This is a genomic window from Antiquaquibacter soli (assembly GCF_030580675.1).
Taxonomy (GTDB): Bacteria; Actinomycetota; Actinomycetes; order Actinomycetales; family Microbacteriaceae; genus Rhodoglobus; species Rhodoglobus soli.
Genome location: NZ_JAUQUB010000001.1, coordinates 1855892 through 1911647, shown reverse-complemented (window position 1 = coordinate 1911647; position 55756 = coordinate 1855892). Strand labels below are relative to the sequence as shown.

The 55756-nt window shown below is 68.0% G+C and carries 57 protein-coding genes (2 of these 57 cut by a window edge); 39 read left to right on the top strand and 18 right to left on the bottom strand.

Translation table 11 applies throughout. The features are described from left to right. The 5 genes from ligA to gatA form a co-directional block, all read left to right on the top strand. Window positions 1-267 carry the final stretch of an NAD-dependent DNA ligase LigA gene (gene ligA, locus Q5716_RS09500; protein WP_305002833.1) on the top strand. The gene continues 1992 nt to the left of window position 1, outside the view, so the window shows 267 of its 2259 coding nt (coding positions 1993-2259); the start codon falls outside the window, past its left edge; the stop codon is at window positions 265-267. Window positions 268-571: 304 nt separating this feature from the next. Further along, window positions 572-1891: an alpha/beta hydrolase gene (locus Q5716_RS09495; protein ID WP_305002832.1), complete on the top strand. Its 1320-nt coding sequence runs from the start codon at window positions 572-574 to the stop codon at window positions 1889-1891. Between the two features lie 72 nt (window positions 1892-1963). Further along, a complete protein-coding gene (locus Q5716_RS09490) occupies window positions 1964-2473 on the top strand; it encodes a hypothetical protein (RefSeq protein WP_305002831.1) in 510 nt (169 codons plus the stop codon). Window positions 2474-2512: 39 nt separating this feature from the next. Beyond that, window positions 2513-2812 (top strand): Asp-tRNA(Asn)/Glu-tRNA(Gln) amidotransferase subunit GatC, encoded by a 300-nt coding sequence (gatC, locus tag Q5716_RS09485; RefSeq protein ID WP_305002830.1) that lies wholly within the window; start codon window positions 2513-2515, stop codon window positions 2810-2812. Next, window positions 2809-4305, top strand: a complete 1497-nt coding sequence (gatA, locus tag Q5716_RS09480) for an Asp-tRNA(Asn)/Glu-tRNA(Gln) amidotransferase subunit GatA (protein WP_305002829.1) — start codon at window positions 2809-2811, stop codon at window positions 4303-4305. The genes gatC and gatA overlap by 4 nt, the downstream gene beginning before the upstream one ends. A 30-nt stretch (window positions 4306-4335) precedes the next feature. Here the strand turns inward: gatA and Q5716_RS09475 are convergent, their stop codons facing one another. Then, complete coding sequence (locus Q5716_RS09475; RefSeq protein WP_305002828.1) at window positions 4336-4887, bottom strand: CGNR zinc finger domain-containing protein; 552 nt, start codon at window positions 4885-4887, stop codon at window positions 4336-4338. A 70-nt stretch (window positions 4888-4957) separates the two neighbouring features. On the opposite strand from Q5716_RS09475, the gene Q5716_RS09470 reads away from it, so the two are divergent. Next, window positions 4958-5962 carry an EamA family transporter gene (locus Q5716_RS09470; RefSeq protein ID WP_305002827.1) on the top strand — a complete coding sequence of 335 codons (1005 nt, stop codon included), beginning with the start codon at window positions 4958-4960 and terminating at the stop codon, window positions 5960-5962. Between the two features lie 3 nt (window positions 5963-5965). Here the strand turns inward: Q5716_RS09470 and Q5716_RS09465 are convergent, their stop codons facing one another. Continuing rightward, the gene (locus Q5716_RS09465; RefSeq protein WP_305002826.1) at window positions 5966-7360 is read right to left on the bottom strand and encodes an HNH endonuclease signature motif containing protein; all 1395 of its coding nucleotides are present in this window, start codon (window positions 7358-7360) and stop codon (window positions 5966-5968) included. 135 nt (window positions 7361-7495) lie between these two features. Between Q5716_RS09465 and gatB the strand changes: the two genes are divergently transcribed. After that, the gene (gene gatB / locus Q5716_RS09460; RefSeq protein ID WP_305002825.1) at window positions 7496-9019 is read left to right on the top strand and encodes an Asp-tRNA(Asn)/Glu-tRNA(Gln) amidotransferase subunit GatB; all 1524 of its coding nucleotides are present in this window, start codon (window positions 7496-7498) and stop codon (window positions 9017-9019) included. A gap of 45 nt (window positions 9020-9064) precedes the next feature. Here gatB and Q5716_RS09455 read toward each other — a convergent pair whose 3' ends face one another. After that, a complete protein-coding gene (locus tag Q5716_RS09455) occupies window positions 9065-10192 on the bottom strand; it encodes an AI-2E family transporter (protein ID WP_305002824.1) in 1128 nt (375 codons plus the stop codon). A 45-nt stretch (window positions 10193-10237) separates the two neighbouring features. Then, the gene (locus Q5716_RS09450) at window positions 10238-10597 is read right to left on the bottom strand and encodes a YciI family protein (RefSeq protein WP_305002823.1); all 360 of its coding nucleotides are present in this window, start codon (window positions 10595-10597) and stop codon (window positions 10238-10240) included. A 244-nt stretch (window positions 10598-10841) separates the two neighbouring features. Here Q5716_RS09450 and Q5716_RS09445 point away from each other — a divergent pair, with 244 nt between their 5' ends. After that, the gene (locus Q5716_RS09445; protein WP_305002822.1) at window positions 10842-11405 is read left to right on the top strand and encodes a hypothetical protein; all 564 of its coding nucleotides are present in this window, start codon (window positions 10842-10844) and stop codon (window positions 11403-11405) included. Here Q5716_RS09445 and Q5716_RS09440 read toward each other — a convergent pair. From Q5716_RS09440 to Q5716_RS09430, 3 genes are all read right to left on the bottom strand, one after another. After that, on the bottom strand, window positions 11402-12178 hold the full coding sequence (locus Q5716_RS09440; protein WP_305002821.1) for a 6-phosphogluconolactonase: 777 nt from the start codon (window positions 12176-12178) through the stop codon (window positions 11402-11404). The genes Q5716_RS09445 and Q5716_RS09440 overlap by 4 nt on opposite strands. Before the next feature lie 118 nt (window positions 12179-12296). Next, window positions 12297-14354 (bottom strand): nuclease-related domain-containing DEAD/DEAH box helicase, encoded by a 2058-nt coding sequence (locus Q5716_RS09435; RefSeq protein ID WP_305002820.1) that lies wholly within the window; start codon window positions 14352-14354, stop codon window positions 12297-12299. Between the two features lie 129 nt (window positions 14355-14483). Beyond that, a complete protein-coding gene (locus Q5716_RS09430) occupies window positions 14484-16205 on the bottom strand; it encodes an AAA family ATPase (RefSeq protein WP_305002819.1) in 1722 nt (573 codons plus the stop codon). A gap of 272 nt (window positions 16206-16477) precedes the next feature. On the opposite strand from Q5716_RS09430, the gene Q5716_RS15950 reads away from it, so the two are divergent. The 8 genes from Q5716_RS15950 (at window position 16478) to Q5716_RS09400 (ending at window position 25239) form a co-directional block, all read left to right on the top strand. Then, window positions 16478-16969, top strand: a complete 492-nt coding sequence (locus Q5716_RS15950; RefSeq protein WP_369523977.1) for a DUF4231 domain-containing protein — start codon at window positions 16478-16480, stop codon at window positions 16967-16969. Then, the gene (locus Q5716_RS15945; RefSeq protein ID WP_369523976.1) at window positions 16926-17576 is read left to right on the top strand and encodes a GTP cyclohydrolase II; all 651 of its coding nucleotides are present in this window, start codon (window positions 16926-16928) and stop codon (window positions 17574-17576) included. Before Q5716_RS15950 ends, Q5716_RS15945 begins: the two co-directional genes overlap by 44 nt. A 27-nt stretch (window positions 17577-17603) precedes the next feature. After that, window positions 17604-18608: a LacI family DNA-binding transcriptional regulator gene (locus Q5716_RS09425; protein WP_305002818.1), complete on the top strand. Its 1005-nt coding sequence runs from the start codon at window positions 17604-17606 to the stop codon at window positions 18606-18608. Window positions 18609-18712: 104 nt separating this feature from the next. Continuing rightward, window positions 18713-20356: an ABC transporter substrate-binding protein gene (locus tag Q5716_RS09420; RefSeq protein WP_305002817.1), complete on the top strand. Its 1644-nt coding sequence runs from the start codon at window positions 18713-18715 to the stop codon at window positions 20354-20356. Beyond that, on the top strand, window positions 20353-21426 hold the full coding sequence (locus tag Q5716_RS09415) for an ABC transporter permease (protein ID WP_305002816.1): 1074 nt from the start codon (window positions 20353-20355) through the stop codon (window positions 21424-21426). Before Q5716_RS09420 ends, Q5716_RS09415 begins: the two co-directional genes overlap by 4 nt. Before the next feature lie 17 nt (window positions 21427-21443). Then, complete coding sequence (locus tag Q5716_RS09410) at window positions 21444-22361, top strand: ABC transporter permease (RefSeq protein WP_434056611.1); 918 nt, start codon at window positions 21444-21446, stop codon at window positions 22359-22361. Further along, complete coding sequence (locus Q5716_RS09405) at window positions 22358-24046, top strand: ABC transporter ATP-binding protein (protein ID WP_305002814.1); 1689 nt, start codon at window positions 22358-22360, stop codon at window positions 24044-24046. Before Q5716_RS09410 ends, Q5716_RS09405 begins: the two co-directional genes overlap by 4 nt. Then, window positions 24046-25239, top strand: coding sequence for a glycoside hydrolase family 1 protein (locus tag Q5716_RS09400; protein WP_305002813.1), 1194 nt, complete (start codon window positions 24046-24048; stop codon window positions 25237-25239). Before Q5716_RS09405 ends, Q5716_RS09400 begins: the two co-directional genes overlap by 1 nt. Before the next feature lie 24 nt (window positions 25240-25263). Here the strand turns inward: Q5716_RS09400 and Q5716_RS09395 are convergent, their stop codons facing one another. From Q5716_RS09395 to Q5716_RS09385, 3 genes are read right to left on the bottom strand one after another with little or no spacing between them, the layout of a single operon-like run. Continuing rightward, window positions 25264-25950: a hypothetical protein gene (locus Q5716_RS09395; protein ID WP_305002812.1), complete on the bottom strand. Its 687-nt coding sequence runs from the start codon at window positions 25948-25950 to the stop codon at window positions 25264-25266. A 7-nt stretch (window positions 25951-25957) separates the two neighbouring features. Then, window positions 25958-26587 (bottom strand): SatD family protein, encoded by a 630-nt coding sequence (locus Q5716_RS09390; protein WP_305002811.1) that lies wholly within the window; start codon window positions 26585-26587, stop codon window positions 25958-25960. 48 nt (window positions 26588-26635) lie between these two features. Continuing rightward, complete coding sequence (locus tag Q5716_RS09385; RefSeq protein ID WP_305002810.1) at window positions 26636-27487, bottom strand: NYN domain-containing protein; 852 nt, start codon at window positions 27485-27487, stop codon at window positions 26636-26638. Between the two features lie 127 nt (window positions 27488-27614). On the opposite strand from Q5716_RS09385, the gene Q5716_RS09380 reads away from it, so the two are divergent. Next, window positions 27615-28460 (top strand): hypothetical protein, encoded by an 846-nt coding sequence (locus Q5716_RS09380; RefSeq protein ID WP_305002809.1) that lies wholly within the window; start codon window positions 27615-27617, stop codon window positions 28458-28460. A gap of 31 nt (window positions 28461-28491) precedes the next feature. On the opposite strand, the gene Q5716_RS09375 is transcribed toward Q5716_RS09380, so the two are convergent. Then, complete coding sequence (locus Q5716_RS09375) at window positions 28492-29514, bottom strand: LacI family DNA-binding transcriptional regulator (protein ID WP_305002808.1); 1023 nt, start codon at window positions 29512-29514, stop codon at window positions 28492-28494. A 168-nt stretch (window positions 29515-29682) separates the two neighbouring features. On the opposite strand from Q5716_RS09375, the gene Q5716_RS09370 reads away from it, so the two are divergent. The 16 genes from Q5716_RS09370 to Q5716_RS09295 all read left to right on the top strand — a co-directional run bounded on the left by Q5716_RS09370 (window position 29683) and on the right by Q5716_RS09295 (window position 45576). Then, window positions 29683-30948 carry an ABC transporter substrate-binding protein gene (locus tag Q5716_RS09370; RefSeq protein WP_305002807.1) on the top strand — a complete coding sequence of 422 codons (1266 nt, stop codon included), beginning with the start codon at window positions 29683-29685 and terminating at the stop codon, window positions 30946-30948. Between the two features lie 23 nt (window positions 30949-30971). Continuing rightward, window positions 30972-31895: a carbohydrate ABC transporter permease gene (locus Q5716_RS09365; protein WP_305002806.1), complete on the top strand. Its 924-nt coding sequence runs from the start codon at window positions 30972-30974 to the stop codon at window positions 31893-31895. Next, a complete protein-coding gene (locus tag Q5716_RS09360; RefSeq protein ID WP_305002805.1) occupies window positions 31892-32809 on the top strand; it encodes a carbohydrate ABC transporter permease in 918 nt (305 codons plus the stop codon). Before Q5716_RS09365 ends, Q5716_RS09360 begins: the two co-directional genes overlap by 4 nt. A 43-nt stretch (window positions 32810-32852) precedes the next feature. Further along, window positions 32853-33899, top strand: a complete 1047-nt coding sequence (locus Q5716_RS09355; RefSeq protein WP_305002804.1) for a zinc-dependent alcohol dehydrogenase — start codon at window positions 32853-32855, stop codon at window positions 33897-33899. Then, window positions 33899-34693 (top strand): sugar phosphate isomerase/epimerase family protein, encoded by a 795-nt coding sequence (locus tag Q5716_RS09350; protein WP_305002803.1) that lies wholly within the window; start codon window positions 33899-33901, stop codon window positions 34691-34693. Before Q5716_RS09355 ends, Q5716_RS09350 begins: the two co-directional genes overlap by 1 nt. Further along, the gene (locus Q5716_RS09345; RefSeq protein ID WP_305002802.1) at window positions 34690-35421 is read left to right on the top strand and encodes a ThuA domain-containing protein; all 732 of its coding nucleotides are present in this window, start codon (window positions 34690-34692) and stop codon (window positions 35419-35421) included. Before Q5716_RS09350 ends, Q5716_RS09345 begins: the two co-directional genes overlap by 4 nt. Then, complete coding sequence (locus Q5716_RS09340) at window positions 35418-37184, top strand: glycoside hydrolase family 2 protein (RefSeq protein ID WP_305002801.1); 1767 nt, start codon at window positions 35418-35420, stop codon at window positions 37182-37184. Before Q5716_RS09345 ends, Q5716_RS09340 begins: the two co-directional genes overlap by 4 nt. A gap of 76 nt (window positions 37185-37260) precedes the next feature. Beyond that, window positions 37261-38283 (top strand): alpha/beta hydrolase, encoded by a 1023-nt coding sequence (locus Q5716_RS09335; RefSeq protein ID WP_305002800.1) that lies wholly within the window; start codon window positions 37261-37263, stop codon window positions 38281-38283. 7 nt (window positions 38284-38290) lie between these two features. Beyond that, window positions 38291-39646, top strand: coding sequence for an MFS transporter (locus tag Q5716_RS09330; RefSeq protein ID WP_305002799.1), 1356 nt, complete (start codon window positions 38291-38293; stop codon window positions 39644-39646). Beyond that, window positions 39643-39933, top strand: coding sequence for a DUF1905 domain-containing protein (locus tag Q5716_RS09325; RefSeq protein ID WP_305002798.1), 291 nt, complete (start codon window positions 39643-39645; stop codon window positions 39931-39933). The genes Q5716_RS09330 and Q5716_RS09325 overlap by 4 nt, the downstream gene beginning before the upstream one ends. 32 nt (window positions 39934-39965) lie before the next feature. Next, complete coding sequence (locus Q5716_RS09320; RefSeq protein WP_305002797.1) at window positions 39966-40775, top strand: PDDEXK family nuclease; 810 nt, start codon at window positions 39966-39968, stop codon at window positions 40773-40775. A 20-nt stretch (window positions 40776-40795) separates the two neighbouring features. After that, window positions 40796-41365 carry an HhH-GPD-type base excision DNA repair protein gene (locus Q5716_RS09315; RefSeq protein ID WP_305002796.1) on the top strand — a complete coding sequence of 190 codons (570 nt, stop codon included), beginning with the start codon at window positions 40796-40798 and terminating at the stop codon, window positions 41363-41365. Next, the gene (locus tag Q5716_RS09310) at window positions 41362-42471 is read left to right on the top strand and encodes a YihY/virulence factor BrkB family protein (protein ID WP_305002795.1); all 1110 of its coding nucleotides are present in this window, start codon (window positions 41362-41364) and stop codon (window positions 42469-42471) included. Before Q5716_RS09315 ends, Q5716_RS09310 begins: the two co-directional genes overlap by 4 nt. A gap of 68 nt (window positions 42472-42539) precedes the next feature. Beyond that, window positions 42540-43124, top strand: a complete 585-nt coding sequence (locus tag Q5716_RS09305; RefSeq protein ID WP_305002794.1) for a DUF4956 domain-containing protein — start codon at window positions 42540-42542, stop codon at window positions 43122-43124. Further along, complete coding sequence (locus tag Q5716_RS09300) at window positions 43121-43885, top strand: polyphosphate polymerase domain-containing protein (RefSeq protein WP_305002793.1); 765 nt, start codon at window positions 43121-43123, stop codon at window positions 43883-43885. Before Q5716_RS09305 ends, Q5716_RS09300 begins: the two co-directional genes overlap by 4 nt. 11 nt (window positions 43886-43896) lie before the next feature. Continuing rightward, the gene (locus tag Q5716_RS09295; RefSeq protein ID WP_305002792.1) at window positions 43897-45576 is read left to right on the top strand and encodes a carbohydrate-binding domain-containing protein; all 1680 of its coding nucleotides are present in this window, start codon (window positions 43897-43899) and stop codon (window positions 45574-45576) included. Here Q5716_RS09295 and Q5716_RS09290 read toward each other — a convergent pair. Next, window positions 45573-47843 (bottom strand): excinuclease ABC subunit UvrA, encoded by a 2271-nt coding sequence (locus Q5716_RS09290; protein ID WP_305002791.1) that lies wholly within the window; start codon window positions 47841-47843, stop codon window positions 45573-45575. The two genes, Q5716_RS09295 and Q5716_RS09290, sit on opposite strands and share 4 nt — an antisense overlap. Window positions 47844-47893: 50 nt before the next feature. Further along, on the bottom strand, window positions 47894-48334 hold the full coding sequence (locus Q5716_RS09285) for a hypothetical protein (protein ID WP_305002790.1): 441 nt from the start codon (window positions 48332-48334) through the stop codon (window positions 47894-47896). 95 nt (window positions 48335-48429) lie between these two features. On the opposite strand from Q5716_RS09285, the gene Q5716_RS09280 reads away from it, so the two are divergent. After that, a complete protein-coding gene (locus Q5716_RS09280) occupies window positions 48430-48990 on the top strand; it encodes a hypothetical protein (RefSeq protein ID WP_305002789.1) in 561 nt (186 codons plus the stop codon). Here the strand turns inward: Q5716_RS09280 and Q5716_RS09275 are convergent. After that, on the bottom strand, window positions 48987-49730 hold the full coding sequence (locus tag Q5716_RS09275) for an alpha/beta hydrolase (RefSeq protein ID WP_305002788.1): 744 nt from the start codon (window positions 49728-49730) through the stop codon (window positions 48987-48989). The two genes, Q5716_RS09280 and Q5716_RS09275, sit on opposite strands and share 4 nt — an antisense overlap. 48 nt (window positions 49731-49778) lie before the next feature. On the opposite strand from Q5716_RS09275, the gene Q5716_RS09270 reads away from it, so the two are divergent. From Q5716_RS09270 to Q5716_RS09260, 3 genes are read left to right on the top strand one after another with little or no spacing between them, the layout of a single operon-like run. Beyond that, the gene (locus Q5716_RS09270) at window positions 49779-51134 is read left to right on the top strand and encodes a glucose-6-phosphate dehydrogenase (RefSeq protein WP_305002787.1); all 1356 of its coding nucleotides are present in this window, start codon (window positions 49779-49781) and stop codon (window positions 51132-51134) included. Between the two features lie 19 nt (window positions 51135-51153). Further along, window positions 51154-51447 carry a hypothetical protein gene (locus Q5716_RS09265; RefSeq protein WP_305002786.1) on the top strand — a complete coding sequence of 98 codons (294 nt, stop codon included), beginning with the start codon at window positions 51154-51156 and terminating at the stop codon, window positions 51445-51447. Between the two features lie 57 nt (window positions 51448-51504). Beyond that, window positions 51505-52278 carry a YidC/Oxa1 family membrane protein insertase gene (locus Q5716_RS09260; RefSeq protein WP_305002785.1) on the top strand — a complete coding sequence of 258 codons (774 nt, stop codon included), beginning with the start codon at window positions 51505-51507 and terminating at the stop codon, window positions 52276-52278. On the opposite strand, the gene Q5716_RS09255 is transcribed toward Q5716_RS09260, so the two are convergent. The 4 genes from Q5716_RS09255 to Q5716_RS09240 form a co-directional block, all read right to left on the bottom strand. After that, the gene (locus Q5716_RS09255) at window positions 52266-52637 is read right to left on the bottom strand and encodes a VOC family protein (protein ID WP_305002996.1); all 372 of its coding nucleotides are present in this window, start codon (window positions 52635-52637) and stop codon (window positions 52266-52268) included. The two genes, Q5716_RS09260 and Q5716_RS09255, sit on opposite strands and share 13 nt — an antisense overlap. Before the next feature lie 69 nt (window positions 52638-52706). After that, entirely contained in the window at window positions 52707-53495 is a 789-nt protein-coding gene (locus Q5716_RS09250; protein WP_305002784.1) for an alpha/beta fold hydrolase, read from the bottom strand. Continuing rightward, entirely contained in the window at window positions 53492-53959 is a 468-nt protein-coding gene (locus tag Q5716_RS09245; RefSeq protein WP_305002783.1) for an SRPBCC family protein, read from the bottom strand. The genes Q5716_RS09250 and Q5716_RS09245 overlap by 4 nt, the downstream gene beginning before the upstream one ends. Further along, on the bottom strand, window positions 53952-54335 hold the full coding sequence (locus Q5716_RS09240) for an ArsR/SmtB family transcription factor (protein WP_305002782.1): 384 nt from the start codon (window positions 54333-54335) through the stop codon (window positions 53952-53954). The genes Q5716_RS09245 and Q5716_RS09240 overlap by 8 nt, the downstream gene beginning before the upstream one ends. Window positions 54336-54432: 97 nt before the next feature. On the opposite strand from Q5716_RS09240, the gene Q5716_RS09235 reads away from it, so the two are divergent. Together Q5716_RS09235 and Q5716_RS09230 are read left to right on the top strand one after the other, a co-directional pair. Next, window positions 54433-54900: an SRPBCC family protein gene (locus tag Q5716_RS09235; protein WP_305002781.1), complete on the top strand. Its 468-nt coding sequence runs from the start codon at window positions 54433-54435 to the stop codon at window positions 54898-54900. A 57-nt stretch (window positions 54901-54957) separates the two neighbouring features. Beyond that, window positions 54958-55756: the 5' portion of a helix-turn-helix transcriptional regulator gene (locus tag Q5716_RS09230; RefSeq protein WP_305002780.1), read on the top strand. It continues 182 nt past the right edge of the window; 799 of the gene's 981 nt are visible here — the first part of the coding sequence; the start codon lies at window positions 54958-54960; its stop codon lies beyond the right edge, outside the window.

Sequence of the window (55756 nt, the reverse complement as noted above, 5' to 3'; positions counted from 1 at the left end):
GCGGCCGCGGCTGTCGACGGTCCGCTCGCCGGGCTCACCGTCGTCGCGACGGGCACGCTCGAGGGCTTCACGCGCGAGGGCGCCACGGAGGCGATCATCGCCGCCGGGGGCAAGGCCGCGTCGAGCGTCAGCAAGAAGACCGACTTCGTCGCCGCCGGTCCGGGAGCCGGGTCGAAGCTCACGAAAGCGGAAGAACTCGGGGTGCGCATCATCGACGCCGAGCAGTTCGCCCGCCTGCTCGCCGAGGGTCCCTCCGCACTCGACTAATCCCACGTTTCAATCCGCGGTATCCGTCGTCCGGAGCGGTCGGGGCCCCGGTTTGACCTGTCTCGTGCGCGGTTCGTGACGAATAGCGTCGAAAAGCGCCCCTCACCGGGCGAAATGTTTTCGTGCCGGTAACAATCTGGCCCCCATACGGGGCGGTCTATCCCCTACCATGGGGGGTGCATGGCAGCCCCCTGGGGTGGGGAGGGAGCTGGCGTGCAAGCGAGGGGAAAAACCCGAATTGCTGTTTGACGTCGCAGCTGTTCTCACCACCTCGGCCCTGGGTATGGTCGCCGAGGCCTTTGACGTGCCGCAGAACAGCTCGGCGGCGGTCTCGGTGGTGCAGTCGCACGTCGCTCCGAGCGACCTGAGCCTGGCCATCCCCGTCGTCCTCGTCCTGCCCGCCGCGGTGCCGGAGCCCTTCGTCGGGCCGGAGCCGGGCGCCAGCGCCGATCTTCAGGGGTCGCGGCTGCTTCAGGAGCTCTCGCTGCTGTCGGCCGCCGACGTCGCCACCTTCCTCGAGTCGAACCCTGCAGCGGTCGACTCCTTGCTCGCCAACCCGCCGGCCGCCCGGGCCGTCGGCATCTGGTGGTCGGCGATGGACCTGCAGCACCGGCGAGCCGTGCAGGAGGCGAGCCCGAAGCTCGTCGGCAACCTCGAGGGCATCCCCTACGTCACCCGGGATGTCGCGAACCGCCAGTTCCTCACCCAGACCATGACCGAGCTCAACGCCGTCATCTCGAGCGACGACTCCGGACGGACCGTCGTCGATTCGGCCAAGCGACAGCTGACCATGCTCGAGTCGATCTCCACCGCGCTCGGTAGCAGCCAGTCGCTTCCGCGCCGCACGCTCCTCAGCCTCGACGTCGAAGGCCAGGGCAAGGCGGCGATCGTGCTCGGTGACCTGCGCACCGCCGACTACGTGAGCTACCTCGTGCCCGGCATGTTCTTCTCCATCGAGAACCAGATGAGCGACTGGACGGATGCTGCCGCTCGCCTGCACGAGGAGGAGCTCAGCTGGCTCGAGCTGTTCGGTGAGAGCTCGAGCACCGTCGCGACTGTCGCGTGGATCGGCTACCAGACCCCCAACCTCACCAACGTCGGTGGGATCGGTCTCGCCGAGGAGGGGCGGGATGCTCTCGCTCAGGCGATCGAGGGACTGCAGTCCGTGCGGGCTGCCGACCAGCCGTACCTGACGATCATCGCGCACTCCTACGGGTCGACCGCGGCACTGCTGGCACTGCAGGAGTACGACTTCGAGGTCGATGCGCTCGCCCTCGTCGGGTCGCCGGGCAGCCCAGCGAAGTCCGTCGACCAGCTGCACGTGCGGAACGGAAACGTGTGGGTCGGCGAGGCCCCGTGGGATCCCATCCCCAACAGCGCCTACTTCGGCAGCGACCCCGGCTCGGCCAGCTACGGCGCCAAGCCGATGGGGGTGGGTGGTGGCCTGGACGTGATCACGGGGGAGACGCTGCTCGCCTCGAGCGGACACAACGAGTACTTCAGCGCGGGCACGGAGAGCATGCGCAACTTCGCCCTCATCAGCATCGACAAGGGGCGGTACGTCACCGACGGCAGCGCGGCGGATGCGTCAAAGAAGCTCCCGGTGCTTCCGCACAGCTTCTGATCGCGGCATCCGCAGCACCCCGAGGGACTGTACCCCGACTGGTCCGTCTATTCTGTCCCCCGACAAGTGGACATGACTCGCTCCAGGGGCGATGTTAGGCTCGCGCAGATCGGGGGAACGAAGGGACCTGTTCTGAGAGGATCCGCGGTCACGATCGGGGTTGGCGCCGCAGCCGGCCTCGTACTCGCCGCACTGAGCGGGTGCGTCGTCGTGCCCGGAAGCGGACTGACCGCCGAGGAGGCGCGCACCGAGCTCTACGACTCGCTCGACCGCACCGAGACGGTGCTCGGCGGTCTGTGGGACAACCGCGACGACCCCACAGCGCGGGGATGCCTCATCCCGCTCTGGGTGGAGGGGGAGCACTACCCGGGGCTTCGGCTCGGGTCGGCGCCGGACGACAGGCAGGCTGCCGCAAACTCCGTTCGGGACACGTGGACCGAGTGGGGCTACCGTGTCACCCAGACGCTGGTGGGTGAGGTCATCGAACTGCAAGGTCGCAGCAGTGTCGGCGAGCTGCTCGTGTTCCGGGTGACGGAGGAGGCGATGACGCTGCAAGGCGAGAGCGAGTGCCGACCGGAGTGATCGCGTCGGGCGGGTGTCCGCCGCCCGTAGACTTGTCCGGTGTCTGAAATAACTCCCGACGTCGTCACGCACCTCGCGCAGCTCGCGCGCATCGCCCTGACCCCCGACGAGATCCAGACCCTGACGGGCGAGCTCGGCGCGATCGTCGACAACGTCGCGAAGGTGAGCGAGGTCGCGACTCCGGATGTCCCCGCCACCAGCCACCCCATCCCGCTGAGCAACGTGTTCCGCGACGATGTGCCCGGCGTTACTCTGACCACCGAGGAGGCGCTCGCCGGAGCGCCCGAGCACGACGGCAGCCGTTTCATCGTGAGCGCGATCCTGGGGGAGGAGCAGTGAGCGAGCTCGTCACCCTGTCCGCTGCCGACCTGGCGGCGAAGCTCGCTTCGGGCGAGGTGACGTCCGTCGAGGCCACTCAGGCGCACCTGGACCGCATCGCCGCGGTCGACGGGGATGTGCACGCGTACCTGCACGTGTCGGGTTCGGCACTCGAGGAGGCCGCCGCGATCGACGCGCGCCGGGCATCCGGTGAGAAGCTCGGGGAGCTCGCGGGCGTCCCCGTCGCCATCAAAGACGTACTGTGCACTGTCGGAATGCCGTCGACGGCCGGCTCGAAGATTCTCGAGGGGTGGATCCCGCCGTACGACGCGACTCCGGTCGCACGCATGAAGGCGGCGGGGCTCGTCGCGCTCGGCAAGACCAACATGGACGAGTTCGCGATGGGCTCGTCGACCGAGCACTCGGCGTACGGTCCGACTCGGAACCCGTGGGACTTCGGGCGCATCCCCGGTGGCTCCGGCGGCGGTTCTGCTGCCGCGGTCGCGGCGTTCGAGGCACCGCTCGCCCTCGGTTCGGACACCGGTGGCTCGATCCGTCAGCCGGCGGCCGTCACCGGGTCGGTCGGGGTCAAGCCGACTTACGGCGGGGTGTCGCGCTATGGTGCGATCGCCCTGGCGTCGTCGCTCGACCAGGTCGGGCCGGTCTCGCGGTCGGTTCTGGATGCCGCACTCCTGCACGACGTCATCGGCGGACACGACCCCCGCGACTCGACTTCGCTCACCGATCAGTGGCCGTCGTTCGCCGAGGCCGCTCGTGCCGGAGCGCGCGCCGACTCGCTCAAGGGTCTGCGAGTGGGGGTTGTGAAGGAGCTCGACAGTCCGGGCTTCCAGGCCGGTGTCTCGCAGCGCTTCCACGAGGCGCTCGAACTGCTCACCGCGAACGGTGCTGAGATCGTGGAGGTCAGTGCCCCGCACTTCGAGTACGCGGTGGCTGCGTACTACGTGATCCTGCCGGCCGAGGCATCCAGCAACCTGGCGAAGTTCGACTCGGTGCGGTTCGGGATGCGCGCGGCGGTGCAGGGCACGGTCGAGGACGTGATGGCGGCGACTCGCGAGGCGGGTTTCGGACCGGAGGTGAAGCGCCGCATCATCCTCGGCACGTACGCCCTCTCGGCCGGGTACTACGACGCCTACTACGGCAGTGCGCAGAAGGTGCGGACGCTCATCCAGCGCGACTTCTCGGCAGCCTTCGAGCAGGCAGACGTGTTGGTGTCCCCGTCGGCGCCGACGACCGCGTTCGAGTTCGGTGCGAAGCTCGCGGACCCGTTGGCGATGTACCTCAACGACGTCACGACGATTCCCGCGAACCTCGCGGGTGTTCCGGGTATGAGCCTGCCGATCGGGCTCGCGCCCGAAGACGGCTTGCCGGTCGGCTTCCAGATCATGGCGCCGGCTCGCGAGGATGCTCGGCTCTACGGTGTCGGAGCGACTCTCGAGCGGCTCCTCGAGGAGAGCTGGGGCGGGCCGTTGCTCGCCCAGGCGCCGAAGCTGTAGCGCGAGGCGTTCACCGCGAGGTGCGGTGGGTCAGTTAGCGGCGGCGCGTTCGCGGAACGCGAGCTGGTTCATGCGGTTGCCGCAGCGCACGCTGCAGAAGCGTTTCGATCCGTTGCGGGACAGGTCGAGCAGCAGACCGGTGCAGTCGTCGGCGTCGCAGACGCGCATGCGGCCAGTCTCGTCGGAGCGGATGACGTCGGCGAGGGCGAGGGCGGCCTCGACCCGGATGCGTTCCGCGAGGGGTGCGTCGGCGTCGGTCGCGTGCAGGTGCCAGTCGAAGTGGTCGTGCCGCACGAGGTAGGGCAGGGCGTTGGCGTCGCGGAGCATGGCGTTGATCTCGAGCGCCGCGTCATCCCGGTCGAGGCTCCAGATGTGGCGCAGCCGGTCGCGGGTCTGCTGCACGTCGGCGAGTTCGCGCTCGTCGCGATCGAAGCGACCGGAGTAGGTGTGCTCGTCGAGCAGCGCGGTGAGCTGGGCGGGGGTGGCGATCTCGTCGGTGCCGGATCGGGACGCGGTCGGGTGGGTGTTGCCGAGCGCGACGACGAACTCGAGCGTGTCCTCGGTGTCAGGGGCAAAATGCAATTTGACTCCTTATTCGGCACAAGTCTACTGTCAGGACTATAAGCGGCTTCGACCCTGACAGGCGGTAGAAATGAGTGGGCAGTTCTCGCAGACCCGCGGTCTCGTGTTCGGGGTTCTCGCGTCGCTGACGTTCGCGACGTCGGGGGCGTTCCTGAAACCGCTGCTCGAGTCGGGCTGGAGCCCCGCGGCGGCGGTCACCGTGCGGGCGGGTGTGGCCGGTGTGGTGCTCATCCCGTTCGCGGTGGTGGCGTTGCGCGGTCGGTGGGGCACGGTGTGGACCGCGCGCTGGCGCATCCTCGGGATGGGGCTTGTCGGGGTGGCGGGCACGCAGCTCGTTTACTTCGCGTCGTTGCAGCGGATTCCGGTGAGCACGGCGCTGCTCATCGAATACCTGGCGCCGTTGCTCCTGGTGGGGTTCGTGTGGGCCACCACTCGGCGTGCGCCGCGACTCGTGGTGCTGCTGGGCTCGCTCGTGGCTGTCGGGGGCCTCGCGCTGGTCATCGGTCCGGGTGCGCTCGGGGCCGTCGATGGGCTGGGCTTGTTCTTCGCCGCGCTCGCGGCGGTCGGCTGCGCGGGGTACTACGTGATTGCGGCGCGGCCGAGTCGGGGGCTGCCGCCGGTGGCGTTAGCGGCGGTCGGGCTGCTGCTCGGTTCGCTGTCGCTCGGTCTCGTCGGGCTCACCGGGCTGGTCCCGCTGGAGGCGGACACCGACTCGGTCGTGATGTTCTCGCTCGAGGTGCCGTGGTGGGTGCCGCTGGTGTTCGTCGGGATCATCGGCACGGCGTTCGCGTACGTGTCGAGCATCGCCGCGTCGGAGATGCTCGGATCGCGACTCATGTCGTTCGTCGGACTGCTCGAGGTGGTGTTCGCGTCGGTGTTCGCGTGGATATTGCTGGGGGAGGCGCTCACCGTGCTCCAGCTCGTGGGCGGTGCGGCGATCCTCGCCGGCATCGCACTCGTGCGCTCGGACAAGCAGACGGATGCTCCGCTCGAGCCCGGCGCGGTGGATGATTCGGCTCCGGACGTGCCCGCCACCGCGGCCCGGTCTCGACCCGATCCGACGTTCACGCGCTGACGTTCACGCGCTGACGAGCACGCTGCGCTGACGCTCGCGGGCACGCCGGACGGCGGGGCTGGTGCTGTTCAACTCAATCGGGACCCGCTGCGAGTCGACCTCGGCGGGCGGGATCAGCAAGTAGGTGCAGTCCTCCCGGACGATCCGCCACCCGTTGTTGTGCAACAGCATGTGATGGTGTCGGCAGAGCAGTACTCCGTCGGCCACGTCGGTCTTGCCGTGATCCCGTGCCCATTCGTTGATGTGGTGGGCTTCGCACCAGCTCGGTGGTCGATCGCAGCCCGGCCAGACGCATCCGCCGTCCCGGGCAGCGAGCGTGACGCGTTGCCCTCGAGAGAACAGTCGGAACTCTCGACCCAGGTTGAGCACCTCGCCGCTGTCTCCGAAGAGGATGGGAACCCCGCCGGCCTCGCAGATGGTGCGCTGGGCGGTGGCGACACTGACGGGCTCGCCCTGACCCTCGAAGAACGCGGCGCCGGTGCCGCTCTCGAGATCCGCGAGCGTGACGACGATCTGCGCCGCCGGTCGCCGAGCGCCCACGAAGGTCGCGGTGTCCGCGAGGGCGCCGAGGCGCAGGAGCTCCAGGAACATGTCGTGCGCGAACTGCTCGAGGGTGCGAGGGTCGCGGGACACCGCGTCGGCAGCGGCAGCAGCATCCGGGTCGACGAAGCGCGGTCCGCCAAGGCGGGCATTCGTGACCGCGTTGTACTGCGCCTCGAACTCGGCCGAAGCGGCGAGGTCGAGGCCCCAGTCGACGCGGAGGGACCCGTCGGCTCGGCGGTTGATGCGCAAGTAGCGCCGCTCGTGCACCGCCTTCTCGTGCTCGAGCCCAAAGGCGTCGTCGATCGCCGCGCGGACCTCCCGCGCTCGGATCGCGAGCTTCTCCACCGTGATCTCGTCGGCGAGGGCGATGAGCGAGCGGGCGGCGTCCGCGAGAGCCGCCACGGTCACGTCGCCCGTGGGAGACCCGAGGCCGGTGCGGATCACGTCGGCCGCGGCGAGCGTGAGGGTGCCCATGGCGACGGCGGCCGCGACATCCCGCAACCACGGTGCCGTGATGTCACTCGACGGCCGCTCGGGCGCGAGATCGACGAGCATCGACCCGACGGAGACCTGGGTGCGGGCATCCTTCGCCGACACTCCGGTGAGGTGCTGGATGAGCTTCTCGGGCGTGCGCGAGCCCATGCGCTGAGCGAGGCCGGAGTGCCCGAGCTCGGGGCGAGAGCGGTGGGCGATCTCCGCGGCGATCGAAGCATCCGCAGCATCCAGTCGCCGTCGGATGTCCGCGAGAAGCTGCTTGTCGGCCAGCAACTCCGCGTCCGTCAGCGCGGACACCGACGGCGGCACGAACGCCACCGACAGGTCCGCGAGAGCGGAGTACGGGCTGGATTGAGGCATATAAACACTGTATCAGGAGTCGAACATAGATTCGATAGTCCGCCGGGAATCCGTGGACAACTCGCGACGCCGCTCACGGGGGAGGAGAAGACCACCCGGCACGAGCCCCCGACGCCTCGCAACTAGAATCGTCTGGTGGCTAAAGCTGATCTGATGGACTACGACAAGGCCCTCGAACTCTTCGAGCCGGTGCTCGGCTTCGAGGTGCACGTCGAGTTGAACACCCAGACCAAGATGTTCTCCGACGCCCCGAACCCGGCGGCCGCGGGCGGCAGCCACAGCGAGCAGCCCAACACGATGATCACCCCGGTCGACCTCGGTCTGCCGGGCAGCCTCCCGGTCGTCAACGAGGAGGCGGTGCGCTCCTCCATCCGCCTCGGTCTCGCGCTCGGCTGCAGCATCGCCCCGTCGAGCCGTTTCGCGCGCAAGAACTACTTCTATCCCGACCTCGCCAAGAACTACCAGATCAGCCAGTACGACGAGCCCATCGCGTTCGAGGGCGAGGTGGAGATCGAGCTGGCGAGCGGCCGAGTCATCCAGGTTCCCATCGAGCGGGCGCACATGGAGGAGGATGCCGGCAAGCTCACCCACGTCGGCGGCGCGACAGGTCGCATCCAGGGTGCCGAATACTCGCTTGTCGACTACAACCGCGCGGGCGTGCCGCTCGTCGAGATCGTCACGAAGATGATCGTCGGTGCGGAGTCGGATGCTCCGGAGGTCGGCAAGGCGTACGTCGCCGCCATCCGGGACATCGTCGTCGCGCTCGGCATCTCGGAGGCGCGCATGGAGCGCGGCAACCTCCGCTGCGACGCGAACGTGTCGCTCAAGCGCCGCGGCACCGACCAGCTCGGTACTCGCACCGAGACGAAGAACGTGAACTCGCTGCGGTCGGTGGAGCGGGCCATCCGCTACGAGATCCAGCGGCAGGCGGCCATCCTCGAGAAGGGCGGCACGATCATCCAGGAGACCCGCCACTGGCACGAGGACACCGGCGTGACGTCGGCCGGCCGTCCGAAGAGCGACGCGGACGACTACCGCTACTTCCCGGAGCCCGATCTCCTGCCCGTCGAGCCGTCGGCCGAGCTCATCGAGGAGCTGCGCGCGACCCTGCCCGAGGCGCCCGCGATCCGTCGCCGCCGTCTCAAGGAGGCGTGGGGGTTCACGGACCTCGAGTTCCAGGACGTCGTCAACGGCGGCCTCCTCACCGAGGTCGAGCAGACCGTCGCGGCCGGCGCCGCTCCCGCTCAGGCACGCAAGTGGTGGACGGGTGAGCTCACCCGCATCGCGAACGACCGCGGGGTCGAGGCATCCACGCTCATCTCCCCGCTGCACGTCTCGGAGGTCGTCGCCCTCGTCGAGAACGGCACCCTCACCGACCGCTTGGCGCGCCAGGTGATCGAGGGCGTCATCGCGGGGGAGGGCTCGCCGACGGAGGTGGTCGACTCCCGCGGATTGAAGGTCGTGTCGGATGACTCGGCCCTCATCGCTGCGATCGACGACGCTCTGGCGGCTCAGCCCGACGTGCTCGAGAAGATCCGCGACGGCAAGGTGCAGGCGGCCGGTGCTGTCATCGGCGCGGTCATGAAGGCGATGAAGGGCCAGGCGGATGCGGCGCGCGTGCGCGAGCTGGTGCTCGAGCGCGCCGGGTCGGCGGAGTAACTCGAGCCGGGCATCCGGCGCCTAAGGCGAGCCGGGAATCCCGCCCTACCGCGCCTCCTGCCGCGGCCGGATCACTCGCTCGAAGATGAGGATGCCCGCCGCCACCACGGGGATGGCGACGAGCGCCCCGAGGATTCCGCCGAGCGATGCTCCGCCGATCGCGGCGACGATCACGAGCGCTCCCGGCACGGCGACCGCCTTGGACATCACCCGCGGGCTGAGCACGTACGCCTCGATCTGCATGTAGATGAGCAGCAGCACTCCGGCGATGAGGGCGCCGATCGGCGAGACGAAGAGGGTCGACAGCACGACGATAGTCGTGCCGATCACCGGGCCGACGACGGGGATGAGCGCGCAGACGAACGCGACGAGCGCGAGCACGATCGGCACGGGAGCGCCGACGGCGGTGGCGATCACGAAGGTGACGAGGGCGTTGATGAGGGCGAGGAGCAGCTGGCCGGCGACGTACTTGCCGACGGACTGGAGGATCTCGTCGGTGACCGACCGGAAGCCGTCGCGGCGCGATCGCGGCACCGCCTGGTAGACCTTCTCCATCACCACCGGCAGCGTCACCGTGAAGTACAGCGACAGCACCGTGACGACGATGACCGCGGTGACCGCCTCGCCCAGGCCCGAGCCGATCGACAGTAGTCCGCCGCCGATCGACAGCCAGCGCTGCGGGTCGCTAAGGAAGGTGGTGAGCTGGCTCGTGAGGTAGTCGACATCGATGTAGGAGCCGACGGTGGAGGTGAGCCACTGCACCCACGGCTGTTCGGGGAGGCTGGCGGCGAACGCCGGGGCATCCTCGATCAGCTTCGTCACCTGCCGCACGATCACGGGGACGACGGCGAGCGCGACCAGGAAGCCAGCGATCAGTCCGGCGAGCACGATTCCCAGCGAGGCGACCCAGCGCGGGATGCCCCGGCCGGTGGTCCATCGGATGATCGGCTCCAGTGCGAGGGAGATGAAGTACGCCACCCCGATGTACACGAGGACCGTGGCGAGCTGGGTGACGGCTCCGATGATCGCGAGCCCGATGCCGACGCCGAGGGTGCCGAGTAGCCCGACCGTGAGGGCATTGAACTGGATGCGGCGGGCCGGTGTCCGGCCGGCGGCGGTGCCCGCGTCGCGGCGCAGTGCGCCACTGGCGCGGAGTAGGGGTGTCGGTCTCATCGAGAGGACTCTATCGGGGGCGGTGGCGCCGGGGCGCGCCCCCGTTCAGGTGCGCCAGGCTCCCTCGACGAGTGAGACCGCGCCTTGGCGGACGGTCATCGTTCCCCACTGGGCGGCCGGGCAGCGCTTCGCCCAGTCGATGGCTGCGTCGCGATCGGGGACGTCGATTACGAAGACTCCGCTGAGTTGCTCGGCCGAGTCATCCGGCGCCGTCTCGACGACCTCGCCGCCTCGCACGGTGACGGCGGCCGCCGCGGGGTAGAGGACCTCACCGGCGACGAGGACTCCCGCGTCGTGGAGGGCGGCGCCGTAGCGATCCATCTCGACGCGGCCCGCCTCCATCTCTTCGGGGCTGAGGGCGGCGCCACCCGCCTCGGAATAGCTCATGAGGAGGGTGAATCGCATGAGGGGGCCTTTCGGTGGTGGGCGCGGGGCGCGGTATGTGAACAGCGTATACATCTGGACCACATGTTCTCGGTAAACTGGCCCGCATGGCTTCTAGCGTCCAAATTGTGGTGACGCGCGAAGAATCACTCTCGGTGCGGAATCAAGGACCCAGGGTCGTGGTCGTGGACGACCAGCCTCGCCGGGACTCTTGGCTCCCTGAGGTGGTGACTGGGTGATAGTCGTTGATACTGGGACTATCACCGTGGTCTCGATCCTGGCGGCTCTGGGGTCCGCAATAGCGGCCAGCATCTCCGCGGCCGGCGCGCTCACCCTAAGCAGGAATCAGTCGAGAGCAGAGCTCGGGGCCGCCCTCCTTCAGATTGCTGAAATCCTGAACACGCCTGAAGCCAGGGCTCAAAGGCGTCGGCTTTACGGTCTTCGTCGGGAAAACTTTGCGAATTGGTCCCGCAAGGATCGGGACGCTGTTGACGGTCTCATGGCTCATTTCGACCTCGTGAGCACTCTGATTGAGGGTGGACAAGTAGATCGGAAGCTGTTCCTCCGACTGTATGGAGATGTCTTCTTCAAGGTGATCTACCAAGCAGCTCCCTACGGGGTGAGCGAGATTGCCCACCGAGGCCCGCAGTTCCTGCTTCCGAGCCGCCGGGTGGCCCAACTGCTGGGATCCACTTGGCAACACGAATCCCTTGCTGGCGCCTTCCCCACCGAAATCGGCTTTCCTAGCTATCCCCATCTCGCATTTACCTATGACGCCTACTTGAGCGACGCGCACGTCGAGCGCTTTCTGGTTAAGCCGGCTCGTTAGCCGCGACTTGCTTCGAAATCGACGTCGATTGCGGAGGCGTTGACCAGATGGACTACCGAACTGGGCCAGTCGGGACTGTAGCCAGCCCTCGCAAGAGTTCTGCGGTAGGCAAGCGCTTTGTCGCGTCCGTGAAGCACCAGCGTGGCTTCTCTACTCTCTGCGAGGTTCGCGATTCCCAGTGTCACCCCAAATCGCGGCACATTTTCGAGGTCGCCGAAGGTTGGGTAAGTGACGAGGTTGTCCGAGCGGGTTAGCGGACCGAGTTCCACGATTCTGGTCCGGGAATGTTCGCTGCTTCCGGGGCCATTGAAGCCGACATGACCGTCTGAAGCTCCAGAAGCCAGAATCGCAAAATGAACGCCTCCTTTCTCGCGGAGCTTTCTCTCCATCTCTTCTGGCCGAGATGCATCCGGGACCAGGACATTAGCCGCCGACATGCGCAACGAGCAATCTGAGACTGCATTGAGGGGGTCCAGGCCATGTTCCGTCAAGAACCGGTGCGCACTTTGGGGGGATTCGATCGGAATGTTCCGTGGTCCAGAAGGCGTGACCTCAACGTAGGAGTCGAGTGCGACCAGGACCAGACGCCTTAGATCGAGCCTTCTCTCTCTGACTTCATTGACAAACGCCGACATCACAGGGATTGCCGACCGCCCGGACGGTACAGCGAGGACGTAGTGAGGATCGTCGCTCCTCGCCATCGAGTCGGCAATGCGCAGCGCTACGCTGCTCGCGAGTCGACTCACGGATTCGTGTTTGCGAACTTCTGTCATGGTGAATTACTTGGGTGTCAGGTGGTGTTGGACATCTGGGGTTATGTGAAAGGTATTCGGGAGGCACCTGTCAGGATAGTGCTCTGCTCCGGCGAGCAGTGAGCGCCTCATGTTCCGACTACGGCAGCACTCCCACCCACAGCCCGTCGCGCGCCCGCGTCATCCCCACGTACAGCTCCCGGCGCGCGAACTCGTGCCGCTCGAGCGCACCCGCGTCGTCGGGCACCGCATCCGCGAGAGTCGCGCGCGGAACCCCGACCACCGCGACCTGCTTGAACTCCAGCCCCTTACCCCGCTTGACGGTGCCAACCTTGACGGCAGCGCCGGGCTCGCCGCGGTACTCGTCGAGGTCGATGTGGGGGATGCCCGCAGCATCGAGCGCGCGCTTGGCGTGTGCGACGGCCTGATGGTCGAGTCCGAGCACGGCCACATCACCCAGTCCGGTTCCGACGAATGACGTGACGTGCTTGAGGTGCGCGACGAGCGCCGCGTCGTGGTCGGCGCGGGAGGCGGCTCGGTGGATGCGCGGCGGTTCGCCGTGGCGGATGACGGAGGCCGCAGCATCCAGTCGTCCCTCAAGGTCGTTGAGCTCGAGGTCGTCGACCATGTGGGAGGCGAAGTCGACGATCTCGGCGGTGTTGCGGTAGTTGGTGGTCATGACGACGCCGCGACCGGTGAGGGAGATGCCGGCCTCGGCGAGGGTGAAGCCGCCGGGGTAGATGGTCTGGCGCCCGTCGCCGATGAGGGTGAGGCCGTCGTCGCGGTCGCCGACGAGACTGTGAAGCATCCGCACGGTTTCGCACGAGAGGTCCTGCGCTTCGTCGACGATGACGGAGCGGTAGGTGTCGAGCGGGTCGGCGCGGAGGGATGCGGCGGCCATCGAGATCACGTCCGAGAAGTCGTGGATGCGGGCATCCCGCAGTCGCTGCTCGTAGTCGACGTACAGCTGCCAGACGGTTCGCCGCTGCTCGATGCGCAGGATGCGCCGGCGCCCTTGGCGAGCGAGGTCTGCGTAGGCCTCGAACCGGGTAATGGCACGGCCCTTGATCACGTGGTGGATCTCGTCGCGCCAGTACTGCTCATTGGGGTCGATCGCGCGCAGCTCGGGGGCAGTGCGCCAGGCCGCGTCGAAGGCTGCGTTGGCTGCCTTGACGTCGACCCGGCACGGGATGCCGCGCTCGCGCAGCAGGCGGAAGGCGAACGCGTGCGCGTTGACGAAGTCGATGCGGTCGACGACGGCGGGGGCCATCCGTCGCATGAGTGTCTCCTGCACGGCGGGCAGGGACTTCACGAAGGTGGTGACGAGCACGCGGCCGGTGGTCTGGCGCGCGAGGTAAGCGGCGCGGTGGAGCCCGACCACGGTCTTGCCGGTTCCGGCGGCGCCGCGGATGCGGGACGGCCCGGAGAAGCTGCGACGCACGACCTTGGCCTGGTCGGGGTGGAGGAACGACATCCACTCCTCGATGGGGGCGGCGAGCATCCCCTCGAGGAGCGCCTCGCGCACCTCCTCTTCGCTGATGAGGTCGGGCTGGATGCTCTGCTCCGCGAGCACTGGCTCGGGCACTGCCGCCACGACGGGCGCAGGTGCTCCGAGCACCGGGAAGTGGCGCAGCGCCGCGCCGAGCACAGCATCCACCTGCGACCCGGTGAGCCGAGTGCCGCGCCCGGTGATGTAGCGCAGGATGTCGTGCTCGCCCACCACATCCACGGTGCCGACCATCTCCTTGATGCCGCGCTGGCCGGCGAGGACGGCGACCGCGTGGACCTCGCCCGGAGCAAGGCCGACCTCGGCCATCACGTGCTCGGTGCCGTAGGCGAGGTCCGCGAGGTTGTCGAGGTCGTCGGTGACGTCGGCCTGGCCGCGGAAGATGTGGCCCCCCGCGATGGTGACCTCCTTCCACGCCTTCGTGTCGACGATGAAGACGCCGCCCGGTCCGACGACGATGAGGTCGACCTGGGCGCCGCTGCGCGTGCCGGGCCAGGCGCGGTCGGGGAGGAGGTGGTGACCCACGGCGCTGAGGGGAACGAGCCGGCGGGCGACGCTCGCCTCGGTCGTCGCCGCGATGCGGTAGCGGGCGGATGCTTGTTCCGCTTCTTCGGCGGCGCGGCGGTGCTCAGCCGCGAGCGCGGCTTGACGCTCCGACTCGACGCTCGCCGAGTACCCGGCAGCTGACATGAATCCCCCCAGTCGATCCGGCCATCGACGTGAAACTCAGTCTGCATGTGAGCGCGGCTCAGTGCTAGGACGTGTTTGGGGGTCATGCGGTAAAAGTCGGCAGTGGTCGCAGCAGGTTGCACTGCCTCCTCACCTATTGGCATCCCGAACTCTCTCGACAATCTCGGCGACCTTATCTCGAAGGTCCATCTGCCAAGAGTCACCACTCCATCCTTCATCAGCAATCGCGCGGGCAATCGTGATCTTGCTGGGGGTGTTGCTTGAGCCGACGAACGGTGTCCCTAGGTGCTTCTCCCATTTTCCCTTTCGCAGCGGGTATGTCCGATTTGGGTACTTCTCGCTCAAAGCCCGCGCGAGGGCCTCAACAGGAACATAGTTTTCGATTTCCCGCCCCTGGGTCACCCACGCTAGGTTTCCCGACCTCGTTGCTTCGTCGACGATCCGCTGCTTGGTCGCGTTTAGTGGATCGGCCGCTCGGTGGCGGTCTGAGTCCATGACTACGGCATATCGGCGGGCCATCCGTTGTAGCTGGATAAGGTCGAGCACTTCTTCGTCGTCAAAACCAACTTGCGCGAGAAGGCGACCACCGTAAAAGACAATCGAATAGTGCACCCCCTCCACAAGGTCAGGCGCAAGTGCCTCGATCCAAAGTCGCAAGTAGATGCGATCCGAAGGCCCTTCCGCCCAGACGACGTAGTTTGATTGAACGACGTCAGACGGGCGCGCGCCGAGGGCATGAGTCAGCGATGCACGATCAGCCTCTGTTGCCGCGAGCTCGAGGTGAGTGTTGCCGTCCTCCATTTCGGCCCGAACTATTGTCACATCCGGTGAGTTCAGCAAATGTGCCGAGTGCGTCGACATTACGAAACGGTTCTGGCCCTGCGAGTGAAGGTAACGAACCAATTGACGTTGCAATGCCGGATGGAGGTGTAGTTCTGGCTCCTCGATACAGACCACAGTATCTGTGGGAAACGTCGCCGCGGCGGCGATTAGGATCACCTCTTCGATGCCTGTTCCCAGGCGCTCGAGTTGCATTTCGCCGTTGCTTGTCTGCACATAGATGGTCTTCTTGTCGCCGGGCACTTCAAAGACTGCTGACTCGTCGTCCAGAACGCTCCTGAGGAACTTCTGAAGCTCCGAGTATTTTGCCTTCATGGCCTGCCGTTTGACGGAATCGCTGGGGGCCTGGTGGTCCGCAAGTTGATTGATCAGTGCGTCGAGCTGAGGTCTGTCGAGGTGCGTGGTTCCAGCTGGCATGTTGTCAATAGCGGTTATCCTCCGCATGGCGCCCAAGTACTGCGTCTCGGGCAGGCTATGAACTATCTGCCAGCTGTCAACGATACGGTGCCAGTCAGCATCGGACCCACCGCTATGTTGATTCGTTAGCAGCGAGGACAACTGTGCAAGTAGATGGGTGTCCCCATTTAACGCCTCAGCAATTTGGCTGTAGTCAGGTGCAACGGACAGCTGCCGATCCCTTTGCTGGACGTCGAACTTAAACCAGGTCGCACCGTCGCCGTCGAGATCGAAACTCGGAGAGGTCAACGCTTTCCTGAGGGCCCGGTAATCCTCGCCCTCTATGCGCATTTGGGCGTAGTCCTCATCACCCAGCGCGAATGCAGCGATCATCTGCCGCGCATCGCCATTCCATCCGCGTGGCGTATCTTCGGGAGCGGCAAAGACATCGTCTCTGTCCAGGGTCTGTCGACCGCGAAGGATAGGCATGACGGAGTGAAGCAATGCGAGGGCGTTCGACTTGCCAACGTTGTTCTGCCCAGCAATCAGGGTTACGGGACCGATCACACGCACTTTTTGGGCCTCAGAGCTGCCGAAACTGCGGAAGCCGCTCAAGCCGAAACCTCTAAAGTCCACAACTCTCCTCGAGCGTCCCGAACAGGATTCAAGATATCGGACGACCTCCCGTTTGGTCGACATGGCAGGTCGCCGTCGGTCGGCTCGCTAATTCTGAGGCCCCCACACCCCATAGCCCTGCTGGAACGCCCATGGATCCAGATTGCACTGACCGCGATCGCGACAAGCGAGTAGGTAGTGGGAAACGACTCCATTGCAGACGCGGTGCTTCGTTGTCTAGTCGGTAACCTCGCACTATCGGCGGTTAGTCAGTGAATGGAGCGCGGATAGTTGTGAGCGAACAAGCAACGGCAGACGTTCTCAAGGATTGCGATGCTATTACCTCGTCAATCAAAAAGAAGGCGGACCATTACAAGCGCATGTCCAGGATCTTCACCATCCTGATCGCAGGATTCACGGCCTCGATCCCAGTGATTGTGGGTCTACCGATCGAGTGCGATTGGATAACCCGAACCCTTCCCGGTGTTCTGGCGGCCACGGCGGCGCTCGCAGCAGTGGCGGTTCAATTCGAAAAGCCTCAGGAACGTTGGAATCTTTACAGGCGTTATCAACGAATATTGGAGGGAGAGCGCCTGCTGTTTACCACTCGAACCGGCATCTACAAGTCAAGATCGCGGGATCGAAGGCTCGCTCGTAGACTGACAGAACTCCAACTTGATCTCCACGATGAGTGGTCAGGCTTAGTTCCAAGGAGCGCAGATGTCGCGTCCAGCGCGAGCGGGCTCGGAGGTCTCCGTGGATAAGGCCGATAGTGCATCCTGTCGGATCGAGACGGTCTACGGCGTATCTCAGCTGACCGTTTTTTCGTTCGGTCCGAACGAACAGGACAACATTTTGTGCCTGTCCGTTCCGACAGAGGAGAGCCGTCCACTGGTGCGAATACAAAGTGCGTGCTACACCGGCGAGATCTTCCGTTCACTGGATTGCGACTGTCACGAGCAGCTAGACGAAAGCATGCGAAGGATTCACGCCGGCGGAGGTTACTTCATATACATGTTGGCCGACGGTCGCGGGGCAGGGCTGTTAACGAAGGTTAGAGGGCTCGCACTCGGGGACAATGAGGGACTGGACACGTACGACGCATACGTGCGTCTAGGGGTTGAACCTGACCCACGGAAGTACGCGCGCGTACTGAGCGTCCTGCAGCACATCGGCTTATCGAAGATCGAGCTGCTGACGAACAATCCTCGGAAAATTGAGGCGTTGCGAGATAGCGGGATTTCAGTTGATCGGGCGCCCTTACAGATTGATCCGACGCCAGCGTCGGCCCAGTATCTCGAGGCCAAGAGAACCAAATTCGGACATCTTCTTGATTCGTCTCTCATCCGCGGGGATATTGAGGGCAAGTAATTGCCAAAACCACCCACCGTGTACGACGTGGCCGCCCAGGCGGGGGTCTCGATCGCGACGGTGAGCCGTGTCATCCGGGATCCCGACACGGTGAAGGCAGCCACCCGCGACCGAGTCAACGCCGCTATCGAACAACTCGGCTACGTCCCCTCGGCCTCCGCCCGCGGGCTCGCCGCGCGGCGCACCAATGTGATCGGGCTGTTCTTCCCGCGGCATGACGACGTGGAGCCGCCGGCGCTCGCCGAGCAGACGGAGGTGTCCGTCATCACCGGTGATGACGAGCAGCCGGAGAACGAGAACCTGTACTACGACGAGGTGCTGCGGGGTGCCGAGCTGGAGGCGAGTCGGCGGGGGTTCGCGCTCATGATCGCGTCGGGTACCGGGGGAGAGCTCGAGCGGCTCGTCACGGACCTCGCCGGCCGCGTCGACGGGCTTGCAGTGCTGGCGGGGACCGTTCCGATGGAGATGCTTGAGCGGGTCGCGCGGCACATCCCGGTGGTGCTGCTCGGCGGCGACGGGCGCCAAGACAGGTTCGATCACGTCCACTCGAACAACGGGCCGGGTATGAAGAAGCTCGCCGAGCACCTGCTCGAACGGGGCGCCAAATCGTTCGCCTACGTGCGCGGTCCGGAGGGCGTCGCGGACGACGACGAGCGATTCGGAGGATTCTCCCAGGCGGTCGGAGATCGGCCGGTCGAGGTGGTGCGCGGCGACTTCACGCGACGCGGAGGTCGCGCCGCCGCTCGCGCCCTCACGTCCACCCCCGACGCGATCGTCTGCGCCAACGACCAGACCGCGCTCGGGGTGCTCGACGTCATCACCCCGCACGAAGGAAAACCCCTGGTCACGGGGTTCGACGGCATCGCGGCGGGGCGGCACAGCAGTCCCAGTCTGACGACCGTGCACCAGCCGATGAGCGAGCTGGGGAGGGCCGCGATCGACGTCGTGACGACGCGGCTCGAGCATCCCGACGCGCCCCGCCAGACGCGCACTCTGCCGGTGCGAGTCATCCTTCGTGAATCCGCTCCATAAAGCTCGAGCAAAAGCAAGGGGCTTGAATCCCCGAAATGTATGCGCTTACAGTCGAGTGCGGCCCCCGAACGGGGGTCAGGCACGCAACTGAGAGAGCGTAGGCAATGACGCAGACGAGACGCCGGTGGGGAGCGGCCGCGCTAGCTGTCGCGGCGGCGACAACCCTCGCCGCCTGCAGCATCCAGATCCAGAGCGCACCCGACCCGAGCATCCCCGACGACACGATGCTCATCGCGGCCGACACCGGCTCGCCGATGATGGAGCGCAACTTCAACCCGTACCTCGCGAACAAGCGAGTGGCGAGCTTCTACATCTACGAGCCGCTCGTGATCCTCGACAACGTGACGGGCGAGGAGTTCCCGTGGCTCGCCACCGGGTACGAGCTGCCCGACCCGTCGACGATCGTGTTCACGATTCGCGACGGGGTGACCTGGCAGGACGGCGAGCCCTTCACCACCGACGACGTCGTGTTCACGCTGAACATGCTCAAGGAGTTCCCGGCGACCGACACCCAGGGCGTGTGGGGCTACATCGCGAGCGTCGAGAGCGACGACACGACCGTCACGATCCACCTTCAGAACCCGGATGTCCCGGCCGCCCAGCTCATCGCGACGACGCTCATCGTGCCCGAGCACATCTGGAAGGACGTCGACGACCCGGGCAGCTTCCGCAACCCCGACCCGGTCGGCACCGGCCCGTACCAGCTCGGCAACTTCGCGCCGCAGCAGTACACGATGGACAAGTACGAGGGCTACTGGCAGGCCGACAAGGTCGCCGCCGAGCACCTCATCCTGCCGGGCAGCAACACCCAGCTCGACATCGCCACCCGCGGCTACGACTGGGCGTACTCGTACATCTCCGACGTCGACAACGTGTGGGTCGGCGCCGGTAACGAGAACACCTATTGGTTCCCGCCGGGGGGCACGATCGCGCTGTTCCCGAACCTCGCGAAGGAGCCGTTCGACAACCTCGACGTGCGGCAGGGCCTGAGCCTCGCGCTCGACCGCGGTGCGGTGGGGGATGCCGCGGCCGAGGGCTACATGGACGAGGCCGGGCAGACGAACATCCTCCTGCCGTACCAGCAGGACGACCTCGATCCGAGCATCCCGAACTCCGGACTCATCGAGCAGAACCGGGATGCCGCACTCGAGGCCTTCGGCCGCGCGGGCTACACCCTCCAGGGCGACCAGCTCATCGGCCCCGACGGCCAGCAGCTAAGCCTCAGCATCACGACCGCCAACGGGTACACCGACTGGCTGCGCGGCGTGCAGGAGGTGCAGCGCCAGTGGTCGGCGATCGGCATCGACGTGAAGGTCAGCACCCCACAGCCGGCGGCCTACCAGCTCGCCCTGCGCAACGGCGACTACGACTTCGCGATGGGCGGCACCGGCGGCACAGGCAGCCTGTTCCGCGACTTCAACTCGCTGCTGTCGACCGACTTCCTGAAGCCCGTGGGCGAGGAGGCGTCGAACAACTTCGAGCGCTACGACAACCCCGACGCGCAAGCCCTGCTCGACCAGTACAAGGTCGCCCTCGACGACGACGAGCGCCGCGAGATCGGCTACCAGCTGCAGCAGATCGTCTACAACGACCTGCCGGTGCTCGCCCTCTACTACGGCGGATCGTGGGGCCTCATGAGCAACGCGAAGTTCACGAACTGGCCGAGCGCCGACAACCCGTACGCGTCGCCGAAGACGTACGAGTCCACGCCCTTGATCGTTCTGACCAGTCTGGAGGCGGTGAAATGACCAGCGTGACCGCAGCGCCGAGAGGCGTCGACGCCGACCCCGAGGTCGACGAGAAGACCGAGGCGCCCCCGAGCCGATCCGGTAACCCGTGGGGGTACATCCTGCGCAAGATCGGGCTGTTCCTGCTCACGCTGTGGGCCGCGGTGACGGTGAACTTCATCCTGCCGCGACTCATGCCGGGAACGCCCGCGGATGCCGCGCTCGCGCGACTCGCCCAGAACGGGCCGGTGTCCGAGGCGACGAAGGCCGCGATCGAGGCGCAGCTCGGCGTGCCGACCGGCAACCTGTTCGAGCAGTACATCCAGTACCTCGGGCAGGTCGTGACCCTGAACTTCGGCGTGAGCTACACGTTCTACCCGCAGACGGTGTCGGAGCTCGTGTCGACGGCCCTGCCGTACACGCTCGTGCTCGTGGGTCTCGTGACAATCATCGCGTTCATCCTCGGCACGCTCCTCGGCGTGCTTGCGGCATGGAAGCGCGGCACGTGGCTCGACACCCTCCCGACGGTGGGCGGCGCGTTCATGAGCGCGTTCCCGTACTTCTGGACGGCTCTGCTGCTGCTGTTCTTCGCCGGCTACGTGTGGCGGCTGTTCCCGACCTCGGGAGCGTACGGTCCGACGGCGACCCCCGCGTTCACCTGGGATTTCTTCGTGGATGCCCTCTACCACGCGATCCTCCCCGCGGTGACGATCCTCATCACGTCGCTCGGCGGCTGGATCCTCGGCATGCGCAACACAATGATCCCGACTCTCGGCGACGACTACGTCGCCTTCGCCGAGGCCAACGGCCTCAAACCGCGCACGGTCGCCCTTCGGTACGCCGCGCGCAACGCCATCCTGCCGAACCTCACCTCCTTCGGGCTCGCCCTGGGTGGGGTGGTCGGCGGGTCGATCCTCGTCGAGCAGGTCTTCGGATACCCCGGCGTGGGATACCTGCTGTTCAACGCGGTGACCAACCAGGACTACCCGCTCATGCAGGCCCTGTTCCTGATGATCACGCTCAGCGTGCTCGTCGCCAACTTCATCGTCGACATCTTGTACGGCGTGCTGGACCCGAGGACCCGCCGATGACCACGACACGACAGCCCATGCGCGACGCGACCCAGGACATCCGCACGGTGCAGCCCACCGGCGCACCACCAAACCCATGGCAGGTGTTCGCGCGCACCGCCGGCACGATCTGGTCGAACGGCAAGGCCAGGCTCGGACTGATCATCCTGGCGTTCTTCGTCCTGCTCGCGATCTTCGCCCCGCTCATCGCTCCGTACGGCGCGACCGAGAACGGCTTCGACCGGAGCGCGGATGCCTCGCCCGAGCACTGGCTCGGCACGACCGCCGCGGGGGAGGACGTGCTCAGCCAGCTCATCTGGGGAGCGCAGATCTCGATCTTTGTCGGCCTCGTCGCCGGCGCGCTCTCGACCCTCGTCGCGGTGCTCGTCGGCCTGAGCTGGGGCTACACGCGCGGCTTCATCGCCGACGTCATCAACTTCATCGTCAACCTGTTCCTGGTGATACCGGGCCTGCCGCTCATGATCGTCATCGCGGCGTACCTGTCCGGCGGCGGCATCGGCATGATCATCGTCGTCGTCGTGATCACCGGGTGGGCGTGGGGTGCGCGAGTACTCCGCAGTCAGACGCAGTCGCTGCGCTCGCGCGACTTCGTGACCGCGGCGGTGTTCTCGGGGGAGCGGCCGTTCCGCATCGTGTTCCGGGAGATCCTGCCCAATATGACCTCGCTCATCGTCGGCAGTTTCTTCGGCGCGGCGACGGCGGCGATCCTCGCGGAGGCGGGCCTCGAGTTCCTCGGGCTCGGCGACTCGTCGATCGTGAGCTGGGGCACGATGCTCTTCTGGGCGCAGAACTCCAACGCCCTCCTCACCGGCCAGTGGGCGCTGCTGTTCGCCCCGGGTCTGTGCATCGCGCTCCTCGCGACCTCACTCACCCTCATCAACTTCGGCGTCGACGGCATCAGCAATCCGCGGCTCCGGGAAGGGAAGCAGCGATGACGACCCTGCTCGACGTGACAAGCGTCACCATCGACTACATCAACGGCGACGACGTCACCCACGCGGTGCGCGACGTGAGCTTCTCCCTTGAGAAGGGGGAGTTCGTGGGACTCGTCGGTGAGTCGGGTTCCGGCAAGTCGACGCTCGGCTTCGCGATCGCCGGCCTCTCGAAGCCGCCCGCCCACGTCACCGGTGGCCAGGTGCTGCTCGACGGCGTCGACATCGCGAGCCTCAGCCCCGAGCAGCTGCGCGAGCAGCGGCACGGGGGAGTGGCGATGGTGCTGCAGTCCGGCATGAACGCACTCAACCCGGTGCGCACCATCCGCAACCACTTCCGCGACATCTTCGAGGCCCACGGCCACATCGAGAAGGACCGGTGGGATGCCCGCGCCGCCGAGCTCGTGCAGAAGGTGAAGCTCCCCGCTACCGTGCTCGACCGCTATCCCGGCGAGCTCTCCGGCGGGATGCGCCAGCGCATCTCCATCGCGCTCGCCCTCTCGCTCGAGCCGAAGCTCATGGTGTTCGACGAGCCGACGACCGCGCTCGACGTGCTCGTGCAGCACGCCGTGATGGACACCATCATCGAGCTTCAGCAGTCGGAGGGCTTCACGGCGCTCCTCATCAGCCACGACCTCGGCGTGGTGCTGGAGTCCGCGCAGCGGGTGCTCGTGATGCACGACGGGGAGATCGTCGAGGATGCTCCGGCTCAGAGCATCCTGAACTCCCCGCAGGACGACTACACCCGCATGCTGCTCTCGCACTACGCGGACCCGCGCGCCGACGTGGTCGAGCTGCCCGGCTTCGAGGACCGCGGCAAGCGCGCCGGGAAGCCGCGCGCCGAGGGCGCCGTGCACCCGCCGAGCGTGCACGGCCGCGAGCGACGCTCCGACCAGAAGCCGATCGTCGTCGAGAACCTCACGAAGGTGTACCCGCCGCCGCGCCGGGGCGAGGCGGAGGTGGTTGCCGTCGATCACGTCTCATTCACGCTCGACCCGGGTGAGTCGCTCGCCCTCGTGGGTGCCTCCGGCTCGGGCAAGTCCACGATCGCGAAGCTCATCACGGCGGTCGAGAAGCCGACGAGCGGGAGCATCCGCTTCGGCGACCTCGATGTGGGCTCGCTGCGGCGCGGCCAGTTCCGTCGGCTGCACAGCGAGGTGCAGATGGTCTTCCAGGACCCGTACGCGGCCCTCAACCCGCTGCACACGGTCGAGTACACGCTCACGCGACCGGTCGTGAACTTCACGAAGCTGCGGGGTCGGGATGCCCGCCGCCGCGTCCTCGAACTGCTCGAGACCGTCGGCCTCACGCCCGTCGAGGAGTTCGCGGCCAAGCTGCCGCACCAGCTCTCCGGCGGCCAGCGCCAGCGCGTCGTGATCGCGCGGGCACTCGCATCCGACCCGCAGGTCATCATCGCCGACGAGCCGGTCTCGATGCTCGACGTGTCGCTGCGCGCCGGCGTGCTCGCCCTGCTCGAGGACCTGCGCGAGCAGTGGGGCGTTTCGATGCTCTACATCACCCACGACCTGCTGTCGGCGCGCATCGTGACCGACAACATCATGGTGCTCAACCAGGGTCGGGTCGTCGAGCGCGGCGACACCGCCGACGTGCTCCGCAACCCGCAAGACGACTACACCGTGCAGCTGCTGGACTCGGTGCCGAACCCGCGCCGATCGCGGGTCGCGTGATGGCGGGCGAGACGAGGACGTTCCCGGAGGGCTTCCTGTGGGGCGCCGCGACGGCGGCCCACCAGATCGAGGGCAACAACATCAACTCGAACTGGTGGGTGCAGGAGAACGAGCCGGGCACGACCATCGTGGAGCCGAGCGGGGACGCCGCGGACAGCTTCCACCGCTACGGCGACGACATCCGGCTCGCGGCGCAGCTCGGCCTCAACTCGTACCGGTTCTCCGTCGAGTGGGCCCGCATCGAGCCGGAGCGCGGCATGCTGTCGCGGGCATCCGTCGACCACTACCGCCGAATGGTGGACTCGTGCCTCGAGCACGGCATCGAGCCGATCGTCACCCTCATGCACTTCACGGTGCCGCGCTGGTTCGAGCGCGACGGGTTCTGGCGGGCGGATGATGCGGCCGACCTTTTCGCCCGGTACACCGAGCTCGCCCTGCCGATCCTGGAGTCGGGCGTGCGGTACGTGTGCACGATCAACGAGCCGAACATCGCGGCGATGCTCGCCGGGGGAGAGAATCCCGCGAACCTCGTCGCGTACGGACTGCCCAAGCCGGACTTGCAGGTCGCGGATGCCCTGCTCGCGTCGCACCGGGCGTCGCGCGCCGTGCTCTCGCAACTGCCGCACCTGCGCACCGGCTGGACGATCGCGACGCAGGCCTACGAGGCGGCGGACGAGCCCGGCGCCCTTGAGCGGCTCCGCGAGCTCGCCTACCCGTCGGAGGACTGGTACCTCGAGCAGGCTGCGGACGACGACTTCATCGGTGTGCAGGCCTACACGCGCAACATCGTCGGCCCGGAGGGAGTGCGCCCGCCCGCTGACGGCGTCGAGAAGACGCTCACCGGCTGGGAGTACTGGCCGGATGCGGCAGCGACGGGGGTGCGCAACGCCTGGCGCCTCGGCGGTGGGACGCCGATCATGGTCACCGAGAACGGCATCGCGACCCAGGATGACGCGCGCCGCATCGACTACACCCGTGACGCGCTCCTCGCGCTCCACTCCTGCCTCGAGGAGGGAATCGACCTCGTCGGCTATCAGCACTGGTCGCTGCTCGACAACTACGAGTGGGCCTCCGGCTTCGCGCCGACCTTCGGCCTCATCGCGTGGGACCGCGAGACGTTCGAGCGCACGCCGAAGGAATCGGCGCGCTGGTACGGCGAGGTGGCGCGGTCGAACGGATTAGCTGACAGCTGATATCGCCCGAGTATCAGCCCTGGGCTAATGGACAGGCACGATGATGAGCGCGAGCGACCAACTCACCAGGCTGCCGATGAGCACGTACTCGGCCAGGGCGCTCGACTTCTTGCCGCTCACCTCCGGGTAGCGCAGGATGCTCTTCGCGGCGATGATCGCCGTGACGGCGAGCGCTTGGCCGGCGAGGGCTAGCCAGAGGATGAACAGCCGCTCGAGCGGCCCGATGATCCGACCGCCCTTGAGTCGACTGCCGATCGCTGGCAGCCGCGCGTCGGTGCGCCCGAGCACGGCCATGACCACGAGGTTGGCGGACTGCACGAGAAAGACCGAGTAGCTCACCAGCAGCAGGGCGCGCTCGGTGGGAACGGCGCGGGTCGCCTCGTAGGGGAGTGCCTCGAACCAGGGCACGAGCACGCCGCCGGTGGCTCCGGAGGCGCCGGGCGCGAGCAGCGCGGCACACACCGCCACGATGACGACGACGAGGGCCCCGATCGCGAAGCGCGACTGTGTCGACCCGGTCCCGAGGCTCCAGATGGCGCTGACGGCGGCGAGCGGGGCGAGCCACCACCACGGGATGCCCGCGAGCCAGACCGTCGCGGAGGCAGCGAGCATCCCCACCGCCGCGCCGAGGAGCGCCCGCCCGACGCCGTGCGGGCCTCGGGGACGCGTCAGGTCGCCGACCCCGAGGGTGAGGAACAGTACCGCTGCCAACCACATCTCAGTCCGCCCCCGCAATCAGCTCCATGCCGAGGAGCACCGCGTTGATGCCCCGTCTCGACATTGTCTGCGACACCGCCGACTGAGAGATGCCCTCGGCCTCGGCGATCCTGCGCTGGGTGCTGCCCCGGAGCGAGCTCGACAGAATGCGCAGGGCCCGGTCGTCGAGCTGCGAGAGGATCTGGTCGCGGGAAACCAGATAGGCGTTGACGGCGGAGACGGATGCCTCGGCGCTCGCCGCGGCGAACCAGGTGCGGAGGTACCGGGCGCCCTTCACCTGCCGCGACTTGACCTCGACGATCGCCTCCCGGGCCGACCACCACGCCGAGCCGTCCTCGATGCCAGCGACCGACGATTCGACGGGGGAGCGGGTGCCGAGGCCGATGCCGAACCGGGCGTCGACCTCTCCCGCGAACAGCGCCTGCAGAATGGTCGTGACGCGGATGGCGTCGCCGAGCGTGCGGAATACGCCCTGGAACTCGTCGCCGACCGTGGGACGAAGCGGCTCGATCGGTCCTGCGGATTCGTTGGCGAGCGCGAGCGAGCGCTCCAGCTGTCTCTGGAGCCGGGAGCGGTCGGGGCTCTTACGGGAGTCGACGATGTCGCCGATAACGGCCGCCAGGAGGGTCATCCCATAAGAATATCACTTATATCTGCGCGATATAAGCTATCAACTGATCTAGCCGCGGCCCTTCAGGCGCACACGCCGCGCCTGACCGTCCTCCTGCAGCTCGACGCCCTTCACCGACTTCACGAAGTCCGTGAACGACTTGAACCCGAGCTTCTTCTCCTCGAAGCTCGGGTCGAGGCGCTTCATCTGCTGCTTGACGGCGGATGCGGCGACCCAGCCGTCCACGTTGTCGTCGCGCCGCGCGACCCGGAGTGCCCGCACCGCGAGCTCCGCGGCAGCGCGCTGCGGGTCTGCGGTCGGGGGCTCCGTCGCGGTCACCGGGGCGGCGACGGGAGCGGGGGCCGGAGCATCCTCGTCGTCGATCAGGTCCGCGTAATAGCTGAACTCGTCGACGGCGCTCGTGAACGCGGCGCTCGTCGAGCCGGTCACCCCGATGCCGACGACGACCCGGCCGAGGCGGCGGGCGCGCTGCGCGAGCGGGATGTAGTCGCTGTCGCCGGCGACGATGACGATGTGGGTGATGTCGTCGAGCCGGAAGAGGTCCTCGACGACGTCGATCGCGAGCCGGATATCGGCGCCGTTCTTCGTGCCGGCGGTGTTGAACAGCTGCACGAGGTCGACGGCGCGGTCGATGAGCTGCTTCTGGTACCGGCTGTGAGCCGGCGCCGCCCAGTCGGCGTACGCCCGCGAGATCGCGACCGCCCCGAAGGATGACGCGAAGTCGAGCACCGCGCCGATGTCGACGGTCGCGGCCTGCAGCTTCTCGAGCGCCTTGCCGGTCGCGTTGCGGGCTTTGTCCTTCGTCCACGCGCCGCGCCCGTGCACGGCGTCGTACTGCGAGATGACGATGTTGTCGAAGTCGATGTAGACCCCGACGCGGGGCTCGGAGCGCTCGGCCATGCGGCCAGTCTGACACGCTTCGAGCGCGTGTCCACCCGGCGCGCAGCATCCGTCCAGACAACGCAAAGCAGCGTTCTACCCCCTTCTGGGTGACAATGAAGAGAACCAAGCGAGGGACGGGGACCCCATGCCAGTGTTCACTTCAGCCGCACGACAGAAGGCCGATCGCATCGCCGCGATCGTCGGACTGCTCGCGTTCGCCGCCGGGATCGCCGTCATCGTGTGGGGCGCGGTGTCGCCGACGGCGACGTCCGCGGTGAGTACGACGGTCGTGTCATCCCCGATCCCGGGCGGGGCCGTCTCGACGACGGTGCGCGAGACCGCGGCCCCCGTCTCGACCAACCCGCCCAAGGTCACCCAGGACGAGACCGTCGTGGAGGGCACGGGGCCGGGCACCTACACGGTAACAACCGCTCCGCCGATGGCGAGCGGCCCGCTGTTCGGGAGCGCCGCCGCAGACCTCGCGGTGCAGGTCATCCTCGTCACGCTCGCCGCGTTCCTCATCGCGTTCGGCACCCACCGCGTGCTGCTCGGCGAGTACGGGCTCCGCTCGTCTGCCGCCACGGCAGGCGGGGGAGCGCCCCTGCCCCGGGTGGACGAGAAGGATGCTGCGGCCGTCAAGCGCGACGTCGCCGCCGCCACCGAGGCGCCCGATCTCTCCCGACCCCTGTACGAGAAGGCGCCGGTGACGGACCCGCGGCTTCGGCTCCTGCAGAGCCGCATCGCCCTCGAGCTCGAAGTGCGCACCCTCGCCCAGAACAACGACCTGCCGAGCAGTCTCACGGTGCCCTACGTCGTGAAGGGGCTCGTCGACAAGAAGAAGATGACGCCGAAGCTCGCTGCGGCGATCACCGGTCTGCAGGACATCGGCGACCGGCTCGGTCGCGGCGCGGAGATCTCGCTCGACACGACGACCCTGCTCACCGAGGCCTACGCGCAGGCGCTCGCGAAGGTGGGCGGGAAGATCAAGTAGACCGTCGCTTCCCACCCATCCGGACGTCCCGTCAACGCACCGGCGCCGTGCTCTCCCGCACCACGAGTTCGTAGCCGACGACGATCTCGCGTTGGGGGAGGGCTTCGCTCGAGCCGTGGCGCTCGGCGAGGAGTCGAACGGCTTCCTCGGCGATGCGCTTGGTGTCCCACTTGATGGTCGTGAGCGAGGGGGCGGCGAACGGGGCCTCCTCGATGTCGTCGAAGCCCGCGATCGCGATCTGCTCGGGCACGGCGATTCGTGATCGGTTGAGCTGGCTCAGCGCTCCCATCGCGAGCACGTCGTTGAAGCAGATGACCGCGTCCGGGGGCTCCGGGAGCGCCAGCAACCGGGCCATCGCCGCCGCGCCGTCCGCGCGTTGATAGCTACCGACGCCGATACTCAGGTCGGGGTCGAGTTGCCGACCGGCCTCCGCGAGCGCCGTCCGCACGCCCTCGCTGCGCAGTCCGCTCGCCATGAGCTCGCTGTGCGGGTCGAGCCCGATGGTGGCGATGCGGTTGCGGCCGCCGTCGAGCAGGTGGCGAGCGAGGTCGGCGGCTGCGGCGACGTTGTCCGCGACCACGCGATCGGCGACGTGGTTCAGGGGCTTCTCGCCGAGCAGGACGAGGGGAGTACTGTCCGCTCGCGCTGCCAGATCGGCGCTCGTGAGTGACTCGGGGTGCAGCACGATCCCGTCGACGAGGTACGACGTCGACCCGCCGACGACCTCGGACTCGGGGTTGCGATCGCCGTCTGTCTGCTCGATGAGAACGGTCCACTGCTGGGCCGCTGCGGCCTGGATGACGTGGCCCGCGAGTGTCGCGAAGTACGGGTTGCTCAGCCCGGGCACGGCGAGTGCGATGAACCCCGTCCGACCACTGGCCAGGCTGCGCGCGGAGAGGTTGACGCGGTACTTCAGCTGGCTGAGGGCCCGCTCGACTTTCTCCCGCGTGCGTGGGGTGACGTGGGGGTAATTGTTGATCACGTTGGAGACGGTCTTCTCCGACACGCCGGCCAGCGCGGCGACCTCGCTGAGCCGCGGTCGCGTCGTCGTCATCGCCTGCCCTCCTGAGATCGTCGTGTCGACTGTCGCAACACTAGCGGATTTACAGCGCTAGAAAGGTTTCCTGGACTTTGCTTTTACAGCGGTGTAAAGATTGAGCATTCGCGGTCATGATCGATCACGAATGCGCACACAGCCCATCCCCCTGACAAGGAAGTCACGATGAAAACACCTCTGCGCCTCACTGCGCTCGGTCTCGCCTCGGTCTTCGCCTTCGCCCTCGCCGGCTGTACCGGCGTCGCGCCGGGCGGCGGGAACGACGACCCCGACACCATCAGCTTCATGATCGGCAACCCCGAGGACCCCGCCGACCTCGAGCTCACCGAGGCCGACATGGCCAAGTTCGAAGAGGAGACGGGCATCCACGTCGACCTCAAGGTCATCCCCATCGAGAACGTTCAGACCATCGTCCAGACCCAGCTGCGGTCGGGCGAAGGCCCCGATGTCTTCGGTTACGACACCGGTCCCGGGTTCGCCGGCGCGCTCGCGGAAGCCGGACTCGTGTTCCCGCTGACGGACGCGTACGAGGAGTTCGGCTGGCCGGTCTACGAGTTCGCGAAGGAGCGGGTCACGTTCGACGGCGAGATCGTCGGCATCCCCAACGACATCGAGACGCTCGGCCTGTACTACAACGCCACGGTCTTCGACGACCTCGGCATTGAGCGGCCCGAGTCGACGGGCGACCTCCTCGACGCCTGCACGACGATCAAGGACGCCGGCATCATCCCGATCGCCTTGAACGATCTCGACGGCTGGCAGGGCGGGCACTACCTCAGCGTCATCCTCTCGAGCATGGTCGGGTCCGCGGGCATGGAGGAGTTCATCTCCGGCGGCAAGAGTTGGGACTCGCCCGAGGTCGTCCAGGCCCTGAGCCTGCTCAAGGACTTCAATGACGCCGGGTGCTTCCCGCCGTCTCCGGTCGCGATCGACTACGACAACGGCAACGCCCTGTTCTACTCGGGTCAGGCCGCGATGAACCTCACGGGCAGCTGGCTGGTCAAGGACACCGAGCGCAACGTCGACTTCGAGGTCGCCTACATCCCGTTCCCGGCTCCCGACGGTCCGGGCATCTTCAGCGGCGGACTCGGTGCGGGGGTGTTCATCAACGCGACGAGCAAGAAGACCGAGAGCGCGCTCAAGCTCCTCGACTACTTCATGACGCAGGAGCACGGGGCGTGGGTGATCGAGAACACTCAGAGCATCCCGGCGTTCCCCATCGATACGACCGGCATCGAGGCGACGCCCCTCTTCACCCAGGTGCTCGACGACGCCGCAAAGATCGCGGATGGCACGGGCGACTTCGGGTACAACATCGACGTTCTCACGAGCGCCGAGTTCAACCAGGCGATGTGGGACGGCGTGCAGGCCGTGCTGACCGGCCAGGCCACCCCGGAAGAGGTCGCGGCCAGCCTCGAAGCGAACCGCTAGCCGTTCAGGAGCACCGCACAATCATGTCAACCGCCAGCCGCAGCCTGGCACCGACGGTGACGAGGCGGGCGCAAGCCCGCCTCGGCATCGTCCTGGTGCTCCCCGTCATGATCGTGACGGCACTGTTCTTCCTCTTCCCCCTCGGCAATGCCGTCTACTACTCGCTCGTCGACTTCGACGGGCTCAACCCCAACCCGCCGTTCGTCGGACTCGGAAACTTCATCCGCATGGTGGAGGACCCCGCGGTCTGGCACGCGCTCGGCAACAACCTCATCTGGATCCTGGTCGGCACGGCGGCACCGATGGTCGTCGGACTGCTCGTCGCGATGCTGCTGTGGACGGTGCGACGGGGAGGCGCGATCTACCGCGTCATCTTCTTCCTCCCGTACGTGCTGCCGGGCGTCGCGATCGGAATCGTCTGGGGCTGGATCTATGACCCCGTCAACGGCCTGCTCAACCAGTTCCTGCGCTCGATCGGGCTCGGCGCGTGGGCGACCGGATGGCTCGGCGAGCCCGACCTCGCCCTGTACGCGGTGCTCCTCACCGCGATCTGGGCCGGCACAGGCTTCGCGATCGTCATCTTCCTCTCGGCCCTGCGCAACGTGGACACCGAGCTCGTGGATGCCGCTCGGATCGACGGGGCCAACAGCGCCCAGCGGCTGTGGTTCATCATCCTGCCGCAGATCATGCCGGTCTTCCTCATGGTCCTGACCCTCACCCTCGTGGGCGGGTTCAGCGTCTTCGACATCATCTTCGTCATGACCGCCGGGGGCCCGGCGAACGCGACCGAGGTGCTCGGCACGTACGCGTACGACCAGGCCTTCGTGCTCAACAACATCGGGTACGGCACGACGCTGGCCCTCCTCATCACCATCCTGTCGGTACCCATCGCGGTGCTGCTCAACCGACTGCAGCGTCGACTGTCGCTGCAGGGAACCGGAGCATGATGACTGCCACCGCCCCCGCCGAGCGGGATCGCCGGATCACCGAGCTCGCCGACCCCGAGTCGGGCCACGATCGCAGCCGAATCCCCGGTGGTCGACGCAGCCCCGCCCAGGTGGCGCTGCACGTGCTGCTCGCCGGGATGGCGGTCTTCGTGCTGATGCCTGTCATCCTCGTCGTCTCGACCACGCTCAAGACTCCCGCCGATGTCCGCGTCAACCCGTTCGGTCTGTTCAGCTCGTTCTCCCTCCAGAACATCATCGACGCCTGGACGGTCGGCCGATTCAGCGACTACGTGCTCAACAGCTTCCTGCTCACCGTGCCGAGCACCGCGATCGTCGTGGTGGTGTCGGTGATGGCGGGCTACACCTTCGCGCGACTGCCGTTCCGCGGGCGGACGGTGCTGTTCTACCTCGTGGTGCTCGGGCTGCTCGTGCCGTTCTTCACGTACATGATCCCGCTGTACTTCCAGCTGCGCGGCATGGGGCTGCTCGATACGCTGCCGGGGGCCATCCTGGTGCTGGCGTCCACGGGCACCTCCTTCGGCACCTTCTTCATGCGAGCGTTCTTCTCGGACCTGCCACAGGAGCTGGAGCAGTCGGCCCGCGTGGACGGCGCGTCGGAGGTGCAGATCTTCACGAGGATCATGCTCCCGCTCGTCGGCTCGGGGATCGGCGCACTCACCGTGTTCACGTTCCTCGCGAACTGGAACAACTTCCTGATCCCACTGCTCTACCTGCCGAGCGGCGATTTCCGACCGCTCACCGCCGGCCTCTACATGTTCACGAGCGGCCGCTCGCTCGACATCGGTCCGCTCGCGGCGGGAACGCTCATCACGATCCTGCCCATCATCGTGCTCTTCGTCGTCCTCCAACGGCAGGTGACCCAGGGCTTCATCTCGGGCGCCGTCAAGGGCTGACCCGCGTCATCCACCGCACACCACAGAAAGAGAGAGAACAGTCATGCCCAGAATGGTGAGCTTCACCTCGGTCCGCGTCGCGGAGGTCGTCGACGAGGAGTCGAAGCCCCTGGCGCCCGACGAGGTCCGCATCGGCACGCTCTACTCCGGCATCTCCGCCGGTACCGAGCTCACGGCCTACCGCGGTACCAACGCGTACATGAACAAGAAGTGGGACGAGAAGCAGCGGCTCTTCGTCGACGGATCGACGAGCTTCGAATACCCCGTCAACGGCTGGGGCTACGAGGAGGTGGGCGAGGTCACCGAGATCGGCTCGGACGTCACGAAGCTCGCCGTCGGCGATGTCGTGTGGGGCACGTGGGGGCACCGCACCGAGACGATCCAGAAGGAGGAGCGCGCGGCTAAGCGCGTCCTGCAACCCGGAACGGATGCCCGCGTCGGCATCTTCTCCCAGATCGGGGCCATCGCGCTCAACGTCGTACTGGACGGCGACATCCACGTCGGGGAGACGGTCGTCGTGTTCGGTCTCGGGGTTCCGGGCCAGCTCGTCGCGCAGCTCGCCCGCCTCAACGGCGCGCGGGTCATCGGGGTCGACGGCGTCGCATCCCGCCGCGAGCTGGCACTGCGCCTCGGGGCCGACCTCGTACTCGATCCAGCCGACGGCCCCGTTGCCGAACGGGTTCGCGAGCTGACGGACGGTCGCGGAGCGGACGTCGTACTCGAGGTCACGGGCAACTACCACGCCCTCCACGAGGCGATCCGCACGGTCGCCTACAACTCGCGCGTGTGCGTCGCCGGCTTCATGCAGGGCGAGGGCATCGGTCTGCGCCTCGGTGACGAGTTCCACCACAACCGCGTGCAGCTGGTGTGCGCCCAGATCTCGGGGGTGAATCCGTCGATCGACCACCGCTGGGACGAGTATCGCCTCCAGCGCACGTTCATCGATCTCGCCGTCGCCGGGAAGGTGAACGTCACCGACCTGATCTCGCACGAGATGCCCCTCGAGCAGGGCGGCGAGGCGTTCGCCATGCTCGACACGGCGACGAGCGATGTGCTGCAGGTCGTCCTCGACGCGAAGGCGGGCAGCTGATGGCGTTCCGGCTCGCGGCTCAGGAGTCGACGTGCGAGGGAGAGACCCTCGTCGAGAAGATGCAGTTCGCGCTGTCCGTGGGGTTCGACGGCATCGAGCTGTCGGGTCGCGGCAACGGCGTCTTCGTCGGTCGGGAGGACGAGCTCGTCGCGGCTCGAGCGGCCGGCGTAGTGATGCCCTCGGCCGTCGCGCACGTCGACTTCTTCATGGGCGACTTCGATCCGGACCGTCGCCGCGCCGCCATCGACGAGCAGAAGGCGATGCTCTCGAGCCTGGCGAAAGCCGGCGGGATCGGGTTCGTCGCGCCCCACGCCTTCGGGCTGTTCTCGAGGCACCTCCCGCCCTTCACGCCGCCGCGCGGCGATGAGGAGTCGCGACAACTGCTCCTCGAGGCGCTCACGGAGGTCGCGGCTCACGCCGAGGAGCACGGAGTCGAGCTCTTCCTCGAGCCGCTCAACCGCTTCGAGGACTTCGTCGTCAACACCCTCGCGGACTCGTCGTGGTACGTCGATGAGGTGGCGTCGCCCGGCCTGTCGGTGGTCGCCGACACCTGGCACATGAACATCGAGGAGTCGGACATCGGCGCGGCCATCCGGACGGCGGGCGACCGCATCCACCACGTGCAGCTCGGCGACTCGAACCGATTGGAGCCGGGAGCCGGGCACTACGACTGGGACGAGACGCTCACCGCGCTCGAGGACATCGGGTACGACGGCTGGCTCGCCATGGAATGCCGGCTGTCCGGGCCCGCCCGCGACGTGCTGCCCCGAGTCTCGAAGCTGCTGAAGCGATGAGCCTGCGCATCCTGGTCTGGAACGAGGGCCGCCACGAGCAGATCAACCCGGATATCGCGGCGCGCTACCCGACGGGAATCCACGGGGCGATCGCCGACGGCCTCGCCGCGCTGCTGCCCGACGCCTCGATCTCGACGGCGACTCTCGACACCGATGAGGAGCACGGGCTCTCGGCCGACGTGCTCGCGGAGACCGACGTACTGCTGTGGTGGGGACACATCGCCCACGACCAGGTCCGCGATGACGTCGTGGCACGGGTGCGGCAGCGTGTGCTCGGCGGGATGGGGCTCATCGTGCTCCACTCCGGACACTTCTCGAAGATCTTCATCGACCTCATGGGTACGACCTGCTCACTCGCCTGGCGCAACGAGGGCGAGCGGGAGCTCGTGTGGACGCTCAAGCCGTCGCACCCGATCGCCCAGGGGGTCCCGCATCCTCTCGTCATCGAGCACCAGGAGATGTACGGCGAGCTCTTCGACATCCCCGACCCCGACGACCTGGTGTTCATGAGCTCGTTCGAGGGTGGCGAGGTCTTCCGCTCGGGAGTCACGTTCACGCGGGGAGCGGGCAAGGTGTTCTACTTCAGTCCCGGCGACGAGGCCTACCCGGTGTACTTCCACCCCGACGTGCGTCGTGTGCTCGCGAACGGTGTGGAGTGGGCTGCGCCCGCCCCGGGCACGGCTTTGCCGGCGGTCTCCAACCCGAAGCGGGGATGGTTCGCCCCGTGACCGAGACCCACCCGAGCCCACAGCTGCGTCGAGCGCAGGTCGAACTGCTCGACGGGGCGTGGGGATTCGCGCATGACGATGGCGACGTCGGCCGCGCGGAGCGATGGTTCGAGGATGCCGCGGCCTTCAGCACGACGATCATCGTGCCGTTCGCCCCGGAGGCGCCGGCCTCGGGCATCGGGGACACCGGGTTCCACCCGGTCGTCTGGTACCGGCGGGAAGTGACGGCGACGCAGCTCTCGGCCGCGGGACTGGGCGTGCAGGGGGAGCGCGTCATCCTGCACGTGGGAGCGGTGGACCACACTGCCGACGTCTGGGTCGACGGGACGCACGTGGCGCACCACGTCGGCGGCCAGACCTCGTTCGAGGTAGACATTACGGACGCGCTCGAGGGCGACGTGCACGTCGTCGTCGTGCGAGCCGAGGACGACCCCCTCGATGTGGCACTCCCTCGCGGCAAGCAGGACTGGCACGCTCAGCCGCACTCGATCTGGTACCACCGCACGACCGGGATCTGGAGATCGGTCTGGCTCGAGGCCGCGCCTGCTGTGCGCATCTCGAGGCTGGTCTGGACTCCCGACCTCTCTCGCGGGACCGTCCATGCGGAGATCGAGCTCAGCGCGCGTCCGCCGCAGCCCCTGACGGTGTCCGTCGAGCTCGAGCTGGACGGCGCCAGGCTGGCCGCGCTCTCGATCGAGGCGGACACCCCGCGCGTCGTCGTCGACGTGCCGATCGCCGCCCTCCGCAACGGACAGGGGGCGGACGAGCTGTTGTGGTCGCCCTCGCGGCCGCGCCTCGTCGACGCCGTCGTCGGCCTCTCGACCGGAGATCGCGTGGAGTCGTACCTCGGCTTGCGTACGGTGCGCGTCGACGGTGGACGCCTCGTGCTCAACGACCGCCCCTTCGTCATGCGCTCGGTGCTGGAGCAGGGGTACTGGCCCGATACTCACTACACGCCGCCCTCGGACGCGGCAATGCGCGCGGAGGTCGAGCTCGCCCTGCGGCTCGGGTTCAACGCGATTCGCATCCACCAGAAGGTCGAGGACCCTCGATTCCTCTACTGGTGCGACCGGCTCGGCCTCGCGGTCTGGGCCGAGGCCGCGGCGGCGTACGAGTTCTCCTCCCGCGCCGTGGACCTGTACTCGAGCGAGTGGGCGGCCATCGTGCGGGCGCAGCAGTCGCATCCGTCGATCCTCGTGTGGGTCCCCTTCAACGAGTCGTGGGGCATCCAGGAGGTGTCGGCCGATCCCGCTCAGGCGGCGTTCTCGCGTGCCCTCGCCGACCTCACGCGCGCCCTCGATCCGTCGCGCCCCGTGATCGCGAACGACGGCTGGGAGCACACGGGCTCCGACCTGGTGACTGTTCACGACTACGAGGGCGACGGCGAGGTGCTACGGGAGCGCTACTCCTCGGCAGAGCGCATCAGCCGGATGCTCGCCGGCCGAGGTCCGCACGGGAGGCCGATGTCGGTCGCCCCCTCTCCCGCCCTCACGCCGCCCATCATGGTCACGGAGTTCGGCGGCGTGCGCTTCGAGACCGGGGCCGCGCACGCCGACGGCTGGGGATACAGCGATGCGGCGGACGCGGCCGGTTACGAGGAGCGGCTCGCTGCGGTCGTCGGGGCGATCAGGCAGTCCGAGCACGTCGTGGGGTTCTGTTACACGCAGCTCACGGACACGGCGCAGGAAGTCAATGGGCTGTGCGACGAGAACCGGGTGCCGAAGCTGCCCGTGGAGACGATTCGCCGAATCATCGCCGGGTGACGCGAGTCGCATCCCTTCGCGACAGGCGGGCGCGGTTCTGGGGTCGCCGAGGGCGCTCCACCCCTAGAGTGAAGATATGTCGGGGGTTGAGAAGAAGAGCTGGATCTCGTACAAGCGCCATTGGATCCCGGTCGTCGCACTAGGGCTCGGCGTCGCCGCAACGGTGTGGTGGTTCGTGAGCCCCTGGCCGGCGGCCCTCATGATCCGCGCGCTCTTCGAGAAGGGCGCGAACGACACCGTCGCCGAGATGCAGCCGTATGCGCCCACTTCGGGTGTGACCGCGCAGCTCGGCCTCGCGTACGGCGACCACGAGAACGAGACGTTCGACCTCTTCCGCCCCGAGTCCGCCGAGGGCGCCCTGCCGACAGTGGTGTGGATCCACGGCGGTGCGTGGATATCCGGCCAATCCTCCAACGTCGACCCGTACGCCCGCATCCTCGCGAACGAGGGGTACACGACCGTGAGCCTCAACTACACCGTGGCCCCCGAGGCGGTGTACCCGACCGCGATCACGCAGCTCAACGACGCACTCGCCTATCTCGTCGGCCACGCCGAAGAGCTCGGCATCGACGCCGACCGCATCGTCATCGCCGGCGACTCGGCGGGGGCGAACCTCACGAGCCAGCTCGCGGTGCTCACCACCAACCCGTCCTACGCGAGCGAGCTCGGCATCGAGCCAGCGCTCGCGGCGGAGCAGTTGCGCGCCGTGATCCTCAATTGCGGCATCTACGACGTCAGCGGCATCCCGAACGCCCCGGGCATCGGCGGCTGGGGGTTCCGCATCGCGCTGTGGGCCTACCTGGGGGAGAAGGACTGGTCGAACACGCCGGGCGCGCAGGAGATGTCGACGCTCGACTACGTCACCGCCGACTTCCCTCGCACGTGGATCTCCGGCGGCAACGCCGACCCCCTCACCCCGACGCAGTCGCAGCCGCTCGCCGAGAAGCTCGACTCGCTCGGAGTGGATGTCACGGGCGTCTTCTATCCTGAAGACCACGAGCCCGCGCTCCCGCACGAATACCAGTTCCACCTGGACTTCGAGGATGCCCGCACCGCGCTGCAGTCCACGATCGACTTCCTGGCCGACGTCACGAGATAGAAGCACCATGAGCACCACCCCCGCCCCGCAGGGGCTCCTGTCGCCTGCCCTGCTGTGGACGACGGTCGGTTCGAGCGTCCTCATCTTCCTCGGGGCGTTCGAGTCCCTCGCGGTGACGACGATCATGCCGACGGTCAGTCGGGAGCTCGACGGCCAGGCGCTGTACGCGCTCGCGTTCTCCGCCACCCTCGCCGCCTCGATCGTGGGCACGGTCGCGGGCGGCTTTTGGGCGGACCGGGCCGGGCCCGCGCGACCGCTGCTGGCGGGCATCCTGGTGTTCCTCGTGGGACTCGTGCTCTCGGGGTCGGCGGCGCACATGGAGGTCTTCGTCGTCGGCCGGTTCTTCCAGGGGCTCGGCTCGGGGGCCATCAATGTCGCGCTCTACGTCGTGGTCGCCCGGTTGTACCCGGCGTCGCTGCATCCGCGGATCTTCGGACTGTTCGCGACGGTGTGGCTCATCCCCTCGCTCATCGGCCCGGTTCTCGCGGGGCTCATCGCGGACACGCTCAGCTGGCACTGGGTGTTCCTCGGGGTGGGAGTGCTGGTGCTCATCGCGGCGGGTGCGATCATCCCGTCGGTGCTGACCCTGCTGAGGATGCCCGAGCACGGAGCGGATGCCACGAGCTCTCGCTGGATCGTGCCCCTGTCCCTCGTGGCCGCCGTGGGCGTGCTCGGGGTCAGCCTCGCCGGCGAGCTCGGTCCGCTCGCCTGGCCCGTCGCGGTGGGGGCGCTCGGCGTCGCGTTCGTGGCTCTGAGGCCGCTCTTTCCGCGCGGGACGTTCCGCGCGGCCCGCGGCATGCCGGCGGCGATCGCCCTGCGCGGAGTCGTGGCGTCGGCGTTCTTCGCCGTCGAGGCCTTCCAGCCGCTGCTGTTCCAGGAGCGATTCGACTATCAGCCGTGGGCCGCGGGACTCATCCTGACCGTGGGCGGGGTCGCCTGGGCGGTGAGCTCCGAGGTGCAGGGTCGGTTGGGTGACCGGGTCGGTCACGAGGCGACCCTCCGGCTCGGCACGGTGCTCGCGGTGACGGGGCTGCTGTGGCAGCTCACGACGACCCTGCTCTGGCTGGCGCCGCCGATCGCTGCCATCGGCTGGCTCGTCGCGGGGGTCGGCATGGGGCTCATCTACCCTCGCGTGAGCACCGTCGTCCTCGCCCACTCGGCGCCGGGGGAGCAGGGCTTCAACTCGGGGGCGATGTCGATCGCCGATCTCGCGGGAGCCGCGTCATCCATTGCGATCGCGGGCCTGCTCTTCTCGGCGTTCGGCGGCGTCGAGGGTGCCGGCTTCACCGCGGTGTTCGTGCTCGGCGCCGCTCTCGTGCTGCTCACCCTGCCCGTGGCCTGGCGCGTCAGGGCGCAACCGTGAGCTGGACGTTCACCGCGACCACCTGGCGCTGGGAGGCGCGGCGCGACCTGTGGGTGTTCGTGCACGTGCCGGCGGAGATCAGCGAGGAGATCGCGGAGCTGCCGCACCCGCCCGCCGGCTGGGACTCGGTCAGGGTGCGCGTGCGCATCGGCACGACGAGGTGGGCGACGTCGATCTTCCCCAGCAGCGACGGGCTCTACTCGCTCGCGATCAAGAAATCGGTGCGCGAGAAGCACGCCATCGAGCTCGGATCGACCGTCGAGGTGGAGCTCGAGCTCGCCAGGTGAGGAGCGTCGGCGGGTCGACGTAGCCTGAGCGCGTGCCCGAGCAGGTTCAGTGGTGGTGGCAGCGCCGACAGCGCTCCAAAGGCGTCGCGCTGCCCTACGCCGTGGGGCAGTTCCGGGCGGATTGGGAACGCTATCCGGTGCTCGTGCGGCAGTACCATCCCGACCTCAATTTCGGCGTCGCGCTCACCCAGGTGCCGCCCGCCGCGGACGTGTGGCTGCTCTGGCAGTGCGAGGTCGGGCATACGTTCGTCGCGACCCCGTGGGAGCAGCGCCAGCGCCCCGGCCGGAGCCGTCGCCGATCGACGTGGTGCCCCGAGTGCACGGTGGATGCCACCGGCCGGCCCCCGCGCACGGAGAAGCCGCGCGCCCGCCCGCTGTGCTCCTCGTCCATCGCGACCCGATTCGCGGTGGGGGAGGCGTTCTCGAGCGAGTGCGCCCCGCGGCGTGCATCCGCGGTCGAGGGCGACCTGCACCAGCGCCTCGCCGACCGCCTTGAGTTCACGCAGGGCATGAACGCGGTGCGGGTGAAGCAGCCGTTCTTCGAGCACCTCGAGGTGTGGCCCGACATCGTGATCCCCGAGCTCAAGGTCGCGATCGAGTACGACTCCACGGGTCGCGACGGCCTCGAGCACGTCGGGCGCCGCGAGGCGGTCGACCTCCGGAAGGACCGCGCGCTGCGCAGCGCCGGGTGGGAAGTGGTGCGAATCCGCACGGGCAAACTCCATTCGCTCGGCCCCCGGGATGTCTCGGCCTCGGGCATCTCCCACCGTGTCATCGACCGGCTCCTCGACCAGCTGCGGGATGCCCGGGGCGACCTGATCGTGGACTGCTACCTGCGCTGATCCTCTGCAAGACTGAAGCCATGGCGCTCCACATCACCGGCGACCCGGTCGCCGACGACCTGCTGACGACGAACCCGTTCGCCCTCCTCACCGGGATGCTGCTCGACCAGCAGGTGACGATGGAGACCGCGTTCGCCGGCCCGGCGAAGATCGACGAGCGGCTCGGCGGTCTGAGCCCGGCGGCCATCGCCGGGACCGACCCCGAGAAGCTCCTCGCGGCCTTCAAGGAATCGCCCGCGGTGCACCGCTTCCCGGGGTCGATGGCCGAGCGACTGCAGGCGCTCGCGCAGAAGCTCGTCGACGACTGGGATGGCGACGCGTCCGCCGTCTGGACGCGCGGCGCCCCCGACGGGGCGGAGGTCTATAAGCGACTCCGCACCCTCCCGGGCTTCGGCGAGCAGAAGGCGAAGATCTTCCTCGCCCTGCTCGGCAAGCAATACGGCTTCACCGGAGCGGGATGGCGTGAGGCATCCGCTCCGTACGGTGCCGACGGCTCCAGCATGTCTGTAGCGGACATCGTCGACGCCGAGTCGCTCGCCCGCGTGCGAGAGGCGAAGAAGGCGGCGAAGGCGGCAGCCAAGGCGAAATGAGGGACCGCATCCGCGCCCTGTGGGACTGGGGCCGATCGCGCTTCCCGGTGCGGGTGTGGGTGCACTTCCTCGACCAGAACGGGCTCCTGCTCGCCGCGGGCATGAGCTACCAGTCCCTGTTCGCCGTGTTCGCCGCTGCCTACGTGGGGTTCTCGATCGCGGGCATCTGGCTCACCGGCCAGCCGCAGACTCTCGCGTCCCTCGTCGAGATCCTCAGCACGGCGATCCCCGGGCTGTTCGGGCAGCGGGGGGTCATCGACCCGGACGACCTCGTCGCGGCGAGCTCGAGCATCCTGAGCGTCACGGGTGTCGTCGCGGCTGCCGGGCTGATCTGGACAGCGATCGGCTGGATGACCTTCGCCCGCATGTCCGTCCGGCAGGTGTTCGGGCTGCCGAAGGACAAGCGCAACTACTTCCTCATGAAGGCTCGCGACCTCCTCGTCTCACTCGTGTTGGGCGCACTCCTTATCGTCGCTTCCGGTCTTTCTGTCGCGAGCACCGAGGCGCTCCACGTCGTCTTCGCGTGGTTCGGCCTCAGCACTGGCTCCCTCTGGTACACGATCCTGGCTCGCGGTTCGGGCCTCGTGCTGGTCCTCGTGCTCAACACCGCCGTTCTTGCGGCGACGTTCCGCTTCCTGTCCCGGGCGCAGATCCGGTGGAGACGGCTGTGGGGCGGTTCGCTGCTCGGTGGACTCGCGCTCCTTCTCCTCCAACTCGGCGCTTCGCTGCTCGCGGGCGGTGCCACTCGGAATCCGCTGCTGGCCACCTTCGCCGTATTCATCGGCCTCCTCCTGTTCTTCCGGTTGACGAGCATCGTCACCCTCGTCGCTGCCGCATGGATCGCGGTCGGGGCCTCCGATCGCGGGGAGCCTCTCGTGCGGCTCAGCCCTCTCGAGCTCGCGCGACGCCAGGAGCTCGCGGAGCACGAAGCTGTTCTTACTGCAGCGCGCGTGCGCGTGCGGGATGCCCGCCGTGACCTCGCCGCGTCCCCGTGGTGGAGCCGCCTCGCGGCTCGGTCCCGATTGCGGTCCGCTCAACGGGAGCTCGATGCTCTCGGCCAGACACCTCCCTCGCAAACCCGGAGCGGCCCTCCAGAGCGGTCATAGAAACCGCAAAGCTTCGGCTGGCCTGATGGTGCTGTCCCGTTCACCGACAGTTCATCTCAGGAGCCACCATGGACCAAGCGATCATGATCGCACTCGACCTCGTCGCGATCGCCGTGATGACGTTCGGCCTCTACTTCCCCCGCCACCGGCGCCGCGACCTCGTCGTCGCCTACCTCGTGGTGAACGTCGGCGTGCTCGCCGTCTCCGCCGTTCTCGGCACCACCGCGGTCGGGGTGGGGATCGGCCTCGGGCTGTTCGGCGTGCTGTCGATCATCCGGCTCCGCTCCTCGGAGATCGCCCAGCACGAGGTCGCGTACTACTTCGCCGCGCTAGCGCTGGGCCTCATCGCGGGCCTCACGACGACCGTGAGTCCGCTCATGATCGCTCTCATGGCGCTCCTTCTCGTGACACTCGCCATCGGAGACAGCCCCGCGCTGTTCCGCCGCTACCGCCAGCAGACCGTCGTGCTCGACACCGCCTACACGGATGAGACGGCGCTGCGCGCGGCCCTCGAGCGGATGCTCGGTGCCCGCGTCCACCGAGTGACCGTGCACCACCTCGACCTCATCAACGACTCGACCACCGTCGAGGTGCGCTATCAGATCGGGGACCGCGCCGCGACCGCTCACGAGGTCGAGCAGGTGCAGCGATGAGCGCCGCAACCCTGAGCAGCGCGTTCGCCGCCCTGGAGCCGATCGATCTCGACGAACTCGTGGCCGAGGCATCCTTGCAGACGCGCGTCGACCGCAAGTACGTGCTCGACCGTGTCCGGGCGGAGGGAGTGCTGCAGTGGCTCGCCGACGGAACCCGGGTGCTGGAAATCGACGGCTCGAGGTCGCTCGCGTACGAGTCGGTGTATTTCGACACACCCGACCTGCTGAGCTACCGGCTCGCGGCGCACGCGCGCCGTCGGCGGTTCAAGCTGCGCACCCGGGCCTACCTCGACACCGATCGCGCCTACCTGGAGATGAAGACTCGCGGGTCGCGCAGCTCCACGGTCAAGGAACGTATCGACTACGACGTGCGCGATCGGTCGACCCTCACCCGCGCCGGCCGGGAGTACGCGGATGCCGCACTCGACGGTCTCGGAATCGACCCGTCATCCCTCGCCCTCGTGCCCACGCTCACCACGCGCTACGAGCGCACGACGCTGTACCTGCCGGGCTCGTCGAGCCGCGCCACGGTCGACACCTCTCTGTCGTGGCAGGCGGCCGACGGCAGGACGCTCCGCCGCCCCGATCTCGTGATCGTGGAGACGAAGTCCGGCTCCCGCACGTCAGAAGTCGACCGGCTGCTCTGGGCTAACGGCCATCGCCCCTCGACCGTCTCGAAGTTCGGCACCGGCCTTGCCGCGCTCAACCCCGACCTCCCCTCCAACAAGTGGTCCCGCGTGCTGCGGCGCCACTTCGCCTGAAAGGCACCGCCATGAAGAGATATGTACTGACCGCCGCCGGCCTCCTGTTCGGCAGCGTCGTGCTCGCCGGGTGCGCCGTCGCCGCAACGCCGACCACCGTGACGGGTGTCGACTCGGGCTCGACAGCATCGCCCACGGTCGTCGTCGACGCGACGCTGACCGCCGACGCGGTGCTCGCGGACAACGAGGACTCGACCACGGTGAACGACGACGAGTGGAGTCTCGACTCGGCGACGGCGGTCGACCTCTCGAGCCCGAGCGCTACCGACGGGGTGTCCGTGGACGGCTCGACGCTCACCATCACCGCCGCCGGCACGTTCGTGCTGAGCGGGGACCTCGACGGTCAGGTGGTGGTGGCGTCGCCGGACGACGCCGTCGTCGCGATCGTGCTGAGCGATGCATCCATCACCTCGAGCGGTGGACCGGCGATCTGGGTGCAGAGCGCCGACGATGTGGTGATCTCCCTCGAGGGCGACAGCTCGGTCAGCGACGCGTCATCCTACGCCGATGACGCAGACGCGAATGCGGCGGTGTTCAGCGAGGCCGACCTGACGTTCTCCGGTTCGGGGTCCCTCACGGTCTCGGGAAACGGGGGCGACGGCATCACGAGCGAGGACGACCTCGTCGTCCTGTCCGGGTCGATCACGGTCGAGGCGGCGGACGACGCGCTCCGCGGCAAGGACTCCCTCGTCGTGAAGGGCGGCGAGTTGACGCTCACCGCGGGCGGGGATGCCCTGCTCTCCGACAACGAGGAGGACGCGACTCGCGGGTACGTCTGGGTCGACGACGGCACCCTCGTCGCGACCGCGGGTGACGACGGCATCGACGCGGTCACCGACGTCGTGCTGACCGGCGGTTCGCTGACGCTGGATGCGACGGGCAAGGGCGTCAAGGCGGGCGTGTACCTCGTCGCCGAGGGCACCGAGGCATCCGTCACCGCGCAGGATGACGCGCTCCACTCCAACGGCGCCATCCACCTGAACCTCGGCACCGTCGCCCTCGCCAGCGGCGACGACGGACTGCACGCCGACTCGGCGATCGTGATCGACGGCGGATCGCTCACCGTCAGCCAGTCGTACGAGGGAATCGAGGCGCCGAGCATCACGATCAACGACGGCGACGTCACGGTGAAGGCGAGCGATGACGGGATCAACGCGTCCGGCAACGCGACCGCGAGCGAGGGGGGCGGCATGGGCGGGGGAATGGGCGATACCGGCGAGTTGCTGACGATCGCGGGCGGCACCGTGCTCATCTCCGCCGAGGGCGACGGGTTCGACTCCAACGGGTCGGCGGTCGTCTCGGGCGGCACGCTCGTCGTCAACGGCCCGACCAACGATGGCAACGGAGCGCTCGACGTCAACGGAATCCTCACGGTCTCCGGAGGGACGGTCTTCGCGATCGGTAGCGCCGGAATGGCGGTGTCCCCGGATGCGTCGTCTCCCCAGTCGTGGATCTCGGCGACCGTGAGCGGCACCGCCGGCGACGTGGTGCAGGTGCTCGACTCGACGGGCGCTGTGGTCTACGAGTACACCGCGGAGAAGGCGTTCTCGTCGGTCGTGTTCTCCTCGTCCGTCCTAGCGGACGGGGCGAACTACTCGGTGACCGTGAACGGGTCCTCCGCCGTCACGGTCACCGAGGGGACGGCTGCGGCGGGCAGCGGCGGTCCGGGCGGCGGCGGGATGCGTCCCTAGGCCCCCACGTACTCCGCGAGGTGCTGGCCGGTGAGGGTGCTCCGCGCGGCCACGAGGTCGCGCGGGGTGCCCTCGAACACGACGGTGCCTCCGTCGTGGCCGGCGCCCGGGCCGATGTCGACGATCCAGTCGGCGTGGGCCATGACTGCCTGGTGATGCTCGATCACGATGACCGTCTTGCCGGAGTCGACGAGCCGGTCGAAGAGGGCGAGCATCTGCTCGACATCGGCGAGGTGGAGCCCGGTCGTCGGCTCGTCGAGCACGTAGATGCCGCCCTTCTCGGCCATGTGGATCGCCAGCTTGAGGCGCTGGCGCTCCCCGCCCGAGAGGGTGGTGAGCGGCTGCCCGATGCCGAGGTAGCCGAGCCCCACGTCGACCATTCGCGCGAGGATCGCGTGGGCGGGACCCGATCCGAAGAAGTCGTGGGCCTCGGCGACCGACATCGCGAGCACCTCGGCGATGTTCTTGCCGTTCAGGCGGTACTCGAGCACGGCCGCCTGGAACCTCTTGCCCTCGCACAGCTCGCAGACCGTCGCGACTCCCGCCATCATCGCGAGGTCGGTGTAGATTACGCCGTTGCCATTGCAGTTCGGGCACGCGCCCTCGGAGTTCGCGCTGAAGAGAGCGGGCTTGACGCCGTTGGCCTTGGCGAATGCCGAGCGGATCGGGTCGAGGAGCCCGGTGTACGTCGCGGGGTTGCTGCGGCGTGACCCCTTGATCGCCGATTGGTCGACGGTCACGACGTTCTCCCCGCGGGGGATCGACCCGTGGATCAGCGAGCTCTTGCCGCTGCCAGCCACGCCCGTTACGACCGTGAGCACCCCCAGCGGGATGTCGACGTCCACGTTCTTGAGGTTGTGACGGGTGGCACCGCGGATCTCGAGGGCACCGGTGCGCTCGCGCACGGCATCCTTCAGCCTCGCCCGGTAGTCGAGGTGCTGGCCCGTGAGGCTTCCGCTCGCGCGGAGCTCCTCGACGGTGCCCTCGAACTGGATCGTTCCGCCGTGGACGCCGGCGCGCGGGCCGAGGTCGATGACGTGGTCGGCGATCGCGATCGTCTCGGGCTTGTGCTCCACCACGAGCACCGTGTTGCCCTTGTCGCGCAGGTGGACGAGCAGCGCGTTCATCCGCTGGATGTCGTGCGGGTGGAGGCCCACGGTCGGCTCGTCGAAGATGTAGCTCACGTCGGTGAGCGGCGAGCCCAGGTGCCGCACCATCTTGACGCGTTGCGCTTCGCCGCCGGAGAGGGAGCCCGAGGTGCGGTCGAGGCTCAAGTAGCCGAGCCCGATGTCGACGAGGGAGTCGAGGGTCTTCTGCAGCGGTTCGATGAGGGGGGCGACCTGCGAGTCGGTGATGCCGCGGACGAACTCGGCGAGGTCGCTGATCTGCATCGCACAGCAGTCGGCGATGCTCTTGCCGTCGATCTTCGACGACCGAGCGGCCTCGTTGAGTCGCGATCCGCCGCACGCCGGGCACGTGGTAAACGTCACCGCTCGCTCGATGAACGCGCGGATGTGCGGCTGCACCGAGTCCTTGTCCTTCGACAGGATGCTCTTGCGCACCTTGGGCACGAGACCCTCGTACGTCATGTTGAAGCCCGTGACGGCGACCTTGACGGGCTCCTTGTAGAGGAAGTCCTGCAGCTGCTGCTCGGTGAAGTCCTTGATCGGCACGTCACCGGGGAGGAACCCCGACTCGATGTAGCCGCGCACCATCCACCCGTCCGCGGTGTAGCCGGGCACCGTGATCGCGCCCTCGACGAGGGACTTCGATCGGTCGAACAGCTCGTCGAGGTCGATGTCGGTGACGTGGCCGAGTCCCTCGCACTCCGGGCACATGCCCTCGGGAGCGTTGAAGCCGAAGTAGTACGACGGGCCGATGTGCGGCTCGCCGAGGCGGCTGAAGACGATGCGCAGCATCGCGTTGACGTCGGTGGCGGTGCCGACCGTCGATCTCGAGTTCGCGCCCATCCGCTCCTGATCGACGATGATCGCCGCGCTCAGGTTCTCGAGGGAGTCGACATCGGGTCGGCCGAGGCTGGCCATGAAGCCCTGCACGAACGCGGGGTAGGTCTCATTGATGAGTCGCTGCGACTCGGCGGCGATGGTGCCGAACACGAGCGACGACTTGCCCGATCCGGAGACGCCGGTGAAGACCGTCAGCCGCCTCTTGGGGATGTCGACGTCGACGTCGCGGAGGTTGTTCTCCCGGGCACCGCGCACCCGGATCCGGTCATGGCTGTCGGCGAGAGGGATCTCGGTGTTCACAGCGTCTACTTTGGCAGACGCCGCCGACACAGGGAACGGGAGGGCGGATGCTAGGCCCACACCTCTCGGCGCGACGAGAACGCCTTGAGCGATCCGAACTCGGTGCGCCCGCCGAAGGTGGCCTTCTTGTAGGGCATGAGCACGACGGCGGATGCCCCGTCCCGGTGCTCGATCCGCACCTCCACCGCATCCGTGCGCTCGCGTGCCAGTCGCGTGCTGAAGACGACCGCCGTGCACCGCACCTCGGTGCGCACGCGCCGCAAGTGGCGAACGGCGTTGTCGATGACGACCTCCGCTTCAGGGTGCTTGCCGAGCCCAGAGCGGTCGGGCTCGAGCTCGAGCACGCGGGAGTCCTCCGCGACGACGAGGGCGGCCGGCTCGAACACCGCTGCCTCGCTCAGTCGCGACTGGGCCAGCCGCAGGGCCGAGTTGAGAAGACGATCCAGCTCAGCCTGCGTGGCCTCGCTCACCGCGTCCCCCCACGAATGCATGGGGTAATCGTATCGGCGCACCGAACGTTCCGCTGGCGACAGAACGGGGGACACGCCGCTTGTGGACGCTCGCCCTGCGCCGCTAGAAAGAGTCCATGAAAGCCAAGCTCACGGCGGGCCAGGTCGTCGCCGCGATCATCGCCGGAATCGTCGGCCACGTGCTTCTCGGCGGAGGCTGGGCGCTGCTCGGGCTCGTGCTGTTCGGGGGCCTCCTCACGGGCATCCTCGGGGTCACCGTCTCGGGCCTCATCGAACTCGTCTCCGGCGACAATCCCGCGGCGACCGAGCTCGTCGACAGCGCTGGCGGAGTGATCGGCAGCGTCTTCCTGGGCGCGGCCGTCGTCGCCGTCGTGCTCATGCTCGTCGGGTTCCTCGTGAGCGGGCTCATCCTCCGCGGCGGTCGAGTGCGCAAGCCCTGGGGCACCACGTTCTGGTCCGCCGTCATCGTCGCGGTGCTCTCGCTGCCGCTGCTGCTCCTCTACCTCGCGATTTCCGGCCAGGGGGAGGGCGGGCTGCCGTTCCCGCTCGTGGCGCTCCTCGGAACGGTCATCGTCGGCGTGCTCGTCTGGCTCTGGATGACGTGGGCGCACCGCGGCCGCGTGCCCGAAGTGACGGCAGGCACGGCGTCAGAGGGCGCGCCCGCGGTCGAGTCCTAACCCGCGAAGAACTCCCTCAGCAGCCCGGCGATGTCCTCGCGGACCTCGCCGCGCGAGAGCGTGCCGACGCCGTCGCCCGGCTGCGGGCCGTAGGACCCGAAGCCCGCGTGGTTGAGTCCCTCGATCTCGACGAACTCGGCAGACCGCGGGAGCAGAGGCGCGGCCTCGGCGATCTTCTCGGGGGTGGAGAGGCCGTCGGCGCTTCCGGAGAGGGAGAGCACGGGCATCCTGCGCTCCGACAGGTCGTTCGCGCAGTACGAGCCGAACAGCACGAGTGCCGCGACGTCGGGGGACTCGGCGAGCTGGCACGCGCGGACGCCGCCGAGCGAGTGGCCGCCCACCGCCCAGCTGGTGACGTCGGGGGCGTCGGCGGTGAAAGTCTCGAGCGGCCGCTGATCGAAGAAGGCCAGGTTGACGGTGGGCTTCGTGATGACGACGGTCAGCCCCTCGGCGACGGCGCCCGAGAGCACGTACATGTAGGCGTAGGGGTCGACACGCGCTCCCGGGATGAAGACGAGCCCCTCCCCGGTGGGCTCGCCCGTCGGGGTCATGACGATCGAGTGGTCGGTCGACCTGATGCTGATTCCGGGGTCGGTCCACGCGTCGATGGCGGCATCGCGCTCGCCCCGCATCACCATGCTCGCCCAGAAGAGCACGCCGACGACCGCGAGTACGAGCACGGCGATCAGAGCGACGAGTACCCGGACCACTCGGCGCGCGATCGATCGTCCTCTGGTCATGCATCCATTCTCCGGCACTGGGGTCGCGCGGTGGGATAGCCTCGGCGCGTGACCGATCGCATCGAGACCCTCGTCATCCTCGGCGCGGGGGGAGACCTCACCGCTCGACTGCTCCTGCCGGGGGTGGCCTCGTTCCTCGCCTCCTCGCGCGCTCAGCCGATCAGCATCATCGGCGTCGACCGGGATGACACCACCGATGCCGACTGGCGCTCGACAGTGGCGACCGCCTTCGCCGACTCGCCCTCCGCCCTCGGCAGGAAGGTCGCGAAGTCCAGTCGCTACCTCCGCGGCGACGCGACGAGCCCCGAGGATCTGAAGGCTGTGCTGGATGCCGCGACCGGCCGGATCGCGGTCTACTTCGCTCTCCCGCCCGCCGTCGCCGCGCTCGCCGTCCGCGCCCTGTCCACGATAGATCTGCCGAAGGGCATCGTCTTCGCGCTCGAGAAGCCCTTCGGTACCGACCTGAAGTCGGCGCAGGCGCTCAACCGGCTCCTGGAGACCATGGTCCCCGAGCACCAGGTGTTCCGCGTCGACCACTTCCTCGGCAAGACGAGCGTGCTCAACCTCATCGGCTTGCGCTTCGCGAACCGCATCTTCGAACCCCTGTTCTCGTCCGAGAACATCTCGAGGGTGGAGATCGTCGTCGACGAGTCGCTCGCGCTCGAGAACCGCGCGGGCTACTACGACCGTGCGGGTGCGCTCGTCGACATGATCCAGAGCCATCTCCTGCTCGTGCTCGCCCTCGCCGCCATGGAGCCGCCCGCGAGCCTCGACGCCGACGATCTCCGGGGCGCTATGGCCCAGGTGCTGCGCGCGACGCGCCCGTGGCGCAAGAACGGCACGTCGTCGAGACGGGCGCGCTACGGCGCGGGGTCGATCGCCGGTCGGCGACTGCCGGCCTACATCGACGAGGACGGCGTCGACCCGTCGCTCAAGACGGAGACGCTCGCCGAGGTCACCCTCGCGATCGACAACTGGCGCTGGGCGGGGGTGCCGTTCGTGCTCCGCTCGGGCAAGGCCCTCGGCGAGAACCGGCAGGACATCGTGGTCACCTTCAAGGACGTGCCGCACCTGCCGACCGGGCTGACCGGGATCCCCGGCCCGAGTTCGCTGCGGATCTCTCTCAAGCCGGCGACCCTCGACCTCGACCTCGTCATCAACGGGGAGGGCGATCCGTTCACCCTCGACCGGTCGATGCTTCACGCCGACCTGGGGGATCCCGAGCTCAGTGCCTACGGCGAGGTGCTCTCCGAGCTGCTCGAGTGCGACCCGACGATCGCAGTCCGCGGCGACGTCGCGGAGCAGTGCTGGAGGATTGTCGCCCCCGTGCTCGCGGCCTGGCGCAAGGATGCAGTGCCGCTCGAGACCTATCCGGCCGGCAGTCTCGGACCGTCGTCCTGGTAGCCCGGTGTAGCCTGAGCCCATGCGAACCCTCGCGGCGCGGCTGACGACCCTCCTCGGGCTCGCGCTGCTCGTCGCCGCCCTCGGAGGGTCGGGCGAGCCCGCGTCGATCGCCGCGGTGCTGTCCCTCGCGGCGGTGGCCGCGCTCGCGGTCGCGGTCGTCGTGGTGCTCGCACAGCGGCCGCTCACCGGAGCCGTGGGCGGGCGTGCTCGACAGCATCGACAGCTGCTCATCGGGATGCCCGCGCCGCAGCATCCGGCGACCCCGGGCCGCACCCGCAGTCGTGCGCCGGGAGAGGTTCTCCCGGCCGCCTAGTCCGACGAGTCGGTCGGGCGGTCAGATGACCCCTGACCCGACTACCGAAGGACTGCTGTGGACCTCTACTCGTTCGCTCCGATCGCCGCCGTACTGGATGCGGCGCACTCCGTCATCACCGCCCTCATCGGGCTGCTCGACCCCGTCGCGGGCGGCCTCGCCGCCGCCCTCGCCGTGGTGCTCGTGACCGTCGTCGTCCGGCTCGCCCTGCTCCCCGCGAGCATTGCGACGGTGCGGGGCGAGATCGAGCGCCGTCGCCTCGCGCCGCGGCTCGCGGCGCTCCGCAAGCGCTACTCCAGCAATCCGGAGCTGCTCCAGCGCAAGACCATGGAGCTCTACTCGAGCGAGCGGGTGAGCCCGTTCGCGGGGTGCGTGCCGGCGCTCATCCAGGCTCCGATCCTCTCGGTGCTCTACGCGCTCTTCGCGGTGACCGTGATCGGCGGTCATCCCAACGCTCTGCTCGAGCAGCAGTTCCTGGGGCTGCCGCTGGGGACGTCGTTCCTGCACGCGATCGGCGCCGGCTCGCCCCCGCTCGAGCTCCTCGTGTTCGTGGTGCTGCTGTCGGGTATCGGCCTGGTCGCGTGGTTCTCCCGACGGGTGACCCAGCGCTACACGCAGTCGAGCGCCGACGAGGTCCCCGCCGCGGTGCGCTCGATGGCGGGCATCCTCAGCTGGATGCCCTTCCTCACGATCGTCTTCGCTGCGCTCGTCCCGCTCGCGGCGACGCTTTACCTCGCCGTCTCGACGACGTGGACTCTCGTCGAGCGGCAGGTGCTGCGCCGGGTGCTCGACCCCGGCCCCGGCGCAGCACCCGTCGCTCAGCCCTCGTAGGGCACGAGCTGCTGGAGGGCCCAGCCGTTGCCGTCGGGGTCGGAGAAGTACACGAACCGGCCCCATGGCGTCTCGTCGACGGGTCCCGCCTCGACGCCGCGCTCGCGCAGGAACGCGAGCGCGGCGTCCGCGTCGGCGATGACGCACTGGATGCCTTTGACCGAGCCCGCCGTCATCTCGGTGAAGTTGCTGTCGAGCACGATCGAGCACGCGGACCCCGGGGGAGTGAGCTGCACGAAGCGGATGTCGTCGCTCACCCGGTGGTCGTGGTCGGCGGAGAAGCCGATCGACACGTAGAAATCCTTCGCGCGGTCCATGTCGCTCACGGGCACGGCGAGCAGTTCGATCTTCCAGTCCATGATCTGTCCTTTCGTCATGACCTCACGGTACGAGGCGACGCGGACAGATAGCGTCCGGAATTCTGACGATCAGCGGAAGAATTCGACGAGTTCGGGGGCGATCGCCTCGTCCTTGACCTGGTGCGTCTGCCCGGGCAGGAGTCTGTGAGTCGCGCCGGGAACGGCATCGGCGACACCCTGCGCGGCGGCGACCATGTTGGGCTTCGCCTTGCCGCCCACCATCACGAGGGCGGGGACCCGGATGCGCGACAGCTCGTCGACCGGCACTCGGAAGCCCGTCATGATCTCGGTGTCGTAGGGGAGGGTGAAGGCGACGGCCTTGAGCTGCGCGAACACCGGACGCATCAGCCGCATCATGAGGGGCATGAACGCGGGTCCGCCGACCATGTCGACCATGAAGAAGTCGACCGCCTTGTCGGGACGACCGGCATCCAGCCGCTTGTTCAGCTCGGCGATCGCGTCGACCGGCTGGCCCTTCACCCGCACCTCGCCGATGAACGGCGCTTCGTAGCTCGCGAGCTTGCGCATCGGCACGCCGTGCGCGGCCGCCCTCAGCACGAGGCCGCCGCCCGAGGAGAACCCGAGGACGAAGGCATCCCCGCCCGCGGCGTCGATCACTGCGGCGAGATCCTCGAACTCGCGCTCGGGCGAGTAGGGGAGCGTGTTGCCGCTCTCGCCCCGACCGCGCCGGTCGTAGTAGTACACGGTGTACCTGTCGGCGAGGGTCTCGGCGAGACTCTTGCACGGCCCGAACTCGCGGTAGCACATCGCGCCATCGACGAGGACGAGCGCCGGCCCTGAGCCGGTCACCGAGTACGCGATGCGCGTACCGTCGGCAGAGGTGGTGAATTCGGTCATCGGATTCCTCCTTCGATGAGGGCGTCGATCTTCTCGAACGACTCGAGCCAGCCGGCCGTCGTCATGTCGCGGAACTCCGGGTCGAACGGTCCCTGGTGCAGGGTCACCCGGGTCGTGTCGCCGTGGTCGTGGAACTGCACGCGCAAGTAGACGTGCTCGATGTCGCCCGCGGAGGTCTGCGCGGCGAGCACGCCCTCGAGGTATTCGTGCTCGACGATCTCCACGATCGTGGACTGCACGGGGTAGACGCCGTTCTCGTCGTGCATCTCGAGGTTCCAGGCGCCCCCCGGCTGCGGCTCGACAGTGACCGTCGCCGGGTCGACCGATACCGCGTGCGGCCCGAACCACTGGGCGAGGAGGGCGGGGTCGGTCCAGAACCGCCAGACGACGGCGACGGGAGCGTTGAAGCTCCGAGTGATGTAGACGTCGCGGTCGGTCGCCTCGGGCAGCACGTGCTCAGTCATCGGTGGTCTCCTTGCCGTTGTTCTCGGTCGCGGGTTCATCCGCAGTGGTGGTCTGCTGCATCGCCGTGAAGGCGGCGATCGCCTGGTCGAGCCGGTCGAAGCTTCGCGACCAGAAGCGCTTGTACCGCTCCATGTACTCGATCGCCTCCCTCAATCGCTCCGCCTCCAAGTGGCTGTAGCGCGCTGTGGCGACCTTCGAGCGCGAGATCAGACCCGCGTGCTCGAGCACCTTGAGGTGCTTGGAGATTGCGGGCTGGCTCATGGCGAACGGCTCGGCGAGCTCGGTGACCGTGGCGTCGGACTCGGCGAGGCGCTGCAGGAGCGCTCGACGAGTCGGGTCGGCGAGCGCGCCGAACACCGCGGACAACGGGTCCATCTATAACCTTTCGGTTCTGAAAGCGATCGGTTATACAATAGTGCTCCTCGCTGCGGTGTCAAGCAAACGATGCGAGGGGATGCTACGAATAGCCGTCATGACCCGCACCAGCGCCACCGCGACGGCCCTCGCGGCAGCCATGCCCGACGCCACCTGGTCGTTCATCACGGGGCACGACCCGGCCCGCTACTACCCGGCCTTCGGCCCGCTTCCGGCCGTCACCGCGGTGAGCGACCAGACCGGCCCATGGACCGTCGTCGGCCAGAGCCGGATGCTCCACCTCAGCGACGGCGGATCCGTGGTCGAGACGATCACCGACGCCGCATCGCCCACCTACTTCGCCTACGACCTGAGCGACTTCCGCCGGTTGTTCGGCCGCCTCGTGTCCGGCGCGAGAGCCGAGTGGCGGCTCGAGCGCGAGGGCGACGGCACCCGCATCCGGTGGGCTTACGCGTTCCACCCGAGGCGGGGCGCGGGACTCGTCGTCGCGGTCATCGTGCAGTTGTGGTGGTCGCGCTACATGCGGCGCGTGCTGCCGCGCATCGCCGCCGACGCCGGGCGGTAGCGTCGGCTATTCCGCTGTGCTGGGGGGATATCTGCTCGCGGCCCGGACAATGGATGCATGTCCGAGACCACGACGGCATCGCGCATCCTGTCACTGCTCAGCCTGCTCCAGACCCACCGCCACTGGGCGGGCGCTGAGCTCGCCGAGCGACTCGGGGTGACGGACCGCACGCTGCGGCGCGACATCGAGCGCCTCCGCGACCTGGGGTACCGCATCGAGTCCGTGCCCGGGGCCGGCGGCGGCTACCGGCTGGAGGCGGGCGCCGCGATGCCGCCCCTGCTGCTGACGGACGTCGAGGCGGTCACGATGGCGGTCGGGCTCCGGGTGGCCGCGACCCAGGGACTCGTCGACGGGGAGCTCACGACGCTCACCGCGCTCGCCAAGCTCGAACAGGTTCTTCCGTCAGCGCTTCGCGAGCGGGTGAACGCGCTCTCGGCGGCCGTCTCGACCACGCGCCTCGATCGGCCGGTGGTGAGCCCGGAGATCCTCGGTCAGCTCGCTCTCGCGTGCCGTGACCGCGAGCGCATTCGGTTCCACTATGTCGACGGCGCCGGAGTGGAGAGCCGCCGCTCGGTCGAGCCGCACTCCCTCGTGCCCGCCGGGAGGCACTGGTTCCTCGTCGCGTGGGACCTGCAGCGGGACGACTGGCGCACCTTCCGCATCGACAGGGTGAGCTCCTTCCTCGGTACCCGGTTGCGCTCCGAGCCGCGCGATCTGCCCGCCGACGACGCAGCCGAGTTCGTCCGCTCTGCTCTGCGCGGTCTTCCCGCTTCGCACTCGGCGTGGATCGAGATCGACATGCCCCTCGACGCGATGGTGGCCCGGTTCGGGCAGTACTCCGCGGGGGTCGAGCGGG

What these genes read in the sequence shown, in the direction of transcription:
- Q5716_RS09390 (WP_305002811.1), bottom strand. Translation starts at nt 26,587, where the DNA reads ATGACCCTCCTGGCGGCCGTTATCGGCGACATCGTCGACTCCCGTAAG.
- Q5716_RS09335 (WP_305002800.1), top strand. Translation starts at nt 37,261, where the DNA reads ATGTCGGGGGTTGAGAAGAAGAGCTGGATCTCGTACAAGCGCCATTGG.
- Q5716_RS09405 (WP_305002814.1), top strand. Translation starts at nt 22,358, where the DNA reads ATGACGACCCTGCTCGACGTGACAAGCGTCACCATCGACTACATCAAC.
- Q5716_RS09350 (WP_305002803.1), top strand. Translation starts at nt 33,899, where the DNA reads ATGGCGTTCCGGCTCGCGGCTCAGGAGTCGACGTGCGAGGGAGAGACC.
- Q5716_RS09295 (WP_305002792.1), top strand. Translation starts at nt 43,897, where the DNA reads ATGAAGAGATATGTACTGACCGCCGCCGGCCTCCTGTTCGGCAGCGTC.
- Q5716_RS09410 (WP_434056611.1), top strand. Translation starts at nt 21,444, where the DNA reads ATGCGCGACGCGACCCAGGACATCCGCACGGTGCAGCCCACCGGCGCA.
- Q5716_RS09380 (WP_305002809.1), top strand. Translation starts at nt 27,615, where the DNA reads ATGCCAGTGTTCACTTCAGCCGCACGACAGAAGGCCGATCGCATCGCC.
- Q5716_RS09435 (WP_305002820.1), bottom strand. Translation starts at nt 14,354, where the DNA reads ATGTCAGCTGCCGGGTACTCGGCGAGCGTCGAGTCGGAGCGTCAAGCC.
- Q5716_RS09235 (WP_305002781.1), top strand. Translation starts at nt 54,433, where the DNA reads ATGACCCGCACCAGCGCCACCGCGACGGCCCTCGCGGCAGCCATGCCC.
- Q5716_RS09240 (WP_305002782.1), bottom strand. Translation starts at nt 54,335, where the DNA reads ATGGACCCGTTGTCCGCGGTGTTCGGCGCGCTCGCCGACCCGACTCGT.
- Q5716_RS09455 (WP_305002824.1), bottom strand. Translation starts at nt 10,192, where the DNA reads ATGAGACCGACACCCCTACTCCGCGCCAGTGGCGCACTGCGCCGCGAC.
- Q5716_RS09275 (WP_305002788.1), bottom strand. Translation starts at nt 49,730, where the DNA reads ATGACCAGAGGACGATCGATCGCGCGCCGAGTGGTCCGGGTACTCGTC.
- Q5716_RS09385 (WP_305002810.1), bottom strand. Translation starts at nt 27,487, where the DNA reads ATGGCCGAGCGCTCCGAGCCCCGCGTCGGGGTCTACATCGACTTCGAC.
- Q5716_RS15945 (WP_369523976.1), top strand. Translation starts at nt 16,926, where the DNA reads ATGTCGCGTCCAGCGCGAGCGGGCTCGGAGGTCTCCGTGGATAAGGCC.
- Q5716_RS09285 (WP_305002790.1), bottom strand. Translation starts at nt 48,334, where the DNA reads ATGCATTCGTGGGGGGACGCGGTGAGCGAGGCCACGCAGGCTGAGCTG.
- Q5716_RS09490 (WP_305002831.1), top strand. Translation starts at nt 1,964, where the DNA reads ATGACTCGCTCCAGGGGCGATGTTAGGCTCGCGCAGATCGGGGGAACG.
- Q5716_RS09255 (WP_305002996.1), bottom strand. Translation starts at nt 52,637, where the DNA reads ATGGACTGGAAGATCGAACTGCTCGCCGTGCCCGTGAGCGACATGGAC.
- Q5716_RS09420 (WP_305002817.1), top strand. Translation starts at nt 18,713, where the DNA reads ATGACGCAGACGAGACGCCGGTGGGGAGCGGCCGCGCTAGCTGTCGCG.
- Q5716_RS09315 (WP_305002796.1), top strand. Translation starts at nt 40,796, where the DNA reads ATGGCGCTCCACATCACCGGCGACCCGGTCGCCGACGACCTGCTGACG.
- Q5716_RS09470 (WP_305002827.1), top strand. Translation starts at nt 4,958, where the DNA reads ATGAGTGGGCAGTTCTCGCAGACCCGCGGTCTCGTGTTCGGGGTTCTC.
- Q5716_RS09370 (WP_305002807.1), top strand. Translation starts at nt 29,683, where the DNA reads ATGAAAACACCTCTGCGCCTCACTGCGCTCGGTCTCGCCTCGGTCTTC.
- Q5716_RS09360 (WP_305002805.1), top strand. Translation starts at nt 31,892, where the DNA reads ATGATGACTGCCACCGCCCCCGCCGAGCGGGATCGCCGGATCACCGAG.
- Q5716_RS09345 (WP_305002802.1), top strand. Translation starts at nt 34,690, where the DNA reads ATGAGCCTGCGCATCCTGGTCTGGAACGAGGGCCGCCACGAGCAGATC.
- Q5716_RS09375 (WP_305002808.1), bottom strand. Translation starts at nt 29,514, where the DNA reads ATGACGACGACGCGACCGCGGCTCAGCGAGGTCGCCGCGCTGGCCGGC.
- Q5716_RS09310 (WP_305002795.1), top strand. Translation starts at nt 41,362, where the DNA reads ATGAGGGACCGCATCCGCGCCCTGTGGGACTGGGGCCGATCGCGCTTC.
- Q5716_RS09305 (WP_305002794.1), top strand. Translation starts at nt 42,540, where the DNA reads ATGGACCAAGCGATCATGATCGCACTCGACCTCGTCGCGATCGCCGTG.
- Q5716_RS09355 (WP_305002804.1), top strand. Translation starts at nt 32,853, where the DNA reads ATGCCCAGAATGGTGAGCTTCACCTCGGTCCGCGTCGCGGAGGTCGTC.
- Q5716_RS09440 (WP_305002821.1), bottom strand. Translation starts at nt 12,178, where the DNA reads ATGACAGAAGTTCGCAAACACGAATCCGTGAGTCGACTCGCGAGCAGC.
- Q5716_RS09465 (WP_305002826.1), bottom strand. Translation starts at nt 7,360, where the DNA reads ATGCCTCAATCCAGCCCGTACTCCGCTCTCGCGGACCTGTCGGTGGCG.
- Q5716_RS09265 (WP_305002786.1), top strand. Translation starts at nt 51,154, where the DNA reads ATGCGAACCCTCGCGGCGCGGCTGACGACCCTCCTCGGGCTCGCGCTG.
- Q5716_RS09400 (WP_305002813.1), top strand. Translation starts at nt 24,046, where the DNA reads ATGGCGGGCGAGACGAGGACGTTCCCGGAGGGCTTCCTGTGGGGCGCC.
- Q5716_RS09415 (WP_305002816.1), top strand. Translation starts at nt 20,353, where the DNA reads ATGACCAGCGTGACCGCAGCGCCGAGAGGCGTCGACGCCGACCCCGAG.
- Q5716_RS09300 (WP_305002793.1), top strand. Translation starts at nt 43,121, where the DNA reads ATGAGCGCCGCAACCCTGAGCAGCGCGTTCGCCGCCCTGGAGCCGATC.
- Q5716_RS09250 (WP_305002784.1), bottom strand. Translation starts at nt 53,495, where the DNA reads ATGACCGAATTCACCACCTCTGCCGACGGTACGCGCATCGCGTACTCG.
- Q5716_RS09330 (WP_305002799.1), top strand. Translation starts at nt 38,291, where the DNA reads ATGAGCACCACCCCCGCCCCGCAGGGGCTCCTGTCGCCTGCCCTGCTG.
- Q5716_RS09245 (WP_305002783.1), bottom strand. Translation starts at nt 53,959, where the DNA reads ATGACTGAGCACGTGCTGCCCGAGGCGACCGACCGCGACGTCTACATC.
- Q5716_RS09365 (WP_305002806.1), top strand. Translation starts at nt 30,972, where the DNA reads ATGTCAACCGCCAGCCGCAGCCTGGCACCGACGGTGACGAGGCGGGCG.
- Q5716_RS09280 (WP_305002789.1), top strand. Translation starts at nt 48,430, where the DNA reads ATGAAAGCCAAGCTCACGGCGGGCCAGGTCGTCGCCGCGATCATCGCC.
- Q5716_RS09450 (WP_305002823.1), bottom strand. Translation starts at nt 10,597, where the DNA reads ATGCGATTCACCCTCCTCATGAGCTATTCCGAGGCGGGTGGCGCCGCC.